Below are 57,671 nucleotides of genomic sequence, written 5' to 3' on the forward strand. Positions count from 1 at the left end.
GCCGACCTATAATGCTGCGGCGATGAGTGCACCAATAGACCGACCTAATAACTATGGACAAGCTGGTCACACATACAGAAGCTTTGAAGATTGGGAGCGCGAAGAATTAATAAAAAACCTATCGGAAGCACTGGCAATCTGTGATGAAAAAATTCAAAATGCAATGATTGAACACTTTACACAAGCAGATGAAGATTATGGCCGCCGTGTAAAAGAGGGCATCGAAACGAAAATGAAAGAGATGAAAGAAATGGCCAAAGAAAATGTTCCAGGGCGTGAAGCAGGTCAATCAAAATATGGGCAAGGAACAATAGATGCCAATGAAGCTACAAAAGATGCCGTGAAGAAAAGCCATGAAGCTGATCCTTATTAATAAGTGGAATGGTAGATAGAAAAAACAGCTACTAAAAGTTCATAATCCTAAAAAGGAGACACATTTAAAGTTGTGTCTCCTTTTTAGGATTATTAGACCTATTAACCATCCATTCACCCTGACTTTAGCGGGGAATTTTTTTGTGCTAACGACCATTCCGTGCATTCCTTTCCTTTATATAACAATAATTGACATCCCTTATGAAATATGATATTTAATTAATAGATTAGCACTCATTACATTTAAGTGCTAATATTATTACATAAGACAATGAAGAAAGGGTGTATGAAAATTGATCGAAACGAAAGAATTTAAAGCCGAATCGAAACGTTTATTAGAAATGATGATCAACTCCATCTATTCGCAGCGGGAAGTATTCTTACGTGAGTTAATTTCAAATGCTAGTGATGCAATTGATAAAATTTATTATAAAGCTTTAACAGATGACTCTATTAATTTTGAAAAGGATAATTATTTTATTAAAATTACTGCTAATAAAGAAAACCGTACGTTAACCATTTCTGATACTGGTATTGGAATGACAAAGGAAGAATTAGAAGCAAATTTAGGTACAATTGCTAAAAGTGGTTCCCTTGCTTTCAAAATGGAAAATGCAGCGAAGGATGGCCATGATATTATTGGGCAATTCGGTGTAGGTTTCTATGCAGCGTTTATGGTGGCAGATGAAGTAACCGTTATTACTAAATCACTGAACAGTGATACAGCTTATAAATGGATGTCAAAAGGTGCTGATGGTTATACCATTGAAGAAACGGAGAAATCAACAATCGGTACTGATATCATCCTTACAATTAAAGAAAATGCAGAAGAAGAGCAGTATGATGAATTTTTAGAAGATTATCGTTTAAAATCGATTATTAAAAAATACTCTGACTTTATCCGTTACCCAATTAAAATGGATGTAACGACAAGTAAGCTAAAAGAAGGCACAGAAAATGAGTATGAAGAAGTTAGCGAAGAACAAGTCATTAACAGTATGGTTCCCATTTGGAAAAAGAATAAAAACGAGTTAACAGAAGAAGACTATCAAAATTTCTATGAAGAAAAACGTTATGGCTATGATAAGCCATTGAAGCATATTCATGTTAGCGTAGATGGAGCAATTCGTTATAATGCAATACTTTACATTCCTGAAAAAACACCGTTTGATTATTATTCTAAAGAGTATGAAAAAGGACTAGAGCTCTATTCAAATGGTGTCTTAATTATGGAAAAATGCGCAGACTTGCTGCCAGACTACTTTAGTTTTGTCAAAGGGATGGTTGATTCTGAAGACTTATCCCTTAACATTTCAAGAGAAATGCTGCAGCATGATCGTCAATTAAAACGGATTGAAAAGAACTTAACAAAGAAAATTAAGAGCCAGCTCCTCAGCCTTTTAAAGGATGAAAGAGAAAAGTATGAATCCTTCTATGAATCCTTTGGAAGACAAATCAAATTCGGTGTCTACAATGATTTCGGGATGAATAAAGAAATGTTACAGGATCTTCTCTTATTCTATTCATCTAAAGAGAAAAAACTAGTATCATTAGACGAATATGTAGAGAGAATGCCAGAGGATCAAAAATTCATTTATTATGCAGCTGGTGACTCGATTGATCGTATCGAAAAACTTCCACAAACAGAATTAGTAGCAGATAAGGGCTATGAAATTCTTTATTTAACAGATGATATTGATGAATTTGCAATAAAAATGATTGCAACATATAAAGAGAAGGAATTTAAATCCGTATCAAGCGGAGATTTAGGCCTTGATCAAGAGGAAGAAAAAGAGGAAAAAGAAGTAACAGAAGAGAACAAAGCGTTGTTTGATTACATGAAGGAGATTCTCTCTGGCAAAGTCAAAAACGTAAAAGTGTCTACCCGCTTAAAATCACATCCTGTATGTTTAACGGCAGAAGGGGAAGTTTCGATTGAAATGGAAAAAGTGTTAAGTATGATGCCAGACAATCAAAATATCAAAGCAGACAAAGTGTTAGAAATTAATAAAAATCATGAAATTTTCCAATCATTAAAAGAGGCTTATGAAAAAGACAAAGACAAAGTGGCTCTTTATACAAACCTTTTATATAATCAAGCCCTATTGATTGAAGGTTTGTCTATTGAAGATCCTGTCGAATTTACGAATAATATTTGTAAATTAATGAAATAAGAAAAGAAATTGGCTGGGACTAAGTTTTCCAACCAATATAAACTCGAACGATTATACGGAGATCCTAAGAGAATTTTCGGATAATTGTTCGAGTTATCTTTATTTTAAGAAGAAAATGGGGGAGAAAACATCTGCCCCTATTTCAAACTATACATCATCCCTATTCTTATAAATTTATGTTTTACTAATTAAAACGAAAACGCTATACTTATAAAAAAAACTATCAGAGATGGGGAACAATATTATGGCAGAATTAAAAGGAATAGAGATCTTGACGATTGAAAAAAATTCCTTTGTCATTCACCCAACCCTTATATGGGATGAAAAACAAACCTTATTAATAGATACAGGAATGCCGGGGTATATGGAAGATATAAATTTAGCGATGGCCAAAGCAAATAAATCCTTGGAGGACTTAACGGGAATTTTGTTAACACACCAAGACATTGATCATATAGGTAGCTTACCAGAAATATTAACCGCATGTACGCAGCATTTAACGATTTACGCACATGAAGGAGATATACCTTTTATAGAAGGGGATATACCTTTATTAAAAGCAAATCCTGATAATTTTAACGAAAAAGAATGGAAATCACTTCCTGATTCATTAAAATTTATTTATCTCCATCCACCTAAAGCAAAAGTTACTGCTTCTCTACAGAATAATCAACTATTAGACATAGATGGAGGTATAGAGATAATTCATACACCTGGTCATACACCAGGGCATATTAGCCTGTTTCATAAAAGATCTGGTACTTTAATTGCTGGAGATGCCTTAATAGCTGCCAATGGTCGCTTGCAGCACCCAAATCCAGTACATACACCAAATATGAAGCTAGCGATTCAATCCCTCAAAAAGTTTTTAGCTTATCCAATTAAACAAGTCGTTTGCTTTCATGGAGGAATGGTTACAGAAAATATCCAAGAGCAATTAGAAGGTTTGGTTCAAACGAAAACTCTTTAAAAATAGTGCACTATTAGAAATAATCCTAAAAATGCTTTACATACTTTTAGGAGATATTTCTAATAGTCACTTTCCCTTTCACTTAGTCTATTATTTAAACCACAAAGGTTTTGCTTCTCCATGTAGACAAGGAAAAGGGATTCTACTGGAGAATAAAAGAAACAGCCGACATTATAAAAAGAACTGAATTCCGCGAATCCCAAAATAACCTCCAAACAAAACAAGAATCAGGCCAGAAATTCTACTAACAAAAGTGATTAGCTGTTCAGATACGACATTTCGGAAAAAACTGGACAGCACCGATACGGTAATATCCCAGATTGCTACGCCAAATAACATGCATCCCGTATATAGAAGTACCGTGCTTGTACTAAAATTATGTATAGTAGAGGCTAAAATAGATCCATATATTCCTAACCAGAAGATAATCGATAACGGATTCATAATACTCATCAGCAATCCTGTAACAAATGACCGAAGCATAGAATTATTGTCTTTACCCCTACTTGATATAGTGCTAGTTTTAGTCATGACTCCTTCTATTCCTGTGTAGATGAGGACAAATGCACCGAACAACCAAAGAAAGGTTTGAACAATTGGGATATTAGCCAATTTTGCCACGCCAAAGTATACGAGAATGATAAAGAATACATCACCTAAGAGAGAACCTAGCGACAGAACCCAAGCATGGTGAAATCCATACCTAAGTCCTCTGTTTATAACCGCCGCATTTACTGGCCCTATCGGGGCTGCTAATGATAAACCCAAGGCAATATAATATAAAATACTGTCCATAAAGATCCTCCTAATATAAACGTCTATAATTAACGTATTCAATAAGGAGAGCATGTACCACATTTTTAGAAAACTTTTTCCATTCATAATTGGATTGTCTATATTTTGCAAAAGCAAAATCGAATAGTAAGTACTTCTATTGAAAGAGAGGACATCTTTTAATAATAGACTGACAATGATATAATATTAAAAAAGAAAATACCTATTTGCCTATAATTATTTTTTAGTAGGAGACATAACTATGAATGAAAATGATACGCCATCTCTTGATTTTTTTCGCATGCTTGTTGAACATGTAAGTGACTGGATATGGCAATTAAACGAACATTGGCAATTTACGTATTCCAATTCAATCGTTGAAGACATATTAGGTTATTCATCTGCTGAAATACTTGGGCAATCTCTGTTTTCTTATATTAAAGCAGATGAAATTCCAACATTAAAAACAATATTTTCAACCGCTAAGGAACATAGCAAAATTCTCCATAATATGGACTTCACCATGATACACCGAAATGGCTATGATGTATTGATCGAAACAAATGCGAAGCCTATAATAAATAGTCAAAACAAAGCAATCGGATATAGAGGAATCAATCGAGATATTACCTTATGGAAGAAAAATCAAGAGCGTCAGCAACAATTACTAGATATAATTGAGGCTTCTCCAGATTTTATAGCGACGGCAGACAGTAAAGGAAATACCACTTATTTAAATCCTTCTGCTCGATTCTTTCTTGGCATTTCTGAAAGTACGGAAGACTTGCAATCTGTGAATGCACAACTTTGGACAAATAAATTTGTTGAATTAAATGAAAACGGCATTTCAAACGAAAAAAGTATATGGCAAGGAGAAAATGTCCTATGCAACGCACTCGGGAAACAAGTTCCTGTATCGCAAACTATTGTCAGTCATAAAGCTACCTATCAAAATGTTCATTTTCTTTCCACCATTGCAAGAGATATATCAGAAAGAAAGGCATATGAAGCAATTATTAAACGCCAAGCACTATACGATACATTAACAGAACTGCCTAATAGACGCTATTTATATAAAACCATGACTGAATTAATAGAAGTCCAGAATGAAAGCCATTCATTTGCTTTACTGTTTATAGACATTGATGACTTTAAACAAATAAATGATTCATTAGGACACAAATACGGTGATCGAGCATTGAAGCTGATTGCAGCTAGGATGAAAGGATCAATCAGAGAAACAGATTTTTTATGTCGTTTGGGTGGAGATGAATTTATTCTTCTCATTAAGGATATGAATACAGAACATGAATTAGAAAATTACGCCAAGAGAATACTTGCTATCTTTAATCATCCTCTTCGAATGGACAATAAACTTTATTCTATATCTTGCAGTATCGGTATCAGTATCTATCCATATCATGGGAAAGATATCGAAACATTAATGCAAAATGCTGATAAAATTATGTATCATATGAAAAAATCAGGGAAAAACGGATATCAAATAACTAAACAATAAAAAATTTGATTCAAAGGCAAATGTCTTTGGGTCTTTTTGTTCATAGGTACAAGGACCCGCTATTAAAATCTATCTTTAAATACTTTCGATGATTCTTGGAAAATTCAATTGGCAGAAGGGCTGTTTGCAACTATTTTCATATAATAAAAGTTGCATAATTATCCCAACTTATCTAACTATTGAAGGATTTTGTAGAATATCATCGAAAAATAATGAAAAAGAATGTATAATAGGTACTTAGGAAAGTAGATTCTGAAAGAGGGAGGATCTTTAAAATGGAATGGACACTAGCCATATTGTTTATTGCAGCAGCCATTTTGCTCATTACTTCCGTAATTAAAGCAAAACAAACGTCAAAATCAGAGCAACGTGAAATAGATGTAATTCACCTTTCTGTGATGGAAGAAATAGCACAGTTGCAAAAACAAATACGCCATCTTGAGTTGGACATAGAAATATTAGAAAAACAAACAGGCGTTCAGCTAGCTTCTAAAGACCGAATGGTTTTACGAGAAGTGCTTGACTTGCATAGACGTAAGTATTCAGTTGAAACAATTGCAGCTCAAAAAAAGCTTACTCAAGCTGAAGTAGAAGAAATGTTAGCTCCTTACTTAACTGGAAAAGAGGAAAGGAGAAGTGTTTTACAATGAAGCCATCAATAATTACCAGCTTCGCAGCGGGGGTTCTTTTAGCGACTTCTGTTAGTGGCATTGTCTATTTTTCTACGAAGGATGATACAGCGAATGCTAAAACAAACAATAATGTCCAAAAAGTAGATAAAGTAGCAAGTGATGCAGCAAATACGCCAACTGTTGAAGAAATGAAAGATATCTTAACAAGCAGTGGCTATGTCGTTCAAACTTCTGATGAAGCAAAGAAAAAAGAAGATGATGTGAAGAAACAAGCATCTAAATCTAATACTTCTGAAGAAAAGAAAGATGACAAAGACAAAAAAGAAGAAGATAAGAAAAAAGAGGAAGTTAAAACAGTTACTGTTAAAGTTTCAAGTGGTATGACTAGTTATGATGTAGGAAGCATTTTACATGATGAAAAAATCATTAAAGAAAGTGCCTTAGAATTCTCGCAAAAAGTAGATAAAAAAGGCGTAGCAGAATACTTAAAACTAGGATCGTTTAAAATTAAAAGCGATATGTCAACCGACGAAATTATTTCCACTATCTTCAAAAAAAGAAGTTAACTTATAAAAGCTTGTCCGAAGTTTTCCTTTGGACAAGCTTTTATTTTTTATGAAACAATTTTTCATATGGAAGTTTTCCTTTTTAGATTGATTCCCCAAGCTATTTCATACAAGCATCATAATCTATACAGAAGGGAGAATCAGAAAATGCCAAAAAAAAGAAGGAAAAGAAATCCGATTAAACTATGCTTGCCTGGCGGATATCGATATTGCGGACCCGGCTGCAGTGGCCCTGGTGCACCGATCAATTATGTTGACTCCTGTTGTCGAAGGCATGATCAATGTGTAGAGACATATGGTTCTTGTCGCTATTGTGACGAAAAATTACTCCATTGTGTCCAATCAAAATCTAGAGAACGAACTCAAGAAGGGAAGACAGCCAGACTGATCTCTGACTTCATGCGATTTCGACTGGAAATCAATGGCGGATGGAGAGGCAGACGCTTATAAGTTCCTATAACGCGGCATCGGTGATTTTCATTTCTAGATTTAAAAAATGGACATCTTACTTTTCGAATTATTCGTTAGTAAGATGTCCATTTTTTATTGTTTCCATAATACATTTGTCAGTTTGCTGTCGAATAGATTAGTATCTATATTACATGTCTGATCATTAATACCATATTGCCAGCCATAGGCAAGCGACTCTTCCGGTGCATCCACTTTAAATTTGGGAGCATCTTCTTCTGTAGTTATCCCAATATTAGGAGAGGCAGACCATAGAAATGTATTATCTTTTATTTCCTCTTTGTTTTTTACAGCTTCATTAAAGGAAACAGTTAACGCTTCATCTTTATCAAAAATACCATAAATAGCAGGCTTATAGATAGATTTACTAACTTCGGCATACCAACCTTCTATAAAGGCGGCATCCACAGGATAATTGGGTTCTATATCCGCAAAAATAGCTACACCATCTGGGGCTCCAAGCTCCTTAGCCAACTCAATTGCCTTCTTCGCTTCACTTACACCATTATCATAGTAAGCCCGAAATAAAAAACAGCGTACCTTCATGGTACGCATGATAAATAGCCGTATTTTTATGATTTTTTATCAAAAATACGGCCTCATCTATCTTCTATTACATGTTGCTTGAATCATTTTAGACCAAGGCATGTATTGATCTAGAATTTCAGGATTTTGATGGATGCCGATATTCGGTAGATCCGTCAAAAGTTTCTTTATATATTCATAGAAATCAATGCCATTACTTTTTGCAGTTTCTGCGATACTCAAACAGATGGCATTCGCTTTTGCACCGGCTTCACTAACACTAAAGAGCCAATTTTTTCGACCAATGACATTGGGGCGGATGGCGTTTTCGGCTGGATTATTATCAATCTCAATGCGGCCATCGTTCAAGAATGCTCTAAGCCCATTTGCTCGATTCAACGTATATTCAGCTGCCTTTGCGAGGGCATTTTTTCCGTAGAATGGTGATGTTTCAATCCAGTTAAGAAATTTGTCAACGATTGGCTTCGAGTATTTTTGGCGTTTTTTTCTGCGCTTGCTCGGAGACAAATGTTTAAATTTCCTTTCTAGTCGATATAATTCATCACAATACTTCACACCAACTTGGCCATTCTTACTGTCGGCTTTCAACCAATAACGACGAACATGTGCCCAACAATTTGCGAAGGTAATTCCGCCAATCTTATCATAGGCAGAGTAACCATCACAAATAATTGTACCGGAATACCCCTCCGTGAAACTTTCAAGGACGGACCGAGCCCGTGATAAAGAGCTTTGAAATAGAATAATCAAGGGACCTTGGCTTGGCACACTTCGATATACCCAGTTATAGGCATTGGATTGACCAGATTTCCCATCAGAACGATGAATAATTTGGGAATACGTTTCGTCGACATGTAGAACAGACTTAAACATCATCAACTCTTTCATTCGTTCATAAATAGGTAGTAGCCAATCATGTGCTGCATGTATGACCCAATTAGAAAGATTTTTATCATTCGTATCTAGACCATAACGTGACCATTCCTTGACCTGGCGGTAAAGGGGTAAGTATTGCGCAAATTTATCATAGATGACTTTCGCAAGCACGCTAGGGCTTGCGATGCTACGTTGAATCGGTGGCTGTGGTGCTTTTCCACGCTTAATTTGTGCGGATTGTGATGCATCACTTTTGCAGTTCCTACATTCGTAGGCATGTTCAATATGCTGTACTTTCATCATTTTTGCGGGAATAAATGTAGCTTCTTCACGGACAACCGTTCCGCCGATTTCAACCATTTGATGTTGACAACAGTCACAGATGGTATTGTCTGGATGATGATGGATCGCTTCTATTTCTACATCATCTCGCAATGAATCATTTCTCTTTTTCTTCTGGATGTTTCGAACAACAGTATAAGAAATCGTCTGTTGGCTTTGTTCTTCTGTGTGCTCAGAATCAGTAAAAGACGGGTCATCCTCAAATAAGGACACTTGCCCGTCGGGCGTATTGTATTTGGATTTTTCTGTTTTAGAGCCATATAAGAGTTTTGTTAAATGTTGAAGTTGTTGCGTCAACGATTCAATCTGTTTCAATGATTGATCCAACTTTTTCGATAACTTTTTATTTTGTTGATTCGAATGAGCTAATTGTTCTTCAAGCAGTCGAATTAATTTCTCATCTTTACTTTTGTTATTAGAAGAAGCGTTCGACACAACATTCACTACTTTCCGTTCAGTTTCGTTCCTCCTATTATAATCAGTTTGAATAGTGAAATAAAGATAAAAGTACCAACTTGAACGATTTTAGAACGCGCCTTTTAGTGATGGTTGAATGGCTTTTGGTTGCTGAATGGATAACCCTTCAAGTAACCATCGGAGCTCCTGTTGTGAAAGATTACGTACTTCATTTTCATCTTTTGGCCATTGAAGTTTTCCACTATCTAAACGCTTATAAAGCATGGCGAAGCCATCGCCATCAAAATACAGACATTTGTAGCGATCTTTACTCCATCCTGAAAATAAGAAAATGGAATCGCCATATGGATCAAGTTCGAAAGAATCTTGAATCAGTGTGGCAAGCCCGTCTATGCCTTTTCGCATATCGGTCTTTCCGCAAATGATGTAGATATTTTTCACACTTGTATAATCGTATTTCACAGATGTTTCAACTCCCTCATAACGGTTTGGATAACGTGCTCACCTACGCCGCCATAGAAGGATATTTCCGCGTTTGCCGTTTTGATCGTGCAAATGCTTATTGAAGGATCTTTTGAAGAAGTGGATGATAAAGAATGTTTAGTATCTGGGTGTAGTGTGACGGGGACAATCGTTAATTTTTGTTGTGGCATAAGACATGCACCTCCTTTGATTCATACATGTATCGTACCAGAAGGTGCTGCGTGTTTATATGCGTTGTTTGAATGGGGGCTTACTTATCATACCCTGTTGCGTCTGTAAACCCATTATATATTAGTAAGATATCCGCTTCATTGGAATGAATTAAATCGACTTGATCTGCCGTCAAGCCATGAGAAACACCTTCATTTGTTCCTAGATAGCGTGCAATCACTCTAGGATTTCCAAAGTTATCTCTTACACAAGCAAGAAAATCCTGTGTTGTTTCACTTGCAGAATCAATTCCCCATAAATAGGATGTTTTTTCCTTGTTTTCCTCATTTCCGTTTGTTTCTTTCCCGTCGTTTTCCTCCTTACCATTATCTTCTTTATTATTTCCGTTGTCGTTTGTATCTCCATTATCATTATTGGAAGATTCTTTCTTCCCATTTGTATTAACTTCATTGGAGACATTAACGTCCACATTTAAATCTAAATCATTCAATATATTATTCGCTAGCTCTGCTTTATTACTAGAGAGAATATTATTCGTAATATTATTATTGGTCGTACCATTTACCTGTCCTTTTAACAAGTTTTCAATAGCATTATTAATAGTAACAGATGCTTCGTTTTCTGTCTTATTTTCAATACTATTATCAATTGTTGCTTCTTTATCTTCTAAATCATTTTTCACCTTATTTTCTATTGTTGCTTTAGATTCGCCACTCACTATATTTTGTATATTGTTTGTTACAGAAATATTAACATTGCCTTGACCGCTTTCCGTTGTGACATTACTTTCGGAATTAACTGAATTGCCTTTTTCTTTGTCCGCTTCCACTTTATTTGCTTGAAAAAGCAAAACAGTAACAATTCCAGAAAAAAGAATCAAGAAAGTAGCAGCTGCTATAAGAAGGTATTTCTTCCAATCCATTCTGTCACACCTTTCCTAATTTACTTACTTTATAAAGTATGTAAATTAGGGAATTTGGGTGTGGGCTATTTTTGGAGAGAATATCTTATCATTGCAGCTACAGCTAACAGAGGAATTAGATTATTAGCTAAAGTGCGGTTTGAGAATATCTTTTAAAACAGCAGCGCTTTGATGAAATTTTTCTTGTTCATCTGAAGCTAATTCCAACTCAACAACTTCTCGTATTCCCTCTCTATTTATAACAGCAGGAACACCTATATAGACATCCTTTTCCCCATATTGACCATCCAAATAGGCAGAAACCGTTAATACACTATTTTCATTACTTAAGATTGCTTTTGTTATCCGTACAAGTCCCATCGCAATTCCGTAATAGGTTGCCCCTTTTCCTTCAATGATTTTGTATGCCGCATCCCGTACATTCACAAAAATATTATCTAAATCTTCCATTTTATAATGAGCAGCTCTTTTCATTAACTTATAAACCGGGATACCAGCAACATCTGCCGAGCTGTAGGCAGGTAGTTCACTATCCCCATGTTCACCAATAATATAGGCATGTACACTAGTTGGGGCAACTTTAAAATAATCTCCTAGTAAATAGCGAAATCTTGCGGTATCTAATATCGTACCAGAGCCAATGACTTGATTTTTCGGTAAACCACTATAGCGCCAAGTAGCATAGGTTAAAATATCTACTGGGTTTGTGGCAACTAAAAATATTCCATTAAATCCACTTGCCATTACTTGTTCGACAATGGATTTAAAGATTTTTAAATTTTTTTCCACTAAATCAAGACGTGTTTCTCCTGGTTTTTGATTGGCTCCTGCACATATGACAACTAAATCCATTTCAGCACAGTCTTTATATTCCCCATATTTAATACTGATTGGATTAGGGGCAAATACCTTGCCATGATTCAAATCCATTACATCGCCAAATGCTTTGTTCTTATTTAGATCAATTAATAATAGTTCATCGACAATTCCTTGATTCATTAAAGCAAATGCATAGCTAGATCCAACAAACCCAGTGCCGATTAATGCTACACGACTAACTTTATTACTTAACATTTTCTACTCTCCTTTTAAACCATTTATTAAATAGCGTTTGTCTATCACTTGTGAATTATGTATTTTATACAAAGTGGACTGAAATCATAAAAAAGAAGACATCATGCATATGATATCTCCTTTACAATATCTAACGCTTTCTTTTTTTATTATCTGTTGCAAGTACGGCTTTTTTTACCACCTTTTCAAATTCCACATTTACTTGATATACTTCTTCTTTTAGTTGATTCACGGAAAGGATCTTGCCTTTTCGTCCCTTTATTTTTACTGGTTCATCAATATTCGGTATGTCTTGCCGTAATTGGGTTAATACATTGGTACTATTTTCAAAATAATGGACAGTAATCATTCATTATCGCTCCTTTAAAGGAAGTTTTTTCGGATATTAAAATTAATATGGATAAAGGAAATAATTTAGAACGATAAACATGCTAGGCATTGGAAAGACAAACTTCCATTCATTTAAAAATATTTTCAAACAAACTTACTTGATCTTCGCTTATAATAAGAAAAGAATAAACAAAGGTGAGGGAACCATATATGAACATTTCCTTTAAAAAAATAGATAATCCAACTGATCAATTAATTTCTTGTTTAAATAAGTGGGAAAATGATCCAAGACTTATCCCATTCATTCATCCTTGCAGAGATAAAGAGGATGCAGAAAACCGCGTACTTGTCACAATAGAGGATATAACAAAACGTTTAACCAATTACCATATGTATGCTATTTATTTAGATGATATACTTATTGGAGAAATGAATTATACGATTGATCCCGTCCATTTATATAAAAAAGAACAGGGGACCGCCTGGATCGCTATTACAATCGGCGAAGAAGTTGCAAGAGGAAAAGGGATCGGCTCAACATCATTAATCTACTTAGAAGAGCAGATCAAAAAACAAGGATTTAACAGGATTGAATTAGGCGTATTTGAATTTAATAAAAACGCATATAAATTATATAAAAAGCTTGGATACCAAGAAATCGGCAAAAATAAATTCTTCACTTATTATCAAGATAGAATGTGGGATGATATTCGCATGGAAAAATATATATGAAAAAAAGGAGAGAAATGCTGCATATATGCAAACATTCTCTCCTTTTTTTAATACTGTCTATATACATAAGGATCATCTGGCTGATTAATGGACTTCCAATCTGTAACTTTAAGAATCGGAATGGTTTTCTTAAATGGTTGATAGTACACTGTTTCAAGCTTACCTGTTACTTGAAGCCATTGGTCATTCTCTCTTTTCAATTCATCCGGAATATCAAGAAGCATTCCAAAAACACCCGCATCTGCAATACAATGGATAATACCAAAACGCAGGAGGAACAGCTGATTATTGGTTAAATCCTCTTCCTTGTAAGTAAAGCCTGTCAATGTAATTTTTCTATCCATAAATTGTCCTGGGTAATTATAAATTGTTTCCAAATCATTTAAAAAATTATCTTCCCCTAGTTTAATTTCAGGGAGATTCTTTATTTTATCTAAGCCTTTATCCATCACTTCTACATAGCCTTCTTTGCCATAATAGCTACTCGTATTCGGCTGCAGGAATTGATGCTGACTATATTCATCTCCTTCATCATATGCAGGGAAGTAGAGTCCTTTTTTCTCCACAATATTCGAATCAAGAGTAGCCACTGGAAGGATTAAACCAGTAAGAATAGGAATAAGCAAGGTTATAATCGTTAATCCACGTTTCCACCAACTATTTTCTTCATGAGCATGATCATGTCCACAATGATTACACGATTCATCATGTGTATGTTTATCTTTTTTTACATAGTTATAGACACATATAATTGTAAAGAGAACAAATATATAGATAGCAGACTCTGAAATATAAGCATATTTCATATTAATATATTTTGAAATATCGCCTGTTGCATGTAAATGTAGAAATAAATAAGTAAAGCCTATTAATACAAATATTCGAAACATGTTTTTTTCACCTCTTTATAGAAAAATTGTTACGAGAAACACGCAAACTGTAATAAGGCCTGTTAATAGAATGACAAACTTGGCTTTAAAAGTGCTTAGCATCATCAATGTATTTTTGATATCCAACATAGGACCAAACACTAGGAAAGCAAGAATAGAACCTTCAGAGAAGCTGTTTCTAAAGCTCGCTGCAACAAAAGCATCTGCTTGGGAACAAAGACTTAGTATGTACGCAAGTCCCATCATCACAAGATGAGAGGAAGCCTGTCCGGTTCCTATTGAGACTAGGGTGGAAGTCTTGACTAAAGTTTGTACTGCTGCAGCAATAAACGAGCCGATAACTAAGTATTTTCCAACAGAGAAAAATTCATCGATCGAATGTTTGAACATTGCTTCGATTCGGTCTTTAAAAGAATGAAAGTGCACATGTTCAATCACATGACTTTTCAACGGAGATTGCTTTACTGATTTATGCAGAGCAAGTCCAACAAGAATGGAACAAACAAGCGCCAATACAGAACGAAGAATTACCATTCTCCAGCTATTCCCGAAAGCAACATATGTCGAGAACATAACTACTGGATTAATAATCGGTCCGGTAAGCATAAAGGCAATACTGGCAGGAACCGGTACTCCTTTTAAAATTAACCGCCTTGTAATAGGAATAATTCCACATTCGCATGCTGGGATAATGCTTCCAACTAAAGAAGCAAATAAAATGGCCAGTATTGGATTTTTCGGCATCATTTTTGCAATAAGTTCCTCTGAGACAAAAATTTCGATTATTCCCGAAATAAGAACCCCAATTAGAATAAAGGGCAATGCCTCAATGATAATACTGATAAAAATCGTATTTAATTGTAATAAGGTTTCCATATTCATTTTTTAAACACCTACTTTTTTGGTAAAAATCAGAAAGTCATCATTATAAAGAAGATTTATTAAAATCAGATGAAAATAAAAGAGAATCACAACAAATGATAATTATGTATTGCAAACGAATACACGAACCTTTACATTAAATAGTAGGAAAGCAGGAAGGAAGTGAAAAAAGCTGAAGAGAAAGCTTTTGCTCTATTTGGTCGCACTATCACAATCTGTTTTCATTGTGGCATGTAGTGCTCCGTTACCAGAAGACCCAGTAAATCTTAAACAGAGTCATATAAATCCAGAACAAAAGAATTGGCAGTTAACTTCTGACTTTATAACTGTTCTAGTAGAAGCTGCAAAAAAAGGCATGACGGATACAAGTTCCTTTAATGTCTTTACCAGTACCATCGAACAAGTAATTAGCCAATGGGGAGAACCGGATCAAACAGATCAAGTAGGAGATGGATACTATGCCATCTATAAGGAAAAGGATACCGTGTTTGGCTATACTGCCAAAGGCGATATTTATGATGTTCGTTCCAATAAAAAGCGATTAAATAGATTATCTCTATCAGATTTAAAAAAGAAAATAGGGGACCCAGCAGAAATTAGAATAGGGGACGGCGAACAAATAATTGTCTATAACCTTAGTGAAGATATTCAGCTTAAGTTTATTATATTAAATAAAACCAATAGGGTAGAACATTTATCTGTCTATCACAAACCTAGAAGTATACAAGAGGAATATACCTTAACTATCCAAGGCGAATCTAATCAACTTACCAATAAACAATGGGAAATGATGCAAAACTGGAGGAGGGAGATCGTGAAATTCCAAGAGAATAAAGCAAATGTATACCTCAATGGGCGGAATGAAAAGAAAATTTCTTTAACCTTTGATGATGGACCTGATGATAGCATTACACCAAGAATCATTGAAATATTACAGCAATATAAAGTGAAAGGGAATTTTTTCTTTATCGGCAGTGAAGCAGAAAAACATCCGCAAGTTGTAAAAAATGCTTATAAAAATGGGAATTTAGTTTTGAGTCATAGCTATCATCATGTTGACTTATCTGTTTTAGATAAGGAACAGCAATTAGAGGAAATAACACGAGCAGGTAGCGCTCTTCAATCGCTTATTGGAAAAGAACCTGCAATGATTCGCCCACCATATGGAGAAACAAATGAAACGCTAATGAAAAATGCTGAACTAAAAGGATATTCTATTATCATTTGGTCCATCGATACACTTGATTGGTCACAAATGGAGGCAGACAATATTATTAGAAATGTCACCAACCATTTGCGAAACGGCGATATTATTTTAATGCATTCAGATTCAGAAAAAACAGAAACAGCAAAGGCATTACCGAAAATAATTGAAGCTATTCAGGAAAGAGACTTTCAAATAGTCGGACTGGATGAATTACTAGGGATAGAGGCATACCAGTAAATAGGAAGGGAGTTCTCCTTAATAAAAGGAAATTCCCTCTAAAACTTGTTTTCTTCACTCTCTTTCTATATAATCAATTATAGACATTAAAGGTCTTTAATATATCCGTAAAGAGGTAGTATGATGAAATATTCAAGAGCAACGAATTATGCATTACACACAATGGTCTATTTAACCCTTGCAACAAAAGGGAAAACGGTAGGAGTAGATCAATTAGCCAAAATCCAAGATTTATCACCAACATATCTATCGAAAATATTAACCAAACTTGTTAAAGCAGGCTTAATTGAGTCAACACCAGGTGTTAATGGCGGTTATCGTATTATAAAACAGGCCGAGGAAATTTCTTTTTTAGATGTTATTACAGCTATTGAGGGAAAGACATCTTTGTTTACCTGTTCATTGGAACATGATGATAGAAAAAACGGCGAATGCTTAATTGAAAATGTCATGTTAGAGGCTGAAACAAAGATGCGTGAACATTTAAGCCAAAAATATATACGCGATATTGCTAATCAAATTGAACATAATGCTAAGTAAAACATAAAGGTGATAACTCATCTTTATTTTTAGTCTAATTACGGATATTAAGAGTCTTTAATATATGTTATTCTTATTGAGGAGGAAAAAGTATTGTTAGATTGTATTGTAATAGGTGGAGGCCCAGCCGGTTTAAATGCATCACTTGTTCTTGGAAGAGCACGAATGAAAACGATCTTATTCGACGACGATAAACCTAGAAATTCCGTTACCCAAGAATCCCATGGTTTCATAACAAGAGACGGTATTAAGCCTTCCCAATTTAAGCAACTTGGGAAAGAAGAATTAAAAAAATATCCCGATGTATTCTTTAAACACCAACAAGTTACAGAGATTAAAAAGGTAAATAAATACTTCATCATTTTCACTGATCAAAATGAATCATATCAGGCAAAGAAAATTATATTATCTACTGGACTGATTGATATTCTGCCCGATATTGCTGGCTTGCATCATTTTTATGGAAAAAGCATATATAGTTGTCCATTTTGTGATGGGTGGGAACTTAAAGATCGAGCTTTAGCAGTATTGGCAGAAAATGATCATGCTTTTCATTTAACTAAATTGCTTTTTAATTGGAGTAAAAACCTTATCGTTTGCACAAACGGCAAGAAGATACTTACAAAAGAGCAACTTGACATGCTAAATAACAAAAATATTAAAGTAATCGAACATGAAATAGACAGGCTGTACGGTGATAAGGGACAATTGCAAAAGATTATCTTTAAAAATGGGGAAGAGGTTGATAGAGAAGGAGGCTTTGTCACAGCCGAACTTCAACAAGCCGTTCCCTTTGCTGAAGCACTTGGATGTACATTAAATAAGATGGGTGGAGTGGAAACCGATGCTCTTGGGCGAACTAATATAGAAGGAGTATACGCAAGTGGAGATAATACTCTACTAACACCACCACAGTTAATAAACGCTGCAAGCCAAGGCAGCAGAGCTGCTTCAGGAGTAATAGCTGACTTAATTAATGAGGAATTTTAAGAAGTAAAAAACAAGAGAATGTAACTCAGCATTAGCTAGATTCTTGTCTTTCTCATTACCAATACCAAGTGGGCAATTTAGAGAATAAAGTTGCCAACTGTTTCAGAGAAAAGTCAGTAGAAAAGGAAGGGGATTTCTAGACTTGAAAAAATAAGCGGACAAACAAGGATAAAATCAACTTGTTTGTCCGCTTATTAGTTTTACGGGGATTTCATAGCGGTCTTCCTGATCATTTACTCCGTCTATTTTTTGAATAAGAAGTTCTACACAAAGCTTAGCCAATTCTCCAAGAGGCTGCTTCACTGTAGTTAGTTTAGGGAAGTAATCCTCTATAAAGGAAGTCCCATCATATCCAACTAGTTTAAAATCTTGCGGGGGTGTTAAACCAAGTTTTTCCGCTTCATTTATTACTAAAAGTGCTTTCATATCATCTGAACAAAAGATTCCCTCTGGCTGCTCTGTTTTAAGTATTTTAGCGATTTCAACTGATTTTCTCAAGGGAGTAAAGCTTCCATTTATAGAAAATACTCTTGGTTGTAAACCAGCATTGTTCATTTCATCTATATAGCCCTTTGTTCGTAAATAGGTTGGTGATTTAACATCATTGCTTCCAGTTAACATGATTATTTTTTGGATACCATGGTTGAGCAAGGAGCGTGTTGCTAAAACACCGCCCTGATAATTGTCACTGCTTACAATTGGAATATTAGGAGCAAGGAAACGGTCAAAGCTTATAATAGGTGCCTTGATATTCGTGTAATCATCATGGTTTAAGTTATGCGCACCTGCAATGATTCCTTCTACTTGATTTGCTTGGAGCATTTGAATGTACTCTCGTTCTTTATCTGAATTATGTTCACTATTACATTGGATTGTTTTATACCCTGCACGGAAAAGTTCTCGTTCTAAATGATCAATCAATTCCGCATAGAAGACATTATTTAAAGCAGGAAAAATTAATCCCACTAGCTTTGTGGACTTCCCCTGCAAACTGCGAGCAAGATTATTTGGTTGGTAATGAAGCTCTCTCATTGCATCATGAACCTTAGCAATTGTTTTTTCTGATAGATAGCCTTTTTTATTAATAACACGGCTGACCGTTGTAGGACTCACCCCAGCTAATTTGGCTACATCGGTTAATTTTGCAACCATTTTAATTTACCTCTTCTGATTATTTAGTCTCCATATTGTACCGCTGACATTACGTTTAGAATGCAGGTAAATTAATGTTTGTGAATCATCTGGAAAAACACGTCCTGTAATAACTCGTTCTCCTTCATTTACAAAGCACTCAAAAACGGAGGTATCAGCAAATATATTTACTTTTATATCTGTATTTTTCGAAACATATGCTTCCCGCTGGAAACCATATTCTTGTGCAAAGCGTTCGCCTGCATATTCTCTGTCTACAGAAACTTTACCATTTACCGAATCGAGTGTAAAGGCTAAATAACGCGTTTTATCCACATTTGAAAAGAGCAATATTTTCACAATTTCATTTTCAGGTATGATTACTTCAAGTTCAAATCGATTGGTCTTCGTGTCAAATGACTCATGAAAAGACGTCTCCATTTCCCGCAATTTTTTTGTTTCTATTACTGGATATTGTTTCAGTTTCCCATCTTGTAATGTAAGTTCCTTCACTAAACTTAATACACCTTGATAACCTTCTTGATCTGTCGGATAATTAACTTCCGGTAATCCAATCCAGCTAATCGCAAGGGCCCTGCCATCAGGAGCATTAAATGCTTGTGTTGCATAGACATCGAAGCCTTCATCAAGATTTTGCAAATTTGTAGTTTTAGTGATCGCCGCCTTAACAGGGTCAAACGTATCTCCAATGGTATACATATTTGGATAAATATTTTCATAGGATTGAATTTTCTTAGATAAGCCTTGTGGGCAGAATAAGAGAACAGGCACATCCTCAATAAAGATAAGATTCGGACATTCAATCATAAAGCCAAGTTCTTGATCAGAAAATGCTAATTCACTAACCAATGTCCAATTTTTAATATCATTTTCTAATGCTTTGTAGAGAAAGATAGCCCCTTTTTTATCTGACTGTTTTTGGGCACCAATAATCATATACAGTTGATCTTGATAACAAAAAATTTGCGGATCTCTAAAATGATCTGTTGTTTCATTTGGCTGGTTAATCAATGGTTTAGGAAATTTATGAATGGTTCCGTCTTTATACATAAAGGCCCCATTTTGGAAGCTATAACGATTCCAATCTTTATCCCTAACATTACCAGTGTAAAAGAGGAAGAGCTTGTCTTCATCAATGGGATATGCTGAACCTGAATAAACCCCATGTGAATCAAAATTATTGTCCGATTGTAGGGCAATCCCATTTTCTTGCCAATGTACTAAATCCTTGCTTTCTAAATGGTACCAGCTTTTTAAACCATGGACAGCGCCGAATGGATAGTACTGAAAAAAGAGCTGCCATTTTCCATTGAAGAATGAGAAGCCATTTGGATCATTTAACAAACCTGTTTTGGGCTCAATATGATATCCGGTACGCCACTTGGAGTTTTCCACTGATTTATTTAAAGCATTCTTATAGTCAATGTCCCATTCTGAATAGGGTTTATATCTAAGATCTCGTGTCCAATTGCTAACAATATCTGTCATGTAATTAAAACTCCTTCATTGTAGTTCATAAGTGTACTTAAGGGAATTTTAAAACGTTCTCAAAAATATGTCAAACGTTTTCTCACTTACTATCAGTTCAATTATTACATTTATCAAAATAAAATAAAATTTTATGATAAACGTTTGACATAAAATGAAAACGATGTTAAATTAATCGTGCAAAAGGATTTGAAAGCGATTTAATAGAAAGGGGAATTTACATGAAACACAGAGAAGTAGCTGAACGTGTAGCCAAAGCGTTGGGTGAAGATAACTTAATTGCTGCTACACACTGTGCAACTAGATTAAGACTTGTTTTAAAAGAAACAAAAAAAATTGACCAAGCAGCTTTAGATGATGATCCAGATTTAAAGGGAACATTTGAAGCGAATGGTCAATTTCAAATTATCGTTGGTCCTGGTGACGTAAATGAAGTGTATAAAGAATTAATTAGCATCACAGGTGTTGGGGAAGCAACAAAAGATGATTTAAAAGAAGTAACGGCACAAAAAGAAACGAATCCTGTCATGAAATTAGTAAAGCTCTTATCCGATATCTTCGTTCCGCTAATTCCAGCTTTAGTTGCCGGCGGGCTACTAATGGCTTTAAATAATGTCTTAACAGGAGAGGGTTTATTTGGGCCAAAATCTATTGTTGAAATGGTCCCAGGTATTAAAGGCTTCGCAGAAATTGTCAACTTAATGGCCTCTGCACCATTTGCCTTCTTACCAATTTTAATTGGTTTTTCTGCAACAAAACGTTTTGGCGGAAATCCTTATCTTGGAGCAGCGGCAGGGATGATGCTTGTTATGCCCGAACTGGTAAATGGCTATGGAGTAGCAGAAGCTGTTGCTTCAGGGCAGATGCCGCATTGGGATGTATTCGGCTTACATATCGCTCAAGCCGGCTATCAAGGACAAGTTTTACCTGTAATTGGAGTAGCTTGGATTTTGGCAACACTTGAAAAGTTCTTTCATAAGCATTTAAACAATGCAGTTGATTTTACTTTTACACCATTGTTTTCCGTAATTATTACTGGTTTTGTCACATTTGCATTTGTTGGTCCATTATTACGTGGTGTTTCCAATCAATTAACAGATGGATTACTGTGGTTAATTGATACACTTGGTGGAGTTGGTTATGGTTTATTTGGATTGGGCTACTCTGCAGTTGTATTAACAGGTTTGCATCAATCCTTCCCAGCGATAGAAACACAATTGTTAGCGGATATTGCAAAAACTGGAGGAAGCTTTCTATTTCCAATTGCATCAGCAGCTAACGTAGCACAAGGAGCGGCATGTTTAGCGATCTTCTTCTTATCAAAAAACCAAAAGCAAAAGGGATTAGCATCCTCAGCTTCTTTCTCAGCTATGTTAGGAATAACAGAGCCAGCATTATTTGGGGTTAATTTAAAACTTAAATTCCCATTTTTTATCGGCCTTGTTGCAGCAGGTGTAGGAGCAGCATTTATGGGATTCACTGGAGTGCGCAATGTATCTTTAGGTCCTGCCGGAATAATTGGCTTTATCGCTATAAGCCCTAAAGCAATTCCCATGTTTTTGATTGGAGTTGTTATTAGTTTTGTGCTCGCCTTTGCAGCTACAATGCTTTATGGACGAAAAAAATTGAATGTTCCATCTACTAATTCTCAAGGTACTGAAACAACAGAAAAAGATTCTACGATTAATAGACAAATAGCATTAAGTGAAGAGATTGCGGCACCAGTCGAGGGGAACGCTGTTGATTTAACGAGTGTAAATGATCCGGTTTTCGCTTCTGGTACAATGGGAAAAGGAATTGCCATTATTCCGCGTTTAGGGAAGATTTATGCTCCTATTGATGGAGTTGTGACAGTTACTAGTGATTCTAACCACGCATATGGAATTCAATCGGAAAAAGGTGCAGAAATTCTTCTGCATATCGGTATAGATACAGTAAAAATGGCAGGAGATGGGTTTAAAACCTATATTAAGCAAGGTCAAAAGTTGAAAAAAGGTGATTTGCTAGGAGAATTTGATATGGCGAAAATCAAAGAAGCAGGGTTTGATTCTACTGTGATGATGATTATCACCAATTCTAGTGAATACTTAGAGATTAGTAGCATTAAGGATACAGATATTAAGGTAGGAGAGAAAGCTTTAACCTTAATACAATCAGAAAGGAACTAATGTTCGTCCCTTAATTCTTAATTAGTGAAATAGACTGGTATAGAAAGAAAAACGTATGCAAGGAGGTACTTCATTGCCTATATTTCTTGAAAAAGATGGCAAGACACTTCATTTACAAAACAAGAAAATAAGTTATGTTCTCTCCATAGAAAAAGATAAATATGTCTGTCATCGATATTGGGGAAGAAGACTAGAAAGTTTTAATGGAAGCACTCAGATTCAAATGATAGATCGCGGCTTTGCCACTAATCCGTTTCCTGAGGAGAGAGTGTTTAGCTTAAATGCACTCCCTCTGGAAACAAGTACGCAACAAAGCGGTGATCATCGAATCTCGAATTATACAATACGTTCGCATACCAATCAAACACGCACTGATTTTATTTTTAAGAAATTTGATATCATAACTGGGAAACAGCCACTGGAAGGTTTACCTACATTAGAAGGAGAAGATACCAATGTTACGACATTAATTATAACCCTATATGATGATATTCAGCAGCTGGAAATGAAGCTTTACTATCATCTTTATGAACAACTACCGGTTATAACAAGACATGTTGCTTTTCTCAATCATGGGGAACAAGAGGTATTCCTTGATAATGCCGGAAGTCTTCAAGTAGATATCGCGGCAGCTACTTTTGATTTATTAACTCTTTACGGGTCTCACACAAATGAGGCTAATATAAGTAGAAGGAAATTGCATAACGGAATTCAAAAAATAGAAAGTACTCGTGGTGCAAGCAGTCCGCAGCATCAACCATTTTTAGCCCTTTTAAATCCGAATACAGATGAATTCAGCGGAGAAGTACGTGCATTCCATCTTATTTATAGTGGGAATTTCCAAGCACAAGTTGAAGTAGAACAATATGGTTCATCACGTGTACAACTTGGCATAAATGCGGAAGGATTTTCATGGAAGCTTTCACCTGGAGGCAGCTTTGATACCCCAGAAGCTGTGATGGTTTATTCTAATCTTGGGTTAAATGAGATGAGTCATACTTTCCATACACTTTATCAACAATATCTATGCCCTAAGTCATTTCGAAATCAAGAACGGCCAATCGTATTGAATACATGGGAAGCCAATTATTTTGATATATCAGAAGAAAAAAGTTGGAAATTAGCGGAGACAGCAGCACAAATAGGCATAGAAATGTTTGTATTAGATGATGGCTGGTTCGGAAACCGAAATGACGATACTTCCTCACTTGGTGATTGGATCGAGAACAAAGATAAACTGCCAAACGGAATAGCTGGTTTAGCTGAGATGGTGAAAAATAAAGGAATGAAGTTTGGTTTATGGTTCGAACCAGAAATGACTTCCCCCAATAGTGAGCTATTTAAAGCACACCCAGACTGGATTATCCATACCCATGGATATAAGCCCATAGAAGGAAGAAGACAGTTAGTCCTAGATTTATCTAATGCAGAAGTACAAGACTTTTTAATAAGCGTATTATCGGAATATTTAGTAACAGGCAAAATTGATTATATTAAATGGGATATGAACCGACATATAACCGATATTGGCAGTACCTCTTTTCCTATAGATCAGCAAGGAGAGATTTCCCATCGATATATACTAGGCTTATATCGAATCCTAGATACATTAGTGAATCAATTTCCAAATGTACTATTTGAAAATTGTTCAAGCGGAGGGGGGAGATTTGACCCTGGAATGATGCGTTATATGGCCCAGACTTGGACAAGCGATAATACAGATGCATTATGCAGGACAAAGATTCAATATGGCTACAGTTTGCTTTATCCTCCGATTATGATGGGAGCACATGTTTCTAGCGTACCTAACCATCAGGTGGGAAGAATCACTTCACTTGAAACAAGGGGAAGGGTTGCAATGAGTGGCAATCTTGGATACGAGTTAGATTTAACAGAAGCAGAGGAAGAGGAACTACTAGAAATAGAAAACCAAATATCTTTTTATAAACAACAGAGAAAGCTTTTTCAGTTCGGAAAATTTTACCGATTGAAAGCGCCAGGAGAATATTTCGAAAGTGCATGGATGTTTAAAAATGAAAAAGAAGCGATCGTTGTTTATTTTAACGGGATAGCACGGCCTGCTGTGCCAGTTAACTATCTCCCTGTTTATTATCTGGAAGATCTTGCAATCTATAAGGATGTAGCAACCGGAAGACTATATTCCGGCAGTGAACTTAACTATGCAGGAGTAACCATCCCACGGGTAAAAGAAGATTACAAAACATTGATTTATCACTTTGAGAAAGTAGAAACACAAATTAATTAGAGACCTGAATAGAGAGAGGGATATAAAAGATCAGGAGTAATATATCGAATAACCCCTAATTTTCTATTAATGATTTTGTCTTTTAGACTTCCTAAGGATTAGCGGGACTGGTGAGATTAAATAGACGAATTTCACCAGTCGTTCCTTTGAAAACAATAAGAATTAAAAAACGACAGCTAAAATCCTTAACTTCATTGAAAATCTAAAAACCCCCATTTTATTTCATATAATCCATATTTCTTATTGTATCCAGTAATTGATTAACGAGAGGAGAAAGCTCTACGTTTTCATTGCGTCTACAAAGGAATATCGGCCGTTTAATTTCAACTCCTTTCACTTTAACCACACCTACTTCCTTACGAAGCACATGTTCCTTAACTGCAAGTGAAGGAGCTAACATGACTCCATAACCAGCAATAACTGAATGAATAGATTCGTTTAAGCCATGAAATTGCAATCCAATAGGAGGGTGGTTCACACCATGAATTTTACACAAAGAAAATAACATGTCTCTTGTTGAGCTTCCATTTTCTCTTACTAAAAAAGGCTCTTGAACCAACTGTGAAAACGAAACTTCTTCACCAGCAAATTTATGCTTTCGCGGCACGATGAACCAAAAATCAACATCCATTATGTGTGTGACATGCAATTCCGGTTGCTCCCACCGTTCTTTTACAACAAGTGCTAAATCTACTTTATAGCGGAGTAATTTCTCAATCGCTTCGTTTGAATTACCACTATATAACTCTATATGGAGTAAAGGATTATCTATTTTCAATTTTGCTAATAGAGATGGTAATAAAAAATTAGCCGGTAAATGCGTGGATGCTATTTTGATATTATCTAGTATTCCAGCTTTCAGTTTGTTTATTTTCCCCTCAATATCTCTTTCTAAATCAAATAAACGTTCCCCTTGCTTATATAAAAAATCTCCTTCCTTTGTTAATTTAATTCCTCTTCCCGCTGACTCAATTAATGTCAATCCTGTTTCTTTTTCTAAATTTCGGATTTGCATAGTTACCGCAGGCTGACTAATAGAAAGAACTCTTGCTGCATCTGTAACACTTTTTGCAGAGGCAACGGTGATAAATATACGCAGAGCATGAAGGTTCACTAATCTTCACTCCTATAAATATTATTTATATATACACAAGAAATATATATTAGACTTATCTATTATAATTATATAACCTTTTTATTAGAAATGGTAAAAAGGAGCCTATAATCATGAACTTACCAATGATAAAAGAAGAAAGCGAACAACAAATACAAATAAAACGTCAAAAAATCTTTTTCTGTATTATTCTAATCATACTAGTATCAATCGGACTAACAACAGCATTTTTAGGAAGAAGGGAGGGGAATTATCAACTTTTTACATTAATGCTAATTGGCTTAGGAGCTTCTTTTATTGGAACATTAGCAGGAGGGGGTGGCTTAATTACCGTTCCTGGTATGATGTTAACAGGTATTCCTATTCAAACAAGTATCGCTACAAATAAGTTTTCCTCAGGAATTGCGGCACTTTCTAGTGTTTTCTATTTAATAAGAAATAAACAGCTAAGTGTCCACTTTCTATTAATTACTATCCTAATCGCTGTTTTAGGTGGAATAGGGGGAGCACTAGTAACTACTAATATACAGGAAGAAACGATGAATATCATTGCATTTGCATTACTTTGTTTTGCCTTAATAGTGACAATGAAAAATAAACAATGGACTGCTACTATACAACAAGATAAAAAGCAAAAACAACAAAAAACAATAAAGAAAAGATTATACATTCCTTTCTTTATTGCAGCATATGATGGGGGATTTGGACCAGGATCCGCCACATTTAGTATTTTATTTTATTTAAAAAGTAATTTCACCTATATGAAAGCTGTGCAAATGACAAGAGTTATTATTCTTGGCAGCTGTATGGGAGGATTTATTATTTATTACCAGAACGGTTTTATTAATTGGTATTATGCCATTTGCATGGCAGTTGGTTCCATTATTGGATCACAAATTGGATTGCTCGTATTGCCAAAAGTTTCTCAAAAAGCAGCAAAAACTCTTTTGTTAATTATCATAAGTGCATTGATGGTACAAATGATTGTTAAAATTATTTAATATTTAATAAAGATGATTCTTTATTAGGATCATCTTTATCGTAAAAAAAGGGGAATGATTACTAATTGGATTATAAGGACTTTAATTATTTTTTATTCTAGTTTACATAATATATATTATACACAGTAATTAAAATTTTAATAAATCACATCTCATTCCAAAGTATACTCTAGATAGTGAGACAAAATTAAAAAATTGTTATCTCTTACAATCTATTATTAACTAACTGCATCGTATCTATATGGACATTTGAATTTGATCTATAAAAAATCATAAATCCGCCACTCACGTATATTGATAAATATTCTATACTTTTAAAAGGATGAAATGTCTTTATACTGCAAGTTGAAATATATTATAGCTAAAATCATTCAAAAAACCAAAGACGTCTATACAAAGAACATCTTTGGTTTTTTGGTCAGTTAATTCTCCCCTAGTTATCTATCAATTTAGGAAAAATATATTATCTATCTCATTATTTTTTCGAATTCTTGCATCATTAATAGATCATTTGTAATTTCATCAGAATGATGTAAAGAGACTTTCGCACCAAGGCTGTTAAAAGCTGCAACTGCCTCATCATATCCTCGTTCAATATGTTCAATTCCAGTAATTGTTGTCGTCCCTTCTGCTATTACTCCAGCTAACATTAGACAAATACCTGCACGGACATCTGAAGCATGCACTAAGGCTCCGTGTAAAGCTGACTTTCCTTTTATATGGGCAATCCCATTTGATACTTCAATAGATGCACCCATTTTGTTTAATTGGTATACATGATTAAATCGGTTCGGATAAACAGTTTCGCGAAGTATACTTTTCCCTTGTGCTTGTGTTAACAAAACGGTTAATGGCTGTTGCAAATCCGTTGGAAATCCAGGGAACATAGCAGTTCTTACCCTCGATGCTTTTAAACTACCATCTAGAAAAGACGTAATATTATTCTCTTTTATTTCCAAACCGACACCGATCTCTTCCAGTTTCGTGAGACAAGATGTTAGGTGTTCTGGGATAATATCATTCACTGTAATCGTTCCACCTGTAATCCCTGATGAAATCAGGAAAGCTCCAGCAATTAGCCTGTCAGGAATTACGGTATAACTACAACCATTCAAGCTTTTTATACCTTTAATTTTGATTGTATCCGTACCAGCACCTTTAATTCTCGCACCCATTTTATTCAAAAATAATGCCGTATCTGTTACTTCTGGATCTCTTGCAGCATTTAATAAAATTGTTTCTCCCTCAGCTAATACAGCTGCTAGCATGCTATTAATAGTGGCACCTGATGTAATCGTATCAAAATAGATTGTTGCCCCTTTTAATTTTTTGGCCTCCACCACATAATAATCTTCATGAAAAGTAAAAGTTGCGCCCATTTTCTCAAACGCCTTTATATGCTGATCAATTGGTCTGCTTACAAAATCATCCCCGCCAGGATAGCCAAGTGATACTTTTCCGAATTTAGCAAGTAATGCTCCAATGAAATAATAAGCTGTTCTAAACTTCCTTGACTTTTCAGGTTCAATTATCGGATTATATATTTTAGTCGGGTCAATATAAACATCCCCGCGGCTATCTCGCTCCATGATACATCCTATTTCTTCTCCAATTTGACGAAGTACTTTGAAATCAGCAATGTTTGGGATGTTCTTTAATGTTACAGGCTCACTAGCTAAGCATGCAGCAGCTAGAATTGCCAAAGAACTATTTTTCGAACCTGGTACTGATAAGGATCCTTCTAGTTTAGAAGGTCCCTCTATATTCATCCATCTCATTTTAAATCTCCTATTCCAATCTATCTAATCAACGTAAATCAGCAAATTTTATTTTTAGTTGTTTCTTTTTCATTTCATCAATCGTTTTTTGCGGTGCACCAAGATCTGTTAGAAGGATATCAATTTCTTCGATTGGTACGGATTGCATAAACATTTCACGACCGATTTTTTCATGGGGTGCTAAACAGACCACTTTTTGAGCAACACTGGCAACTGTCTGAGCAAATGCAGCTGCTTCAGGAGTAGAGGTACTTATACCTTTGGCATTAATTCCTCCACCAGTTAAAAAACAAATGTCTAAGGAAAATTTGCGCATCATTTCCATTGCAATACAATCAATTATACTGCTTGATGAAGCTCCTCTTAATTTCCCTCCGATTAAATAAGAACTTATGTTTTCTTTCATTCTAATAAGGTCGGCAATTTTCAATGAATTTGTAACGATTGTATAAGGGAAATCAGTTGGCAAATATTTTACCATTCCATAATGGATACCTGCTCCTCCAATAAAAACCGTATCATTTTCTTTAATAAATGATACTGCTAATTTTGAAATAGCATTTTCGTGTTGGGCAGCCGTTCCATATCGAATAGATGACGGCGGCGGCATTGTTCTTACTTTAGGTATTGGTTCAGAGAGAATGGCACCACCATATGTTTTTTGCAGCAACCCTTGTTCTTCCATGATTGTTAAGTCTCTTCTAATGGAATCAAGAGACATCTCAAATTTACTTGCTAGATCTTTAGCAATAACTTTCCCATCTCTAGAAATTATTTCTAAAATTAATTTTCTTCTTTCCTCCGCTAGCATACTATTCCCTTTCCCATTAAAATCTAAATTCATCTTATTCCGTTTCATTAAGTTTTGTCAAATATTTTTTCGTTTTCCTTCTGTTTCATTCCGTATTATGCCTTTTTTACCACCACAGAACATCTGTTCTACAATTGTTTTTTCTTGTTAGTTTATTTCTCATCTTTCGTTTCATAAAAAAATTGCTATATAAGCAGTTTTTTAAGAAAGTTCCACATCATATTCCATTCTTTTTGCTGTTTCTTTCGCTATTTTCACACCCGCTAAACGTTTGACAAGATGAAAGGACATATTAATACCTGCCGAGATGCCACCTGAAGTAATAATGCGCCCTTCATCGACAAACTTCACCTTCTTTACCACATTCACTTGTGGGTATTCCTCCTTAAGCCTTGTGAGGCTCGCCCAATGTGTTGTCGCGTTCAATCCATCAAGCAGCCCTGCTTCAGCAAGCAATAACGCTCCCGTACATACAGAAGCCATCCATTGAACCTCTCCCATTTGTTCCTTAATCCAATTAATCACCGTTTTATTATGTACTTCTCGTTCTCTTGCACCTAGTCCCCCTGGGATGATTAAAAGATCGAACTTAGGCATTGTTTGGAAACTATAATCCGGATATACCTTTAATCCATTTCTCGTTCGAATCATTTGTCCCGTTTCCGAAATAGTCTGCACGATAAACGGTTTAGACCCATCCTCTCTTGCTGTAACAGAAAACACTTCAAACGGGCCAGCAAAATCTAATACCTCCACATCATTGAATAGAAATATCCCTATTTTCCATTGGTCGGTTTGCATTTTATCTCTCTCCTTCGTTAAAGCCATATTCTAGCTAGTTACTTATTATTATTATACTTAAGAATTTCATCATAGAGAGATAAATTATCTTAAACTTGATTAACTGACTGATTTTTGAAAAAATAAAAATAATAAAAAGGAGAGGCGGTTTTTTTAAGTGAATGGACAAAAGAGGCTTCGAGATTATGGAATAACAATTGGAAAATTAGAAACAGGTAAAAGAAACGCCATTACAGATGTAGAAGGTGTCACAGTTGGCCATGCTACTTTAAATAATAGGGACACTCAGACAGGTGTTACCGCAATAATGCCCCATCCAGGCAATATATTTAAAGAAAAGGTAATCGCTGCAAGCCATGTAATTAATGGGTTTGGTAAAACAATGGGTTTAATGCAAATAACAGAATTAGGAACAATTGAAACACCTATTCTTTTAACCAATACATTAAGTATCGGTGTGACAGCTGATGCATTAATTGAATATATGCTAGAGCATAACGAGGATATTGGTCGAACAACAGGTACTGTTAATCCCATTGTGTGTGAGTGTAACGATATGTTTCTTAATGATGTGAGAGCAAGAAAGATTAAGAAAGACCATGTTTTCGGGGCAATCGCTAATGCTTCTGCGGAATTTGATGAAGGATCAGTTGGTGCTGGCCGCGGCATGCTGTGCTATTCTTTAAAAGGTGGAATTGGAACCTCTTCCCGAATAATACATATGGAACATGGTAGCTATACAATAGGAGTACTGGCTCTGACCAACTTTGGTACGCTGAGTGATCTAGTAATAGCAGGGAATTCAATCGGACAACAGCTCAAAAAAAAGCTTACACAAGCAAATGAAGATAAAGATAAGGGCTCTGTCATCATCATCGTAGCTACTGATCTTCCCGTTTCGGAAAGACAATTAAATCGAATTATTAAGCGCGCAGTAACAGGATTATCACGAACAGGTTCGATTATTACAACTGGAAGCGGTGAAGTAGTCATTGGTTTTTCTACGGCAACAAAAATTCCACATGAAAATCCTTATTCCAGTGTCCCTATTTCAACCATTCATGAAGAGGATATCGATGTTGCATTTAGAGCCGTTGGAGAAGCTACAGAAGAAGCTGTGCTAAATTCCTTGATAACTGCAACCCATGTAATTGGACGAGACGGGAATGAACGACCTGCTCTTATAGATTTATTAAGCGAACATAATATTTGTTTACATTAGAAAAAACAGACGCCTGTATGATACAAAGCGTCTGTTTTCCTTATTTATTTTTTATATTTACCTTGCAAAATCGATTCCTCTAACGGACGGCGGCTAGACGGAATTTCTCTTGCTTGAAAATCTTCCGGCAACGCTTCTTTATCCCCTTGATAACCAATGGCAATAGTTACTTGAATATCAAATTCTTCTGGAATGTTTAATACTTCACGAGCTTTTGCTTTATCAAATCCACCAATAGCATGTGTTTTTAAACCTTCTTTTATAGCCTTCAAGGATAAGAATCCCCATGCAGTTCCGCTGTCAAAGGCATGCATCCCATTTTGTTTATCCGAAATAAGCACTGCTAATACCGGTGCATTTTTACACCACTCTAAATTTCTTTCAAAAATAAAAGAATGAAATAATGATCGTTCCTCTACCGTTCGAGCAATAATAAAACGCCATGGCTGCAAATTATTTGCAGAAGGCGCCCAGCGAGCAGCCTCAAACAGGCGCATTGAGACTTCTTCAGAAACTTCTTTATCTAAAAAAGAACGGGGTGACCAACGATTTAAAAAAATAGGATCAATCTCGTGGTCTGCTTGACGAAATGTATGTATTTCATTTTCCTTCATAAATATTCCACCCTCAAAATTTATTTCACTTCTATTCCATTTTAATTATAAAAAAATGGCAATTCAACTAATTGATTCTAAAGAATAGAAAGAATCAATCAAAATAAACAGGCTCCAACGGATTAGCCATATGTTTAAAAGCTAGTAATATTTGTGATTCTGTATTTCTTGGAATGGATAAAGGCGGGAGATCCTCTTTTGCAAAAAAACCGACAGAGCTAGTTTCTACTCCTTCCTGCGCCTCTCCTCCTACAATCTCACACTGGATGAACATTTTATATACATGGTAAGGAGATGGAGGATGCGGGTGGCATTTCTTATCCATAACCGCAATTAATTTTACTGCTTTCACCTTAAATCCTGATTCTTCTTGTACTTCTTTTACTGCGACTTCAGCTGGAGTTAAGCCAATATCGCCCCAACCTCCTGGCAAGGCCCAGGAATTATCTGTCTTCTCTTTCACCATTAGTATTTTATTATCTTGAAAAACTACTGCCCTAATATCTACTTTCGGCGTAGCATACCCTGTTTCATTTGCAAAAAGATCACGAATTCTTGTTTCATTCACCTTGGTATATTCCGACATAATTTCTAAGCTGATCTTCCTGATATCTTCAAACCTTTCCAAATCAAAAGTATCCTTTGAATAGGTTAATCCGGCTTGGGCGATTGCTTGCAGCTGTTTCGCCCATTGTAACCATTTCGGTTCCATCTAATGACCTCCTTTATTTAATAAACTGAAACACCTTTACAAATTGCTTTGACTTACCTTCCAATGATAAAACCAAAAACACAAGTTAAAAAAAGTACCAGCACTAACGCAAAGCTTAGCATACCTCTTACAGCTTTTTTCCTTGCTGAAAAATAAGCATCACTTTCCATATATTTTTTCATCAACGGATGGTAGTGGCACACTTTATTCCATAGGGTCGTAAGCCACCCATTCATGATAATAGAAAACCCTACAAAAATAAGAATCTTTAACCATAGGGGCGGTACTATAATCATGGCACCGGTTGTGCTATTAATTAACATCAAATACCCATATAAATAACTAGAATTACGTATAACTATCTTAATAAATAATTCGATAAAGCCGTTAACTGGTGTGCGATTTTGAAAGATCCGTTTAGAGTTTTTGAAAATACGCGGTTTCTTTCTTCTCATAATGACCGGCTTTTCTATTTCAGGAGCTGCTAAATAGATGGCCTGAACGATACTAGTTTTACGCACTTGCTCTAATTCAATATGGAGATCAATAGATGCGATCTTTTGTAAAGCTGTCAAACTAAAGAAGATCGACAACAAGAGGATAATTAGTGACAGAGCATATACTGGAATAGTCATTCCCATATCCACTATATGATAAATCCATTGACTAAACCAATTAAATACAAGAAACAAGAAAACCACCAGCAAGCTTTTTGCCCACATAGAACCTATTTTTCGGATATGGTACTTCCATAACATGAAGCAAGATTGTAAAGCAGTGAAATAGACAAATAAGCCAAGGATTACTGACCAATTTAACAAATAATAATGGAGTAAAAATGGTAGTAAGCATAAGAAGCCTGCTGAAAGCACCATTGTTTGAAAGAACAGAGAATAGAAATAGCTCAGTGCTTTTAACCTTCCAATCAAATGAAGCTGTTTGACTAAAAATACTTTATCAGCTTCCACAATAAGGGTTCTGATATTGCCAATCCATGCCAGAAAGTAAAGGCAGAAAAAAGGAACAATAAAAGGGATCTTATGTATCCAGACAGGTATCTCCAGCCACCAAGAACGATAGATAGCTACACAGAAAACACCTAGAGGGACTAAGATATATACAATTACCGTCCAATCAGCAATCGATCGAAGCACTTTCCATTGATAGTGCCAATTCCTAATTAAACGTGAAAAAAACAACTTTCTACTATTCATTACCATGATCCTCTGCTAACAAATGAAAACAATCATACAAAGATCCAGCGGGCAACTGACATTGCTCCCTTATCTCCTCTAATGTTCCTTTTGCCACTAGCTGGCCATTATGGATCATAAGAAATCGATCACAAATCTTTTCTGCTGTATCTAATACATGGGTAGACATTAATATGCCAGCACCATGTTTTTGCTCTATTTCCATCGATCCGAGAAAAAGCTTCATGGCATTTGGGTCAAGTCCCATAAACGGTTCATCAATAATATATAAGGATGGATTTGTAATCATCGCAAGTATAAGCATCGCTTTCTGCTGCATTCCCTTTGAATATTTAGTTGGGTTTTCATGCGCGTGTTCCGCTAACTTGTACACATTTAGCAATTCATTAGCCTTTTGCTTATATTCCTTTTCTTCTAACCCCTCTACTGCTGCAACAAAGTCTAGGTGTTCCCATAATGTTAATTCATCATAGAAAATAGGTCGTTCTGGTAAATAGGAATAAGTCATGCCATCTATGTAGGAAACCGTTCCTTCTAAATGTTCGATTAAACCTAATAAACTTTTGATTGTCGTACTTTTGCCAGCACCATTTGGCCCAATTAAACCAACCAATTCTCCTTTTTCAATAGTAAAATTAATATCTCTAATAATTTCTTTCTTTTGTTCGTATCCAGCTGATTGAATCTTTACTTCTAAAAGAGACATTTACACACCCTCCCTATCACGTTCTTCTTTCATACGGACAAATCTGTAAGAAAGTTTCTAAATTAGAAAAAATTTTTGGAGATAAAAAAAATCGGACCACTGGTGCAGGCCTAAAACAGTTGCTTTATTTCTGATTTAATTCGTTTTATAAATATAGGAGCATCATGAAGAAAGCAACAAAAAAATAGATGCAGTCAGATAATCTTACCTTCCTGCATCTATTCCATCGTTTAATCGATTAACTATCTTTTACACAGCTTGACTATCCATTTTCACACGCAACTTGCTTCCAACAAGCTTTACCAATTCAACCACTCGATTAGAATAGCCCCATTCATTATCATACCAAGCTAGTATTTTCACTTTATTTTGCCCGATGACCATTGTAGATAAAGCATCAATAGTTGCAGACTCGGTTGTTGTATTAAAATCAACAGATACTAAAGGTTCCTCTGTAATGCTTAGAATCCCTTTCAGTTTTCCGTCTGAGGCCTCTTCAAAAGCTTGATTAACAACTTCACTTGTCACATTTTTTTCTAAATCGACGACTAAATCGACTAAAGAAACATTTTGTGTTGGCACTCTTAACGCCATTCCATGAAGTTTTCCTTCCAAATGTGGAAGGATCTGTTTTAAGGCCTTAGCTGCTCCAGTCGAAGTGGGAATAATATTTTGCCCACATGACCTTGCCCGCCGTAAATCATGATGGGGATTATCTATATTGTTTTGATCATTGGTATAGGAGTGAATTGTTGTCATTAATCCATTCTTTATCGTAAAATGTTCGTCTATAACCTTAGCAACCGGTCCTAAGCAATTGGTCGTACATGATGCATTCGAAATAACATGATGTTTATCAATATTTAATATACTATCATTCACACCCATGACGATGGTTGCATCAGCATTTACACCAGGAGCGGTAAGCACTACTTTATGCGCACCAGCTTTTAAATGCATTGCTGCTTTGTCTCTCGCGTTAAATTTCCCTGTAGCTTCTACTACGATATCTATTCCCAATTCACGCCACGGAAGTTTTTCTGGATTACGGTTATTCACTAATAGAATCTCTTGGTCATTTATAAGAATCGAATGTTCTTTAGCCACAACCTTACCTGGAAACTTCCCGTGAATTGTGTCATACTTTATTAAATGTGCTATCGTTTCAGAAGGATAACTGGCATTAATAGCAGTAATATGTATACTTTGATCATTAATAGCATTTCTAAGCACCATTCTTCCAATTCTCCCAAAGCCATTTATTGCAACTGATATTGTCATAGACTTCGCTCCTTTTTAAATATGTTATACTATTAAATTAATACTCTATAATAAGTATAACATATTTAAAATAAAATACATCTTATTTGATTAAAAATAAGATGTATTCTTATAGCGCCTTGAACTTTATCTCACTCCTTTTAAAAAATCACTTGGCATCGTAGCTTCTTTGTTATTATGAACAATCCAAGATATTATCGTTGTGCTGTCACGGACATTTTTCTTTTTTATTTCTTTTAATAAATAATAGACGCTCTCTTGATTAGAAAACGTATCAAATCCTTGAAAAATGGCTTCCATCCTATGATAATCCGTATTGGGACACTCAATCAGTCCATCTGTAGTGAGAAAGATATGTGTTTTACCCTTTCTTAATTCTTTCACTCCTTGATTATAGGAGGGTACTTCTTGATGGAAAGTACTATTTACCCCAATCCATTCATAGAAGCTTCGGTGATTTTGCTGGTATTCTCCTAATCTTGAAAGTTCTGGATGATGGAGTGCAAGTATACAGTCGCCAATTGATAACCACCATAAATAGTGTGCTTTTCTTACAACGATTAAGCATGCAGTTTCTCCTTGAATCATCTTGCATTGCTCCAGAAATTCCTTGCTTGCGAAATGGTTTAAGAAAAAGGAAGTAATTTCTTGGAACACTCTCTTTAACGGTAATTGTAGAATTGTTTTGATCTCCTCTTTCTTTGTCGCTATACTTTTTATTACTAATTCTGCACTTTGTGCTGAATCATGTGCATCCAAGAGGATGACAAGCTCCCATTCGCGTTCTATCCAAATGAAACAGCCGTCTTCATTTTTATATTGACCTGCAGAGGAGTTTCCTCCAAAGCGTCCAAGTACTAAATTATTTCTTAGATGGAGGATATTAATTTCATCTACATAATTCTTATCAGAACCTACCCATTTATATTCCATTACGCTTCCTCAAAAACTTCATTTGCTAAGTAATTTTTTATTCTTTTACATAAAGAGCTCATTTCCTCTGCGTTTGCAATCGGAGCCTCTGGCCAATCATATAACTCCGTTGGTCCCCAATATCTTTCAGGAGTATTCGGATATCTTGCAATTAGATGAAGGTGAAGATGAGGAACCGAATTTCCTGAGACGAGAGCATAAATATGTTCCGCGTTTTCTGTTTCCTTTAATGCCTTGCTGACTCTTGAAATAATAAGTCCAAACGCCTTTGCTTCATCATTTGTCATCTCAGCAAGTGTAGGAATATGTCTTTTTAAATCGATCATAAGATGTCCTAGGTAACTGCCCTTGCCTTTTCTGTCAATATGACCAACATAAACATATTCATTTTCATAGATTGGTATTCCTGCTGTTTTAATAATCCCTTTATGTTTATCGCATATGAAACAATTGGTTTCCATTTCCCTTTCCCCCTAAAATAGTATAAAAAAATCCTATTGTCTCTTAAAAGAGACGATAGGATTTATCGTGGTACCACTCTTCTTCATTCGTTAGAAAACGAACCTTCTTAAGCTCAATGACGAGAGCCAACCGTCTAGATATACATTTCTACCTAACCACTCCTAGGCGAGTTGGGAAGTGATATGCGCTATCTTTCACCAAACGACAGCTCTCTCTAGCATACTTACTTCTTAATACTCCTAATCATCGTGTTTATCTTATGGAACTAATTGAAACTTTCTGTCATTTTAGGAAAAACTTCAAAAAATGTCAATCGTTATTTTTAAATAGGTCCGATAATTCATTTTCATTTTTTATCACAAAAATTTTGTTCTGATACTGTTTGTATGTATGAAAGAAAGAAGGTTTACCTACTTGCTCGAAATGCTTATTCCATTTAAACATTTTAAAGAAAATCGTTAAGTTTGGCTGGTAATGGGCCTTTTCTTGACCAAGCTTCTGTTTAACGTATCGTTTTATTATACGATAGGTACGTTTAGGATAATTGGTGTCCAAAAAAACAATGACATCTGCTTGTTGGAAGCTGCCACGTACCCATTCCTCACTATGCACACCTTCTACAATCCATCTATCTGTTTGGGTTATGGATTGTAAATTTGCTTTTCTCTCTTCTTCCGATCTTCTAATATCTCCACGATCTGATCGCTTCCAAACAACATTATCTAATTCATAATAGGGAATTTGTAATTTCATTGATAAATCTTTTGCTAATGTCGTTTTTCCACTACCTACAGAACCAATGATATGAATCTTATTAGGAGTAGCTTTCACTATTCCCCCCTCCTTTATATAAGTTTTCACATAAGTGTTGGGGGAAATATCTAATCTATACTTAAAGATAAAGATAGCTTTCCATTATCACGAAACGAAGGATCTGCTACTTTTTCGACCATTAATACACCATCTTTTACATTAATTACAGAAACACAGCAATTATCATGGTGTGGGTAATCAGCCATATTTAGCAGAGATTTAATGAAAAGTCCAATCGTAACACCATGAGAGAAAACCAAAATATTGCCGCCTGTATCTTTATGCTTAGCAATAATATCGTCAACAGCCGTTCTTGTCCGCGCTAATAATTCAGTAAAGGATTCTCCATCTTGAACTTTGCTTTCCATATCTGTAAAGGAGAAGAGTCTTTCCACTATATCTCCATGCTGTGCGATAATGTCTGTCTGCAGCATTGCTTCTAACATTCCGAAATTCATTTCTTTTAATCTTGCATCTTTTGTTAATTGAATATTTCTATTACCAATAGCAAATTTTGCCGTATCTAACACTCTCTGACTATCACTGGCATAAGCAGCCTCAAAAGGTATATCTGTTAAACCAGCACCAACTGACCTTGCTTGTAATATCCCATTTTCTGTTAAAGGAGAATCACAAAACCCTTGCATTCTCTTTTCGATATTATATTGAGTCTCTCCATGTCTGATAAAATACAGTCTCAATTCCTTCTTCATTTGAAACTCCCTTCCTTTGCTTTATTTTTCGCAAGATACTATCAAGAAAAGCGGAATCCTCATTCGTCTTTCATATTCTTCTTTACGCAAAAAATTTTCTCGTTTCGGCATTCCTTCTCGTAAATCGGTTATTTTAAAGCCTGCTTCTTTTAACAGCCGAAAATACTCCTCAATCGTGCGATGATATTTTACTACTTCCTCATCTATCCATCGCTCTATTCTTTCTCCTATAGAAAAATAATCATCGACAATCCAATTCGTTCTTTTTTTCGAGGAAACGGAACTGTCAAATGTAGAAAGGCATAGAGGATGTTGCACACTAAAGATAAACTTACCATTATCATTTAACTGATCATATACACCCTGAAAAATTGGCTGTAAGTCTTTAATATAGTGAAATACTAGCCTTGAGACAACGATATCCATTTTGCTATTGCTAAATTTCCAATCCTCTAGTGTAGAATGATACACAGAAGCAGTTGTGCCATTTAAAATATGGGAAGCTTCGTCAAACATTCTCTTCGAACCTTCTATTCCTGTATAACTTGCTGCACCTTTTTCTAAAAGTTCTATACCAAAACTTGCATCTCCACAACCTAAATCAAGGATAGACTTACCGTCTATTTTCCCTAATAATTCAGATAAAATAGGGCTTTCTATACTATTATTGGGACTTGTTTTTCGATTTCTTCTAGCCCGATAATTTTCAAAGAACTGTTCCTGATCGTATACAGAAGAACCTGTATATTCCATATCTCCACCTACCAAATTTTATCTATTTTTTTCACAAGCAAATCTACTAAAATAGCATAACCTGCTTCCCCAAAATGAAGACCATCATTATGTATACCTTTTAGTTTCTTCTGATAATCTTTTAAAGAGAGCATTTCAGTATAAAAATCAATAAAGTATGCTCCTGTTTCATTAGCAACTTCCTTAACTGCATTTGCATACCTAGCTAAAACCTCATTTGTCCTTGCAAACTGCAACGTTTCATCGACTGGAGCTGGCGTAATCAGAATAGCCTTGTCTGGACCAATTAATTGGACGATTCTCTTCATATTTTTTCGATAGGTAGGTAAGTCAATCATCTTATGAAAGGCTGCATCATTTGCACCAAATAAAATCGTTACTAAATCAGGCTGCTTCTGGATAACATCTGCTTGTATTCTTTTTAATGCATCAACTGTGTTATTCCCATTTATTCCTGCATTGATTATTTCATAATGATCGATTTTATCTGCCAGCATGGCTGTCAAAACAGGTTCATTTCTAGTTTCTCTCCCTGCAATAATACTATCTCCAAAGCAAATTAAAAGCGGTATTTTTTCTCCCTCCTTCCTATAAGAATATTCAAACCACTTGCTTCTATCCTATTTTATACTAATTGGAATGATTCGTCTTTTTCTTTTCGGAAATAAAACTTACAAGTAGCAATTAGATTGTTGCACAAATTAATCCTATTGAAATTAACCTTTTCGCTCTGCTAATCTTTTTTCTACACGCTGAAAACCCCATTTCATAATAATTGGGACACAAAATAAGATAAACAACAATCGAAATAACTGGTACGTTGTGATAATCGGCAAGTTAGCATGAACGGATTGCCCCAGTACGGCCATTTCCGCCATTCCTCCTGGAGCTAATCCAATAAAAGCAGTCAATAATGAAATATCCTGATCTACTCTTACTAAAATATAGCCAAGTACTAAAGAAAAAAGGACTAGTAAGGCAGAAGTTACTGTTACAACACTTAAAAACCTTGCTTTGTTTTCGATATTACCAAATTTAATTTGTAAACCAAGATCAATTCCAATCAATGTTTGTGCCACACATGCAAGAGAAGTCGGAATTGCGGGTACATCCATCCCAGCAATCGATATGGTTGCAACAAAAATCATTGGACCAATCATAAACGGCGCTGGAAACTTCCACTTTTTCACTTTGCTTGCAATTAGAGAGCAAAAGAATAAGATTAGGAAAATCATCCAATGATAGCTCGGGCTTCCGCTAGTGGTTGTTACTGCTGCAACTACTTGATTGCCATACAAAATAGGACTATATACGAGGAGTGGAACAAGAATCATGACAGATAAAATTCTACTTATTTGAATAACTGTAACGACAGTGAGATCAATTCCTTTTATTTCTGAACTAATCGCCACCATTTGAGATAGTCCTCCTGGGATACTACCGGCAACAGTTGATTTTAAATTACTATGCGTTAATTTTGAAGTTGTAAAGGCAAGAAGTAAACTAAAGGCAAGCATAACAACCGTCATCAAAAGCATGGAGGGGAGGTGGGTTCCCATTTCAATAAGTGTCTGACTGGTAAATTGTCTTCCAATGAGGTAGCCAATAACAAGGAGTCCGATATCTCGAAAGGAAAAAGGTAAATACGGAGAATTTTTGGCAAGTCGAACATAAAGGATGGTACTGAACATGGGGCCAAGCAGCCAAGACAGAGGAAGCTGGCATACTTGAAACAACCATCCCCCAAGTACAGCACTTAAACATAAGAAAAGTAATGACATAAATTCGATCCTTTCATAAAAGAAATAAGTACTTTCATTATACTACTTATTTCTCCTTAAAATGAAGAATCTCTTTTTTTAATGGTGCTGCGATCCTTTATAACTAATTTCCTTCACTTTTACTTTTTCTAATATCCATTCTTCCTTTTTCCATATCCACCAAGTTTCCAAGTAACCAATCGTATCAACTGTCGCCAGTCCACTAATTCTTTGTTTCCCTTTCATCGCCGTTTGATTGTTGAATCTTGTTACTTTTAATTCGGAAAAGGGGGATAAAATTAATTCAGTTGGTTCATTTAATCTTGCTTTATGATAAAGACCAAGTTTCTCATAATGATTTCTCCGATCATATAAATCGAATATATATGTTTTTTCATTATTTATTTTTATTTCCGCTTTATAGGCATCTTTAAACTGACTTTCAACCGATGCCAGCTCTGGTTTTTGCAATTCTATTAAATGATTGCCTTGTAGTTGAAAGAAATAAAAGTTTTTTTCTGACCCTCTTTCATTCGCAGAAACAGTAAGTAATATTTCTTTTTGATGATCATCATTTATATCGATTATATGTAATACAGGATCAAATCCACCTTCCACTGTTAGAGTGACGCTCTTATCTTTTCCTTTCGTTACCTTTAAAACAAATTCCTTAAAGAAATTGCTATTTTCAGGCTGATCGGATGCATCTCCTTTTAATTGCACGGTTTCTTCCTGTTCATCATTTGTTATATCGATTTTTTCTTCCAAAATTAATTTGTTTGTTTTATCTTCTTTCTCCATTGCATATACACCAGTAATAGCAGTTAAAGTCATCAAAAAGAAAGCACATAAAGCCACAAGCATTTCCCTTCTCATGCTAAAACCTCCCTATGTCTTATTACTTTTAGGATGTCCTTTTTTGGTAAAATCATGTAAGAAAGGAAAAGAAATTTTAATTGGAGGTTTTGCATAAAGTAAACTGGCATTATTAGAAGGTAAATGAACTCCATTGTTTATGATTTTCGTATTTAAAAAAGCGGGGTTTGCTCGGATAAAGACTGCCTTTTTCAGTGGTATTATAAAAAGTAGTATTCATTTGTTTGATGAACGCTATTTTCTTCTGCGTTCTCCTGCAAAGTGGTTTTCATTTTCTTCATGAACACTATTTTTTCCTGCATTCTCTTCCAAAGTTGCTTTCATTCACTCGATGAACGCTATTTTCTCCTGCGTTCTCCTTCAAAGTGGTTTTCGTTTATTCGATGAACGCTATTTTCTCTTACGTTCTCCTTCAAAGTGGTTTTCATTTATTCGATGAACGCTATTTTCTCTTACGTTCTACTCCAATGTGGCTTTCATTTTCTTCATGAACGCTATTTTCTCCTGCGTTCTAGTCCAATGTGGCTTTCATTTTCTTCATGAACGCTATTTTCTCCTGCGTTCTCCTTCAAAGTGGTTTTCATTCATTCGATGAAAGCTATTTTCTCTTACGTTCTACTCCAATGTGGCTTTCATTTTCTTCATGAACGCTATTTTTTCCTGCGTTCTCCTTCAAAGTGGTTTTCATTTATTCGATGAACGCTATTTTCTCCTGCGTTCTCCTTCAAAGTGGTTTTCATTCACTCGATGAACACCTTTTTCTTCGACATTCTCTTCCAAAGTGGTTTTCATCGCTTTACCTTCCCTATATCCAAAACAATTTCATTCTAATTAAAAGAGGTTCCCAATTCGCAATTGACCTTACGAATCGGGAACCTCTTAAACTAATATTATTTATACTTGCTCATCGGTAATTTTTTCTTCCCATAATTCAACAATTTTACCTGCCTCTGTTTCATCGATAACAAAGGATCCATTGGAATAGCGATCATTAAAGCGAAGATCTGCCGTTTTCAGCGATTCAATATCGCCTTTCTCGGTTTGAAGATAAATGATATCTTGTGCCCCTGCTATTGTCATCCCAACAATACGGTGAGGATTTGCTTTTAATTCTCGAAGCATAATCAAGCCTCGTTTTGCTCTTCCAGAAAACTCAAATTCAGTGAGTTTCATTTTTTTTATGGAACCACGTTGCGTAACAATTACGACGCTTTCCTGCAGAGGATTTGTTATAACTTTACCAGCAACAACATAATCATTGTCTTTAAGATTAATACCTTTGACACCAGCTGCTCTTGCACCAACAATATTGATTTCTTCCTCATGGAATCGTAAGGCATAACCTATATGAGTTGCTATTAAAACTTCTTGTTTACCGTTTGTTAGGAAAACATCTACTACTTCGTCGTCTCCTTTTAGGTTAATAGCAACTAATGGTTTAGAGTAACGCTGTGCTTTATAGTTAATCAACTCTGTTTTCTTCGCCATACCATTTTTTGTAAAGAAAAGCAGATATTGATTTTGTTCAAAGTCCTTTATAGGCATTGCCTTAATAATCGATTCATCTCGGTCAATTGGTATGATATTGGAAATATGCTGACCTAGATCCTTCCAGCGTATATCTGGCAACTCGTGTACCGGTAAATAGAGATAATTGCCTTTGTCTGTAAACAATAACAAGACTTCGGTTGTGTTTACATCTATTTTGGCAAGTATTCGATCTGTATCTTTCATACCAAAATCTTGGCCATTGCTTGCTGCATATGAACGCTGGCTTGTGCGCTTAATATATCCATCTTTCGTTACAGTGACAATTACATCTTCACTCGCGATTAAGACTTCAAGATTGATTTTAATTTCTTCAATTTCATCTTGTATTAATGTACGTCTTTCACTAACAAAGCGTTTTTTTACATCTTTAAGTTCTTTTTTGATAACCGATAGCAATTTCTTTTCACTTGCTAGGATTGCCGTCCACTCTTCAATTTTTTGGGCCAACTCTGCCGCCTCTGCTTCTAATGCCGTTATATCTGTATTGGTTAAGCGGTATAACTGTAAAGACACAATTGCTTCTGCTTGAGGCTCAGTAAATTGAAAAGCAGCCATCAAGTTATTTTTCGCATCTCGTTTATCCTTTGATGCGCGGATCGTTGCTATAACCTCATCAAGAATAGATAATGCTTTTATTAATCCATCCACAATATGCTCGCGATCTTTAGCTTTTTGCAAGTCGAATTCAGTACGTCGTTTAATCGTTTCTTTTTGATGCTCGATATAAGCATCAAGTAAAGCGATAATTCCCATTAATTTTGGACGTTTATTATGAATGGCTACCATATTAAAGCTGTAAGTAATCTGTAGATCGGTATTTTTAAATAAGAAATTTAGAATTCCGTTTGCATCGACTTCTTTTTTCAACTCGATTACAATTCGCAATCCTGTACGATCCGTTTCATCTCTTACTTCTGCGATTCCCTCTACTTTACGATCCAAACGCAATTCATCAATCTTTTTCACCAGATTGCTTTTATTTAGCTCATAAGGAACCTCTGTAATGACAATTTGCTGCTTGCCGCCTCGTAATGTTTCAATTTCTGTTTTTCCACGAACAATGATTTTCCCTTTACCAGTCTCATATGCCTTTTTAATGCCTTCTACTCCTTGGATAATACCACCAGTCGGGAAATCTGGACCTTTAATATGTTTCATAATGTCTTCCACCGTACAATTTGGTGAATCCATACGCTCAATCACACCATCGATAACTTCTCCCAAGTGATGTGGTGGTATATCTGTTGCATATCCAGCCGAGATACCTGTAGAACCATTGACTAACAAATTCGGGAATTTCGCTGGTAACACCGTTGGTTCATTGGATGTATCATCAAAGTTTGGAATGAAATCCACAGTTCTTTTTTCAATATCACGAAGTAACTCTGCAGAAATAGCCGATAATCTAGCCTCTGTGTAACGCATAGCCGCCGGTGGATCCCCGTCAATACTCCCGTTATTTCCGTGCATTTCAATTAGGACATTACGAACCTTCCATTCTTGACTCATTCTTACCATCGCGTCATATACAGAAGAATCGCCGTGGGGATGGTAATTACCAATAACATTCCCGACTGTTTTTGCTGATTTGCGGAAATGTTTATCATGTGTATTTCCTTCTTCATGCATCGCATAAAGAATACGACGCTGAACAGGCTTTAATCCATCTCTCGCATCCGGTAATGCCCGTTCTTGAATAATGTATTTACTATACCGTCCAAAACGATCACCGAGAACATCCTCTAAAGGTAAATCACGGTATTGCTCTAATGAACTCATGATGGACTCTCCTCCTCAGTGACCATAATATTTTCATTTTCGAGAATATTGCCTTCTTCTTCTAATCCGAATGCAACATTTGATTCAATCCATTTTCTACGTGGTTCCACCTTATCACCCATTAATGTTGTGACACGACGTTCAGCACGAGCAAGATCATCTATCTTAACTCGTATTAACGTTCTTGTTTCAGGATTCATTGTTGTTTCCCAAAGTTGATCGGCATTCATCTCGCCAAGACCTTTATATCTCTGCAAAATATAGCCTTTCCCCACTTTTTTAATGGTATCTTGCAAGTCATCATCGCTCCAAGAGTATTCAATGACTTCTTTTTTTCCAGAACCTTTACTAACCTTATACAATGGCGGTAAAGCGATATATACCTTACCTGCTTCCACAAGAGGTTTCATATAACGATAAAAAAACGTTAATAGAAGTACTTGAATATGTGCTCCATCTGTATCAGCATCTGTCATGATAATGACTTTATCATAGTTAGAATCCTCTACTTTAAAGTCGGCTCCCACTCCAGCCCCAATTGCATGGATAATTGTGTTTATCTCTTCATTTTTAAAGATATCTGCAAGCTTTGCTTTTTCCGTATTGATTACTTTTCCGCGCAATGGAAGAACAGCTTGAAAGCGACGATCTCTCCCCTGTTTTGCGGAACCGCCAGCAGAATCTCCTTCCACTAAATATAATTCATTTCTTTGTGGGTTTTTCGATTGAGCAGGAGTTAGCTTACCAGAAAGAACTGCCTCTCCACGCTTACGTTTTTTCCCACTTCTTGCTTCTTCTCTTGCCTTTCGAGCAGCTTCTCTAGCTTGTGCCGCTTTAATCGATTTCTTAATTAAAAGAGAGCTGACTTCAGGATTTTCCTCAAAGAAATAGGCTAAGTGTTCAGAGACAACAGCATCCACCGCTGATCTTGCCTCACTGGTCCCTAATTTTCCTTTTGTTTGCCCTTCAAATTGTAATAAATCTTCTGGTACACGTACAGAAACGATAGCAGATAAGCCTTCACGGATATCCGAACCATCCAAGTTTTTATCCTTTTCTTTCAGAAGGTTAACTTTTCGCGCATATTCGTTAAACATACGTGTCATGGCTGTTTTGGCCCCAGCTTCATGTGTCCCGCCATCCTTTGTGCGGACATTATTAACAAAGGACAAAACATTCTCTGAATAGCCATCATTGAATTGAAAAGCATATTCCACTTCAATCCCGTTACTTTCGCCTTCAAGGCTTACGACTGGATGCAGGGTATCTTTCTCTTCATTTAAATATTCAACAAAAGCTTCTATTCCATTTTCATAATGGAAAACACCGTGCTCATTATTTCTTTCATCGATAATTTCAATTCTTAGCCCTTTTAATAAAAAGGCAGATTCTCTTAAACGTTCACAAAGCGTTTCATAATTATAAGTTGTTGTTGAAAATATCGCTGGATCTGGCTTAAAGTGAATCGTTGTTCCAGTTTGATTTGTTTTCCCGACTTTTTCTAGTGTGGTGACAGGTTTTCCGCCGTTTTCAAAACGTTGTTCATAAATAAAACCATCGCGTTTGATCTTTACAACAACCCATTCTGATAATGCGTTAACAACAGAAGCACCTACACCATGTAAGCCGCCACTAGTTTTGTAACCGCCTTGTCCAAATTTTCCTCCAGCATGAAGAATGGTAAAGATAACTTCAGGAGTTGGCTTTCCAATCTTATGCATTCCAGTCGGCATTCCACGTCCTCTATCTTTGACACTAATGGAATTGTCACGATGAATTTTTACAATAATCGCATCTCCATATCCAGCCAGTGCTTCATCGACTGCGTTATCTACAATTTCATATACAAGATGATGCAATCCTCTAGAATCTGTACTCCCGATATACATTCCCGGACGTTTTCTGACAGCTTCTAAACCTTCTAACACCTGAATGGCATCATCATTATATTCGAATGCTTGCTGATCTTTTGCCACTGACATACCCCTTTCACTTCTACAAATCCGACATAGTATCTTTCTATGTATCATGTCGAACAATTGTTTATGTATTCGTCTAAAAAACGAATTATCCTCTAAGTTCCAAAATATTTATCGGGTAATTGTTTTTTAGGCAGTTAAGAATTTTTGTCACTTTCTTATATAAAGCTGTAATTTCTATCGTTAACAAAAATTCTAAAACAGCCCTACTTTTATTAGACGAGTTTAAAAGAAGGCTTTTCTACTAACCTTCTTTTTTTCAAATTATCGAATTTTAATAAACAGTTGTTGATACCTGTCCAACAAAGAACATTTGTTCTTATATCGTATTGTAGCACATAATCTCATTTTTCACGTTCATTTTCCATTTTATCTTTCGATTTTTTCCTGACAAAACCAATATTATACCAATAATCGCAAAAGCAAAAGATTTTTTTAAGAGGATTTCCTCTTTTTATCTATATTATGTTAACACAGATTCTTTGGAAAAACGAATAAGTTTATAAATACCGCGTTCATTTTTTTTAAAATGATATCGTTTTATCCACTCAAACAAACAGTTTTTTTAGGATAAATGCTATTCTATTACAAAAGAAAAAACAGAATGATTAGTGACAACCATTCTGCTTTTTCTTTTTCTATTTTGTCATCGCGTGCTCTACTTTAATACAGCGATCCATGATTACCGTATAGCCTTTTTCTGTTAGATCATGAAATGTTTCTTCATGTACAAGTCCCAATTGAGCCCAAAATATATCTGCATCTATTTTTTCAAACTCAGCTGCAACCTCTGGTAAGAATTCCGATCTTCTAAACACATTAACAATATCAACATGTCCCTTGATATCTGTTAATTGCTTAACTGCTTTCACACCTAATACTTCATCTACCGTTGGATTTACGGGGATAATTTCATATCCTGCCTTTTGCATCGCCTCTGAAACCATATAGGATGTTCTAGAAGGATTATCGCTTAAACCAACTACCGCAATTTTTTTCGCTTTTTTTAAAATTTTGCCAATCTCTTCTCGACTTGGATTTTCAATTGTCATTAAAATCGCTCCTATTCCAATTCATTTCTAGTATATTTCCCCAAAGAGGGAAGAAAAAACGATGGAAAGCATAATAGAACACACTCTAACAATAGCAAATTTTGCCACACTTCAAAAGAAAATTGCATTATTTGCATAGATTTATGCCTACATAAAGTTTTTGGCAATAAAATTCTCTAACTAAACAATTTATAAATGTAAGGGGTTATTTTTCATAGAGACCCTTAAATTCCCCACTTTTTGCTCTAAGAATTGCTCGCCGTAAGCATAACTCTCCCAGAGAGACCCTTTCAATTGTTTTATATAAACACTTCAACAATATTATTAATGCTCCTTCCACTTATCCTTTTAAAAATAGTTGCTCTAAAAACAGCATGCTTCGATAAAACGAAATTTGATATATAGTACTATCCATTTTCTTTTGATTCTTTTAAAAAAAGGAAAAAATTCAGCTGCAAAAATATTTTTTAAAAATTACTTATGTACTGCCATATCCTTGCCGATATAGTAGTGTAAATATTATTTTAATTTAAAGGAGAAATCTGCTTGAAACTACTGAAAAATCTAAATATTACTCGGAAGCTTTTTATCATTATTTTAGTAAGTGCCCTTTCTCTGGGAACTATTGGCTACACGGGATTGCACTACATTAAGGATATGGCAAAAGATTCACAAGAAATGTATGAGAAAAGTTTAATACCAATATCCAATCTTATGCAGATGAGAATTAACACAAGAGCTAGTAACGGCTACACTTTAGAACTCTTGCTTACTACTGAATCAGCCAAAAACAAAGAATTAAATGATCAGTTAACAGCTACATCTCAAGAAACAGATCATCTATTGTCTGAATTTTTAAAAGACAACATAACAACCGAGGAAAAAGAGCTAGTTACCGTATATAACGAAGAAATGCAAAAATTAAATGATGCGCGAAAAGATGTAATTTCCCTTGCTTTACAGAATAAAAATGAAGATGCTTACCGTATTTTCACAACAGATGTCGAGGAATATAGAGTCAAAGTAAATGACACTCTGACATCGCTTCAAAACTTAAAGGCTTCCTCCGCAGAAGCTACTTATAAAAAAAACATAGAGAGTGTACAAACAGTTACTATTATTGTCTTTATCATTAGCGTTGCTGCTCTCATCCTTTTATTATTTATTAGTCTTATTATCAGTCGTATGATTGTAAGACCAGTAAAACAAATAAAAGATTTATTATTTAAAGCAGAACAAGGGGACTTTACGGTAAAGGGAACCTATCAATCAAAAGATGAAATCGGCGAACTTACTACCTCTTTCAACCGAATGACGGAGAAACTTCGCAATGTATTTAGTACTGTACAGGAATCCTCGCAGCATGTAGCGTCCGCATCGGAAGAACTTAGTGCAAGTGCAGAACAAAATAGCAGTGCAAGTGAGCATATAAGTCTAACCATTCAAGAATTAGCAACTGGATCTGAAACACAAGTAATGAAAGTAAAAGAAAGCAACCAAGTCATCACAACAATCTCGGAACATACAAATTCAATTGCTGCTCATACGGAAAAAATGTCTGAAAACGTAAAGCATGCATCTGATATGTCGACAGAAGGTAACAAAGCTATTCAACAAGTAAATAAGCAAATGAATTCGATTTATTCTAATGTTAATAGTCTTTCAGATGCAATAAGTATTTTAAATGAACGTTCAGCGGAAATTGGCCAGATAACGGATGTTATTACTGGAATTTCAGCCCAAACAAACCTTTTAGCTTTAAATGCCGCTATAGAAGCTGCTAGAGCTGGTGAGCACGGAAAAGGATTTGCCGTTGTTGCTGACGAAGTAAGAAAACTTGCAGAAGAATCAACGGCCTCTACCGAAAATATTGCGAAGTTAATCCATATGATCCAAAAGGATACTGAGCAAACCATTGAAACAATGAAAAAAGCTTCTAACGAAGTACAATCTGGACTAGATATTGTCCAGATTGCCGGAAGCTCTTTTCAAAAAATAGAGATAGCTGTAAAGAACGTTGTAGGTCAAATCGAAGAAATATCGAATGCCTTAGTTAAATTTACAGAAGGTACAGACATTATTAGTCATACGATTTATGAAGTAAGCGATGTTGCGATTGAATCTGCAAATAGAACCCAGAATATATCAGCAGCAACACAGCAACAACTAGCTTCCATGGAGGAAATTTCTTCTTCTTCCTTATCTCTTGCGAAATTAGCTGAAGAGTTACAAACGATAGTTAAATTATTTAAAATATAAAATGATAGCAAAAACCACTTTCCTTTGTATGGGAAAGTGGTTTTAAAGCATTACTTATTGTTCTTTTTTCTCTAAAGATAAAGCAGACCATGCTGCTTCATTAGCAAAAGTACGCGACCAACTTGCAAGTCCAGCTAAGTTATACTTTTCGACTAATTCTGCTCTCTTTGTTAAAGATAATTCATCTTCCAGCCAAATTTTAAAGGTTGATTTCGTTTTTTCATCATAATATTCCCCATAATTTTGACCGCTCGCTTCATCATAGGTAGGGGTAACTTTATGTTCTTTTAACCATTCCTCCACACTTTCCATCGAAAGTGATTTAGAGGATAATTCTCCATTTTCTTTTTCTTCCCATAGTCGAGCATATAATGGTACTCCGAGGACAAGCTTATCACTTGGAACAATATCAAGTAATGTTTCTAAATTCGCTTCAACCCATGGAAAACTTGCCACACTTCCAGGATTCGGGCTTGTTGCCCAATGCTCATCATATGCCATCACAACAAGATAATCGACAATCTCGGCTAAATGGTCTCGCTGTAAGAATGCAGAATAATTCCCGCCAGCTATAAACGTTATATCCATTGATACAGTCAGACCCGCATCATGTAAATAAGGTGTAGCTTCTCTCACAAATTGGGTGATATATTTGCCATCTTCTTCCCGAACATTTTCAATATCAATGTTGATTCCATCTAAATCGTACATTTCGCTATAAACTAAAAGTTGTCTAATCACTGTTTGCCTTTTTTGATAATCCTTGAATACTTCGTGTGTTTTATCCGGATCAAAAGCATTAGAAAATAATCCCCATACTTGATAGTCTTGTTTATGCGCCCACTCAACATAAGCTTTTGAGCCTAAATTACTGACATTACCGTCAGTTCCCTTCAGTTTAAACCAAGTTGGGGAAACAACATTTACACCGTGCATTTTTGATATCTTTGAAGTATCTGGATTTCTAGAATAAACAGCTTCCCATGTTAATTGGATTGGCCCATTGATCTTCTTCAATTTAGGTTCTTTCTGTTCTAATTCAACTTCAACAACCTCTGATTTCCCTTTATCTACATATTTCTTTTTTACAAACCCGGCAATTCCATTCGCTTTTCTTACAAAATAAAAACCATCTACTTCTTTTTCAATTGTTACATGCTCACCAGGTACTAATTCCCCTGTATAAGGAGATCGCAATGCAGCCTCCGAACGCAATCTGGTGAAATCGTTTTTAACTTTTTTCGTAGTAAATATTCCGCTTGCTCTTTCTTGTCCATTTTCCTCTAAAAGCACCACATGGTTATCCTCTACTATAGAGTATTGGATTGGATAAAAGCTCGCTAATGGATCTAAAGCCAAGTAAACTGTTCCATTCTCATCTCTTAATGGATGAAAGGAAAGTTTAGTGTTTTTATTATTTACATAATAGGAAACAGAATCAGACGGAAATTGGATCACCTTATCTTTAGTCGTGACAATAACGGAATTACTATTCTCATCATAAGTGATACTTTCATCTATTTTTTCCTGCCAAATATTTAGAGGCAAATAAACCGTGCCCTTGTCTATAATAGCATTGCCGACTTGTTCTCCATTTAATAATACAGGATTTTTTCCTTTGAAATACTCCACCTTATCCTTATTGGCAAATGGGTAGAACATTAGCATAATGAAAGATATAACGACTAATAATGCCGCTATGATAATGCCGCCAATTAATTTTCTCTTTGTTGGCTTTTTTTGAAATGAATACTTTATTTCTGTCATTTGTACCTCCTTGAAGTAGTCCTTGCAAAACAGATTCTCTCAAAATCTAGACGATTTTCGAATGATAATAGTTTCATATTATCACAGAATTCGACAAAAAAAAGAACCATCCAAACGAAAAGATGGCTCCCTTTCTTAAGGAATGGCTATACCTCTATTCTTTTTTCGATTTCTCAACTCGTATGTCTTTTCTATTATAAATCTTTTAAATTTATCTTTTTAAAAGTAAAAGAAAAGAAAACACTGCTAATCACATAGTAAATACCTAAAATAGCAAAGCAGTCTGTTGCAACTACCATTAACTCTTTCTGTTGCAAGATATATCTCCAACCGAAAGAACTAATCAAAAATATTAATGGGAAAAATAAAAATAAAAGGATGAATATAAAATTACTCTTATTGTTCATTACTAACTCTCCTCTCACTTCTGGAAGTGCGTCTTAATTCGCTCATAAATACCTTACTAATTATACTCAAGGAACGTTTTCCTAAATCCATAAAATGACCGGAAGCCTTTGCTTTCATAGTAAGTATTAGAAGTACTGCTAGCCAGCATTTCTACTCTTGTTGAGGGGTATTTACTATGTACATAGTATAAGAGTTTTTCCCCAAGACCAATCCCTCTATAGTCCGGAGCAATGAGTAACTCACAAATAAACAAAGTAATCGATCGATCGGTAATGCCTCTAATATAGCCTATTAATTGATCATTAAGAGTGGCAACATAGGCTGCATTCGAATGATTCCAGGCAGACTTAGTATCTTCTTTCTTCTCTACTAAGTTAGTCCATTGTTCTCGTTTATTTAATTCATGAATTGATTGGAAATCGTCCTCTTTATATGGACGAATTTGAATACCTAACCCATTTTTTAAATTAATCATTTTCGCACACCTACTTTTCTAATTTTTGAATATCTTAGTAGTTATTGGTGTATTGCAATCATTTCTTATAAAAAATATGATTTTCCCCTTTGGAATATTGTACCATATGATAAGAAAAGACGCTCCTCAAGGAACGCCTTCTTTTGTACTCTTTAATTTTTAGAAGCTCCATTTACCGGTCGATCAAGGACAATGCGCGGAGCAGAAACTAATAAAAGAACTAGAATAATCGAACATAAAATAGTTGCTCCTACGTAGGAACCGCCGTTTACAATCAAGGAGTTGATAAATGGTGACATTCCTTTTGGTGCATAGCTCGCCCAAATAGTTACACCTGCAATGAAATGCCAAATATAGCGAGTAAACCCACCAACTACCACTGCTAATATTATTAAGCCAGTCGCTATTCCTTTTTGTTCCGTTTTTAACGCTTTTTGAATAGAGGAAGCAAATAATCCAGCAAAGCCAATACAAGCAAATGCAACTAAATATTCTAAAATTACTTGCCAGAATGTTAAAGCTTGTAAATCAAAAACTATTTGCAGTAGTCCCCATAAAAATCCTGCACTTGCACTAGCTTTAAAGCCCCAGCGAAATGCGACGATAAAAATAGGTACCATGGCAAAAGAAATCGAAGTATTAAATATTGGAATAGAAGGTAATAAATCAAGGATAAGTGCAACGGCCGCCATGATTGCCACTTCTATCATGACAACTAATTTCATATTTCTCATAAAAAAATCTCCTTTTTTTGCAGACCAAAAGGAGAACTAACGCGCGAAATGAATAATATAGCTATACTATATAAACTCTTCCCACATTCCTACGTTAGAATTAACTAACAGGTTCGAAGGGTCAGATCGATTGATCACTCTCAGCATTACGCTCCCCTTGTGGTTTGCTTTTTATCAAATTACATTCATTATAACATAGATTCTTATTATAAATAGGCGTTTTCTTTAAATAAATAAAATTCAGACGTTAATGTTTATAGCATCAATAATGAGATTTTTAAACTGTTTGGGTTATGTTCATTTGTTTTTTAGAATTTGTTTCCTTTTTAACAACATAACCCATTAATAACAAACCTAATATCCCAAATGAGAATAATCCTAAAGACATGGTTAAGGCAGAAATTTGAGTGCTTATCGTAATTGCTAAGCCAGCTACTATCATCTGTCCTTGACCAATCAATCCATTCAGAGCTAAATAAGAGCTGCGGTAATTTTCATTCACTAAATCTGCAAGGATGCTTTGATTAATCGGAACATACATCAATTCGCCTATTGAAATAAACAGCATCATCATAATAAGCCATAATGGTGACGAGATATAGGTTAGGATACAATAACTAACCACAAATAAACACATTCCTATAAAATATTGCTTATTGTCCGATATTTTTTTCATCATCCATGTAACAATACCTACACAAAAAACTACCAGTATAGTATTTTCCGCATGAAGAATCCCCACCATATTGATACCATTTACAGGAAGGATTCCAAAAAGGTTAGTATCTTGCATTGTATCTCTTAAGTGAATGGCAATATAATTTGTTAAGTGGCTCTCAAGAGAGAAGATAAGGAAGCAGGAAAGTAAGTAAATCATAAAAGTCCGGTCTTTCCAGACATGAAGATAATTAGACCAAATAGTAAATTTAGATTTATTGTCGCTCCTTAAAAATTTATTTTTCATAAGAGATTCTTTAATAAATAAATAGGTAACTAAGCTTGATCCAAGTGACACAATACCAACTGATAGGAAGAAATAGAAATGATAGTCAATAAAGAAAAATGCTCCTGTGATAGTACCAAGTGCGGTTGCTAAATTTGCTAGCCAATACATCGCTGTAAAAACAAATTTCCGTTGCTCTGCCAATACTAAATCATGAATCATTGCTGTAGATGCAGGGAAAAACATGCCATTAAAAAATAAATTAATCATAAATAAACCTGCGCTTATATATGGTAGATTAATCCGTGGTGAATTAAAGACTGCAATAAAAAGATAGGTTATTCCTATGCCCGCTTCTGCTATTATCATCATTTTTCTTCTCCCGATTCTATCTGCCAAGTAGCCGCCGATTAATGCGCCAACTATACCAGAGAGAATGACTATGATGACAATTACTCCTGTTACCGTTGTTCCGATTAGTGAGCTAAAATAAACAGATATATAAGGGATGATTGCACTTGATGTTAAAGAAGTAACAAACTGTAAATACATGCGGATACGAAGGGAAATATGTAATTGGCTAAATGTTTTCATCTGCATATTCCCCTTCCATACCAAATAAACGGTAAGCTTGATTTGTAAATGTGCTTGTAAACATAGCATGCGCATGATCTGAATAGGTTAACCGAGCTCCCATTAGGAAAGCCAGATATCCATACCCCACCTCTTTGGAGTTACTTTTTGGCAAGAAGCCTTTTTCCATTCCTATATGAACAATTTCTTGAATATAAACTAAAAATAGTTCAACAAATTCATCTAATGCATGAATTTCAGCGAATCTATCTGGCTGCCCAATCACATATTGCACAATACGAAGTTCTTTTTCGGACTCCATGAATAAATTCAGATGTTTTCGAATGATATATTTAAGTTTTTCTTCAGTTAAATCAGTAAGTTCATTTTTGGTTTCATTTATTATCTCCTTAAATAATTGGAGAGGTCTATTTACACATTCTGTAAACAAAGTTTCTTTATTTTCATAATAAGTAAATACCGTTCCAAAACTAACACCTGCTTCTGCAGCAATATCCTTAATGGTTGTTTTACTAAAACCGTTATGTGAAAACAACTTTAAAGCAGCTTGGTAAATATCTTCTTTTTTTTGTTCAGATCTTGGTTTAGCCATTTGAATTCCTCATTTCTTAAATGATTGATTAATCAATCATATTATATAAAAGAAAATATTGGTAGTCAAACTCTTTTTGTGAAATTTTCAAACTATTTATCCCCTTACTAAAAACTCCCTTATTAAGGGAGTGAAGTAAATGTATGTCGTTCGTTGCTGTCACTTATATCGTAAACAAATCCTTCATCTGTAATTTATCTCTTCTTATTGAATGATATTCACAAGAGAACGGCTTTGTTACATAGTCCTTTTTCCATTCATCTTGATAATTTAGAATCTTTTTAATAGCATCCACTATATAATATACTTCTGCGTTACTCATAGTAGGATGTAAGGATATTCGCACCCACCCTGGTTTATGCGAGAAATTTCCTTCTTGTATTTCTTTGCTTATTTCTTTTGAATATGCCTTTGTAATTGGTAGTAAATAATGTCCGTATGGACCAGCACACGAACAGCCACCCCTTACTTGTATACCAAAGCGATCATTCAATAATAGTACAACTAAATCATAATGAATATCTTCACAAATAATCGAGATAATCCCTAACCTATCTTCATTTTCGCTTTCTAGTATTCGAACTCTATTGATTTTCTTCAGTTCTGTCATAGCTAATTGAATTAATTCCTTCTCTCTAGCTGCTATTCTTTCTATTCCCATTTCTTCTTTTAGTTGTATACATAATGCTATTTTAATCGCTTGTAAAAATCCTGGTGTTCCCCCATCTTCTCGTTCTTCCTCCTCTTTTTTGTAAAGGATATCTCCCCACTCATTCGTAAAATCAA

General features: G+C 35.3%; 55 protein-coding genes, 1 riboswitch and 1 other annotated feature (2 of these 57 only partly in view). Of the genes, 16 read left to right on the plus strand and 39 right to left on the minus strand.

Annotation, left to right across the window (positions count from 1 at the left end; all coding sequences use genetic code 11):
• From NST77_RS08700 to NST77_RS08710, 3 genes are all read left to right on the plus strand, one after another.
• Nucleotides 1-373 carry the end of a catalase gene (locus tag NST77_RS08700; RefSeq protein WP_123260876.1) on the plus strand. It extends 1,256 nt beyond the left edge of the window, so only the last 373 of its 1,629 coding nucleotides appear in the window; its start codon lies beyond the left edge, outside the window; it ends in the stop codon at nt 371-373.
• Nucleotides 374-668: 295 nt separating this feature from the next.
• Entirely contained in the window at nt 669-2,546 is a 1,878-nt protein-coding gene (gene htpG, locus NST77_RS08705) for a molecular chaperone HtpG (RefSeq protein ID WP_095328887.1), read from the plus strand.
• Between the two features lie 244 nt (nt 2,547-2,790).
• On the plus strand, nt 2,791-3,516 hold the full coding sequence (locus NST77_RS08710; RefSeq protein WP_123257704.1) for an MBL fold metallo-hydrolase: 726 nt from the start codon (nt 2,791-2,793) through the stop codon (nt 3,514-3,516).
• A 171-nt stretch (nt 3,517-3,687) separates the two neighbouring features.
• Here the strand turns inward: NST77_RS08710 and NST77_RS08715 are convergent, their stop codons facing one another.
• Nucleotides 3,688-4,311: a LysE family translocator gene (locus tag NST77_RS08715; RefSeq protein WP_095328837.1), complete on the minus strand. Its 624-nt coding sequence runs from the start codon at nt 4,309-4,311 to the stop codon at nt 3,688-3,690.
• Nucleotides 4,312-4,552: 241 nt separating this feature from the next.
• Between NST77_RS08715 and NST77_RS08720 the strand changes: the two genes are divergently transcribed.
• From NST77_RS08720 to NST77_RS08735, 4 genes are all read left to right on the plus strand, one after another.
• The gene (locus NST77_RS08720) at nt 4,553-5,809 is read left to right on the plus strand and encodes a sensor domain-containing protein (RefSeq protein WP_095328838.1); all 1,257 of its coding nucleotides are present in this window, start codon (nt 4,553-4,555) and stop codon (nt 5,807-5,809) included.
• Between the two features lie 275 nt (nt 5,810-6,084).
• Entirely contained in the window at nt 6,085-6,459 is a 375-nt protein-coding gene (locus NST77_RS08725) for a hypothetical protein (RefSeq protein WP_047940673.1), read from the plus strand.
• Complete coding sequence (locus NST77_RS08730; RefSeq protein WP_123257706.1) at nt 6,456-7,007, plus strand: hypothetical protein; 552 nt, start codon at nt 6,456-6,458, stop codon at nt 7,005-7,007. Before NST77_RS08725 ends, NST77_RS08730 begins: the two co-directional genes overlap by 4 nt.
• Before the next feature lie 147 nt (nt 7,008-7,154).
• Nucleotides 7,155-7,457 carry a Parvovirus coat protein VP1-like protein gene (locus NST77_RS08735; protein WP_095328840.1) on the plus strand — a complete coding sequence of 101 codons (303 nt, stop codon included), beginning with the start codon at nt 7,155-7,157 and terminating at the stop codon, nt 7,455-7,457.
• A 93-nt stretch (nt 7,458-7,550) separates the two neighbouring features.
• On the opposite strand, the gene NST77_RS08740 is transcribed toward NST77_RS08735, so the two are convergent.
• From NST77_RS08740 to NST77_RS08770, 7 genes are all read right to left on the minus strand, one after another.
• The gene (locus NST77_RS08740) at nt 7,551-8,021 is read right to left on the minus strand and encodes a glycoside hydrolase domain-containing protein (RefSeq protein ID WP_341122904.1); all 471 of its coding nucleotides are present in this window, start codon (nt 8,019-8,021) and stop codon (nt 7,551-7,553) included.
• Nucleotides 8,022-8,078: 57 nt separating this feature from the next.
• Nucleotides 8,079-9,674 carry an IS66 family transposase gene (gene tnpC, locus NST77_RS08745; RefSeq protein WP_169189603.1) on the minus strand — a complete coding sequence of 532 codons (1,596 nt, stop codon included), beginning with the start codon at nt 9,672-9,674 and terminating at the stop codon, nt 8,079-8,081.
• 90 nt (nt 9,675-9,764) lie between these two features.
• Nucleotides 9,765-10,118: an IS66 family insertion sequence element accessory protein TnpB gene (gene tnpB / locus NST77_RS08750; RefSeq protein ID WP_139367959.1), complete on the minus strand. Its 354-nt coding sequence runs from the start codon at nt 10,116-10,118 to the stop codon at nt 9,765-9,767.
• On the minus strand, nt 10,115-10,309 hold the full coding sequence (locus NST77_RS08755) for a hypothetical protein (protein WP_025908917.1): 195 nt from the start codon (nt 10,307-10,309) through the stop codon (nt 10,115-10,117). The genes tnpB and NST77_RS08755 overlap by 4 nt, the downstream gene beginning before the upstream one ends.
• 80 nt (nt 10,310-10,389) lie before the next feature.
• Nucleotides 10,390-11,232, minus strand: coding sequence for a hypothetical protein (locus tag NST77_RS08760; protein ID WP_341122905.1), 843 nt, complete (start codon nt 11,230-11,232; stop codon nt 10,390-10,392).
• Nucleotides 11,233-11,355: 123 nt separating this feature from the next.
• Complete coding sequence (locus tag NST77_RS08765; protein ID WP_095328842.1) at nt 11,356-12,306, minus strand: L-lactate dehydrogenase; 951 nt, start codon at nt 12,304-12,306, stop codon at nt 11,356-11,358.
• A gap of 130 nt (nt 12,307-12,436) precedes the next feature.
• A complete protein-coding gene (locus NST77_RS08770) occupies nt 12,437-12,655 on the minus strand; it encodes a hypothetical protein (RefSeq protein ID WP_095328843.1) in 219 nt (72 codons plus the stop codon).
• A gap of 191 nt (nt 12,656-12,846) precedes the next feature.
• Here NST77_RS08770 and NST77_RS08775 point away from each other — a divergent pair, with 191 nt between their 5' ends.
• Nucleotides 12,847-13,368, plus strand: coding sequence for a GNAT family N-acetyltransferase (locus tag NST77_RS08775; protein WP_163186850.1), 522 nt, complete (start codon nt 12,847-12,849; stop codon nt 13,366-13,368).
• Nucleotides 13,369-13,415: 47 nt separating this feature from the next.
• Here NST77_RS08775 and NST77_RS08780 read toward each other — a convergent pair whose 3' ends face one another.
• Both NST77_RS08780 and NST77_RS08785 read right to left on the minus strand, forming a co-directional pair.
• A complete protein-coding gene (locus tag NST77_RS08780; protein WP_341122906.1) occupies nt 13,416-14,258 on the minus strand; it encodes a TIGR03943 family putative permease subunit in 843 nt (280 codons plus the stop codon).
• 15 nt (nt 14,259-14,273) lie between these two features.
• Nucleotides 14,274-15,140 (minus strand): permease, encoded by an 867-nt coding sequence (locus tag NST77_RS08785; RefSeq protein ID WP_095328846.1) that lies wholly within the window; start codon nt 15,138-15,140, stop codon nt 14,274-14,276.
• A 187-nt stretch (nt 15,141-15,327) separates the two neighbouring features.
• On the opposite strand from NST77_RS08785, the gene NST77_RS08790 reads away from it, so the two are divergent.
• The 3 genes from NST77_RS08790 to NST77_RS08800 all read left to right on the plus strand — a co-directional run bounded on the left by NST77_RS08790 (nt 15,328) and on the right by NST77_RS08800 (nt 18,114).
• Complete coding sequence (locus NST77_RS08790; protein WP_341122907.1) at nt 15,328-16,584, plus strand: polysaccharide deacetylase family protein; 1,257 nt, start codon at nt 15,328-15,330, stop codon at nt 16,582-16,584.
• Between the two features lie 123 nt (nt 16,585-16,707).
• On the plus strand, nt 16,708-17,124 hold the full coding sequence (locus tag NST77_RS08795; protein WP_123257710.1) for an RrF2 family transcriptional regulator: 417 nt from the start codon (nt 16,708-16,710) through the stop codon (nt 17,122-17,124).
• Between the two features lie 93 nt (nt 17,125-17,217).
• The gene (locus tag NST77_RS08800; RefSeq protein ID WP_123257711.1) at nt 17,218-18,114 is read left to right on the plus strand and encodes an NAD(P)/FAD-dependent oxidoreductase; all 897 of its coding nucleotides are present in this window, start codon (nt 17,218-17,220) and stop codon (nt 18,112-18,114) included.
• Between the two features lie 174 nt (nt 18,115-18,288).
• Here NST77_RS08800 and NST77_RS08805 read toward each other — a convergent pair whose 3' ends face one another.
• Both NST77_RS08805 and NST77_RS08810 read right to left on the minus strand, forming a co-directional pair.
• Nucleotides 18,289-19,266, minus strand: coding sequence for a LacI family DNA-binding transcriptional regulator (locus tag NST77_RS08805; protein WP_123257712.1), 978 nt, complete (start codon nt 19,264-19,266; stop codon nt 18,289-18,291).
• Between the two features lie 6 nt (nt 19,267-19,272).
• Nucleotides 19,273-20,754 (minus strand): sucrose-6-phosphate hydrolase, encoded by a 1,482-nt coding sequence (locus tag NST77_RS08810; RefSeq protein WP_095328851.1) that lies wholly within the window; start codon nt 20,752-20,754, stop codon nt 19,273-19,275.
• 221 nt (nt 20,755-20,975) lie between these two features.
• Here NST77_RS08810 and NST77_RS08815 point away from each other — a divergent pair, with 221 nt between their 5' ends.
• Nucleotides 20,976-22,922: a sucrose-specific PTS transporter subunit IIBC gene (locus NST77_RS08815; RefSeq protein ID WP_123257713.1), complete on the plus strand. Its 1,947-nt coding sequence runs from the start codon at nt 20,976-20,978 to the stop codon at nt 22,920-22,922.
• Between the two features lie 73 nt (nt 22,923-22,995).
• Complete coding sequence (locus NST77_RS08820) at nt 22,996-25,188, plus strand: alpha-galactosidase (protein WP_341122908.1); 2,193 nt, start codon at nt 22,996-22,998, stop codon at nt 25,186-25,188.
• A 217-nt stretch (nt 25,189-25,405) separates the two neighbouring features.
• Here NST77_RS08820 and NST77_RS08825 read toward each other — a convergent pair whose 3' ends face one another.
• Complete coding sequence (locus NST77_RS08825; protein ID WP_095328854.1) at nt 25,406-26,302, minus strand: LysR family transcriptional regulator; 897 nt, start codon at nt 26,300-26,302, stop codon at nt 25,406-25,408.
• Between the two features lie 113 nt (nt 26,303-26,415).
• Here NST77_RS08825 and NST77_RS08830 point away from each other — a divergent pair, with 113 nt between their 5' ends.
• Nucleotides 26,416-27,303, plus strand: a complete 888-nt coding sequence (locus NST77_RS08830; protein ID WP_095328855.1) for a sulfite exporter TauE/SafE family protein — start codon at nt 26,416-26,418, stop codon at nt 27,301-27,303.
• A 467-nt stretch (nt 27,304-27,770) separates the two neighbouring features.
• Here the strand turns inward: NST77_RS08830 and murA are convergent, their stop codons facing one another.
• The 3 genes from murA to NST77_RS08845 all read right to left on the minus strand — a co-directional run bounded on the left by murA (nt 27,771) and on the right by NST77_RS08845 (nt 30,693).
• Nucleotides 27,771-29,081 carry a UDP-N-acetylglucosamine 1-carboxyvinyltransferase gene (gene murA / locus NST77_RS08835; RefSeq protein ID WP_095328856.1) on the minus strand — a complete coding sequence of 437 codons (1,311 nt, stop codon included), beginning with the start codon at nt 29,079-29,081 and terminating at the stop codon, nt 27,771-27,773.
• 28 nt (nt 29,082-29,109) lie between these two features.
• Nucleotides 29,110-29,940 carry a DeoR/GlpR family DNA-binding transcription regulator gene (locus tag NST77_RS08840; RefSeq protein ID WP_341122909.1) on the minus strand — a complete coding sequence of 277 codons (831 nt, stop codon included), beginning with the start codon at nt 29,938-29,940 and terminating at the stop codon, nt 29,110-29,112.
• A gap of 153 nt (nt 29,941-30,093) precedes the next feature.
• Entirely contained in the window at nt 30,094-30,693 is a 600-nt protein-coding gene (locus tag NST77_RS08845) for a DJ-1/PfpI family protein (protein ID WP_341122910.1), read from the minus strand.
• A 157-nt stretch (nt 30,694-30,850) separates the two neighbouring features.
• Between NST77_RS08845 and NST77_RS08850 the strand changes: the two genes are divergently transcribed.
• Nucleotides 30,851-31,915 carry a DmpA family aminopeptidase gene (locus tag NST77_RS08850; protein WP_341122911.1) on the plus strand — a complete coding sequence of 355 codons (1,065 nt, stop codon included), beginning with the start codon at nt 30,851-30,853 and terminating at the stop codon, nt 31,913-31,915.
• A 44-nt stretch (nt 31,916-31,959) separates the two neighbouring features.
• Here the strand turns inward: NST77_RS08850 and NST77_RS08855 are convergent, their stop codons facing one another.
• The 16 genes from NST77_RS08855 to NST77_RS08930 form a co-directional block, all read right to left on the minus strand.
• Complete coding sequence (locus NST77_RS08855; RefSeq protein ID WP_341122912.1) at nt 31,960-32,529, minus strand: nitroreductase family protein; 570 nt, start codon at nt 32,527-32,529, stop codon at nt 31,960-31,962.
• Nucleotides 32,530-32,623: 94 nt separating this feature from the next.
• Nucleotides 32,624-33,241, minus strand: coding sequence for an NUDIX hydrolase (locus NST77_RS08860; protein WP_123259401.1), 618 nt, complete (start codon nt 33,239-33,241; stop codon nt 32,624-32,626).
• Nucleotides 33,242-33,294: 53 nt separating this feature from the next.
• Complete coding sequence (locus tag NST77_RS08865; RefSeq protein WP_341122914.1) at nt 33,295-34,455, minus strand: ABC transporter permease; 1,161 nt, start codon at nt 34,453-34,455, stop codon at nt 33,295-33,297.
• On the minus strand, nt 34,448-35,161 hold the full coding sequence (locus tag NST77_RS08870; RefSeq protein WP_095328862.1) for an ABC transporter ATP-binding protein: 714 nt from the start codon (nt 35,159-35,161) through the stop codon (nt 34,448-34,450). The genes NST77_RS08865 and NST77_RS08870 overlap by 8 nt, the downstream gene beginning before the upstream one ends.
• Nucleotides 35,162-35,410: 249 nt before the next feature.
• Nucleotides 35,411-36,442: a glyceraldehyde-3-phosphate dehydrogenase gene (locus NST77_RS08875; protein ID WP_249878472.1), complete on the minus strand. Its 1,032-nt coding sequence runs from the start codon at nt 36,440-36,442 to the stop codon at nt 35,411-35,413.
• A gap of 126 nt (nt 36,443-36,568) precedes the next feature.
• Nucleotides 36,569-37,375 carry a protein phosphatase 2C domain-containing protein gene (locus tag NST77_RS08880; RefSeq protein ID WP_341122915.1) on the minus strand — a complete coding sequence of 269 codons (807 nt, stop codon included), beginning with the start codon at nt 37,373-37,375 and terminating at the stop codon, nt 36,569-36,571.
• Nucleotides 37,375-37,836, minus strand: a complete 462-nt coding sequence (locus NST77_RS08885; RefSeq protein WP_163186832.1) for an HIT family protein — start codon at nt 37,834-37,836, stop codon at nt 37,375-37,377. The genes NST77_RS08880 and NST77_RS08885 overlap by 1 nt, the downstream gene beginning before the upstream one ends.
• Before the next feature lie 45 nt (nt 37,837-37,881).
• Nucleotides 37,882-38,093, minus strand: a binding site (T-box leader).
• Nucleotides 38,094-38,146: 53 nt separating this feature from the next.
• On the minus strand, nt 38,147-38,671 hold the full coding sequence (locus NST77_RS08890; protein ID WP_341123738.1) for a DNA topology modulation protein FlaR: 525 nt from the start codon (nt 38,669-38,671) through the stop codon (nt 38,147-38,149).
• 47 nt (nt 38,672-38,718) lie between these two features.
• The gene (locus tag NST77_RS08895) at nt 38,719-39,363 is read right to left on the minus strand and encodes a histidine phosphatase family protein (protein WP_341122916.1); all 645 of its coding nucleotides are present in this window, start codon (nt 39,361-39,363) and stop codon (nt 38,719-38,721) included.
• 21 nt (nt 39,364-39,384) lie between these two features.
• Nucleotides 39,385-40,116: a class I SAM-dependent DNA methyltransferase gene (locus NST77_RS08900; protein WP_341122917.1), complete on the minus strand. Its 732-nt coding sequence runs from the start codon at nt 40,114-40,116 to the stop codon at nt 39,385-39,387.
• Between the two features lie 8 nt (nt 40,117-40,124).
• Nucleotides 40,125-40,688 carry an SGNH/GDSL hydrolase family protein gene (locus tag NST77_RS08905; protein WP_341123739.1) on the minus strand — a complete coding sequence of 188 codons (564 nt, stop codon included), beginning with the start codon at nt 40,686-40,688 and terminating at the stop codon, nt 40,125-40,127.
• A gap of 144 nt (nt 40,689-40,832) precedes the next feature.
• Nucleotides 40,833-41,897, minus strand: coding sequence for an AbrB family transcriptional regulator (locus NST77_RS08910; protein WP_275068790.1), 1,065 nt, complete (start codon nt 41,895-41,897; stop codon nt 40,833-40,835).
• 78 nt (nt 41,898-41,975) lie between these two features.
• Complete coding sequence (locus NST77_RS08915) at nt 41,976-42,752, minus strand: hypothetical protein (protein ID WP_249878465.1); 777 nt, start codon at nt 42,750-42,752, stop codon at nt 41,976-41,978.
• 894 nt (nt 42,753-43,646) lie between these two features.
• Nucleotides 43,647-46,082, minus strand: coding sequence for a DNA topoisomerase IV subunit A (gene parC / locus NST77_RS08920; protein ID WP_095328871.1), 2,436 nt, complete (start codon nt 46,080-46,082; stop codon nt 43,647-43,649).
• Entirely contained in the window at nt 46,079-48,058 is a 1,980-nt protein-coding gene (gene parE, locus NST77_RS08925; RefSeq protein WP_095328872.1) for a DNA topoisomerase IV subunit B, read from the minus strand. Before parE ends, parC begins: the two co-directional genes overlap by 4 nt.
• Nucleotides 48,059-48,699: 641 nt before the next feature.
• Nucleotides 48,700-49,113, minus strand: coding sequence for a CoA-binding protein (locus NST77_RS08930; RefSeq protein WP_095328873.1), 414 nt, complete (start codon nt 49,111-49,113; stop codon nt 48,700-48,702).
• Nucleotides 49,114-49,659: 546 nt separating this feature from the next.
• Between NST77_RS08930 and NST77_RS08935 the strand changes: the two genes are divergently transcribed.
• A complete protein-coding gene (locus NST77_RS08935) occupies nt 49,660-51,372 on the plus strand; it encodes a methyl-accepting chemotaxis protein (RefSeq protein ID WP_172859341.1) in 1,713 nt (570 codons plus the stop codon).
• A 54-nt stretch (nt 51,373-51,426) separates the two neighbouring features.
• Here the strand turns inward: NST77_RS08935 and NST77_RS08940 are convergent, their stop codons facing one another.
• The 7 genes from NST77_RS08940 to NST77_RS08970 form a co-directional block, all read right to left on the minus strand.
• Complete coding sequence (locus NST77_RS08940; protein ID WP_095328875.1) at nt 51,427-53,139, minus strand: glycosyl hydrolase family 18 protein; 1,713 nt, start codon at nt 53,137-53,139, stop codon at nt 51,427-51,429.
• Nucleotides 53,140-53,333: 194 nt separating this feature from the next.
• A complete protein-coding gene (locus NST77_RS08945) occupies nt 53,334-53,456 on the minus strand; it encodes a hypothetical protein (protein WP_268926805.1) in 123 nt (40 codons plus the stop codon).
• A 146-nt stretch (nt 53,457-53,602) separates the two neighbouring features.
• Nucleotides 53,603-54,022 (minus strand): GNAT family N-acetyltransferase, encoded by a 420-nt coding sequence (locus NST77_RS08950; RefSeq protein ID WP_095328877.1) that lies wholly within the window; start codon nt 54,020-54,022, stop codon nt 53,603-53,605.
• Between the two features lie 152 nt (nt 54,023-54,174).
• On the minus strand, nt 54,175-54,756 hold the full coding sequence (thiT, locus tag NST77_RS08955) for an energy-coupled thiamine transporter ThiT (RefSeq protein ID WP_095328878.1): 582 nt from the start codon (nt 54,754-54,756) through the stop codon (nt 54,175-54,177).
• A 69-nt stretch (nt 54,757-54,825) separates the two neighbouring features.
• Nucleotides 54,826-54,924, minus strand: a riboswitch (TPP riboswitch).
• A gap of 109 nt (nt 54,925-55,033) precedes the next feature.
• Nucleotides 55,034-56,293 (minus strand): MFS transporter, encoded by a 1,260-nt coding sequence (locus NST77_RS08960; RefSeq protein ID WP_095328879.1) that lies wholly within the window; start codon nt 56,291-56,293, stop codon nt 55,034-55,036.
• Nucleotides 56,280-56,885 (minus strand): TetR/AcrR family transcriptional regulator, encoded by a 606-nt coding sequence (locus tag NST77_RS08965; protein WP_095328880.1) that lies wholly within the window; start codon nt 56,883-56,885, stop codon nt 56,280-56,282. The genes NST77_RS08960 and NST77_RS08965 overlap by 14 nt, the downstream gene beginning before the upstream one ends.
• 163 nt (nt 56,886-57,048) lie before the next feature.
• Nucleotides 57,049-57,671, minus strand: the 3' end of a protein-coding gene (locus NST77_RS08970) for an aminotransferase class V-fold PLP-dependent enzyme (RefSeq protein ID WP_163186826.1). It continues 862 nt past the right edge of the window; 623 of the gene's 1,485 nt are visible here — the last part of the coding sequence; the start codon falls outside the window, past its right edge; it ends in the stop codon at nt 57,049-57,051.

Origin of the sequence: Niallia sp. FSL W8-0177 (assembly GCF_038006285.1) — a bacterium.
Taxonomy (GTDB): Bacteria; Bacillota; Bacilli; order Bacillales; family Cytobacillaceae; genus Niallia; species Niallia circulans_A.

Excerpts from the sequence above, each read along its gene's own strand:
- NST77_RS08710 (WP_123257704.1), top strand. The coding sequence starts at position 2,791 with ATGGCAGAATTAAAAGGAATAGAGATCTTGACGATTGAAAAAAATTCC.
- NST77_RS08715 (WP_095328837.1), bottom strand. The coding sequence starts at position 4,311 with ATGGACAGTATTTTATATTATATTGCCTTGGGTTTATCATTAGCAGCC.
- NST77_RS08720 (WP_095328838.1), top strand. The coding sequence starts at position 4,553 with ATGAATGAAAATGATACGCCATCTCTTGATTTTTTTCGCATGCTTGTT.
- NST77_RS08725 (WP_047940673.1), top strand. The coding sequence starts at position 6,085 with ATGGAATGGACACTAGCCATATTGTTTATTGCAGCAGCCATTTTGCTC.
- NST77_RS08730 (WP_123257706.1), top strand. The coding sequence starts at position 6,456 with ATGAAGCCATCAATAATTACCAGCTTCGCAGCGGGGGTTCTTTTAGCG.
- NST77_RS08735 (WP_095328840.1), top strand. The coding sequence starts at position 7,155 with ATGCCAAAAAAAAGAAGGAAAAGAAATCCGATTAAACTATGCTTGCCT.
- NST77_RS08740 (WP_341122904.1), bottom strand. The coding sequence starts at position 8,021 with ATGAAGGTACGCTGTTTTTTATTTCGGGCTTACTATGATAATGGTGTA.
- NST77_RS08755 (WP_025908917.1), bottom strand. The coding sequence starts at position 10,309 with ATGCCACAACAAAAATTAACGATTGTCCCCGTCACACTACACCCAGAT.
- NST77_RS08760 (WP_341122905.1), bottom strand. The coding sequence starts at position 11,232 with ATGGATTGGAAGAAATACCTTCTTATAGCAGCTGCTACTTTCTTGATT.
- NST77_RS08765 (WP_095328842.1), bottom strand. The coding sequence starts at position 12,306 with ATGTTAAGTAATAAAGTTAGTCGTGTAGCATTAATCGGCACTGGGTTT.
- NST77_RS08770 (WP_095328843.1), bottom strand. The coding sequence starts at position 12,655 with ATGATTACTGTCCATTATTTTGAAAATAGTACCAATGTATTAACCCAA.
- NST77_RS08775 (WP_163186850.1), top strand. The coding sequence starts at position 12,847 with ATGAACATTTCCTTTAAAAAAATAGATAATCCAACTGATCAATTAATT.
- NST77_RS08780 (WP_341122906.1), bottom strand. The coding sequence starts at position 14,258 with ATGTTTCGAATATTTGTATTAATAGGCTTTACTTATTTATTTCTACAT.
- NST77_RS08785 (WP_095328846.1), bottom strand. The coding sequence starts at position 15,140 with ATGAATATGGAAACCTTATTACAATTAAATACGATTTTTATCAGTATT.
- NST77_RS08795 (WP_123257710.1), top strand. The coding sequence starts at position 16,708 with ATGAAATATTCAAGAGCAACGAATTATGCATTACACACAATGGTCTAT.
- NST77_RS08805 (WP_123257712.1), bottom strand. The coding sequence starts at position 19,266 with ATGGTTGCAAAATTAACCGATGTAGCCAAATTAGCTGGGGTGAGTCCT.
- NST77_RS08810 (WP_095328851.1), bottom strand. The coding sequence starts at position 20,754 with ATGACAGATATTGTTAGCAATTGGACACGAGATCTTAGATATAAACCC.
- NST77_RS08815 (WP_123257713.1), top strand. The coding sequence starts at position 20,976 with ATGAAACACAGAGAAGTAGCTGAACGTGTAGCCAAAGCGTTGGGTGAA.
- NST77_RS08830 (WP_095328855.1), top strand. The coding sequence starts at position 26,416 with ATGAACTTACCAATGATAAAAGAAGAAAGCGAACAACAAATACAAATA.
- murA (WP_095328856.1), bottom strand. The coding sequence starts at position 29,081 with ATGAGATGGATGAATATAGAGGGACCTTCTAAACTAGAAGGATCCTTA.
- NST77_RS08840 (WP_341122909.1), bottom strand. The coding sequence starts at position 29,940 with ATGAAACGGAATAAGATGAATTTAGATTTTAATGGGAAAGGGAATAGT.
- NST77_RS08845 (WP_341122910.1), bottom strand. The coding sequence starts at position 30,693 with ATGCAAACCGACCAATGGAAAATAGGGATATTTCTATTCAATGATGTG.
- NST77_RS08855 (WP_341122912.1), bottom strand. The coding sequence starts at position 32,529 with ATGAAGGAAAATGAAATACATACATTTCGTCAAGCAGACCACGAGATT.
- NST77_RS08860 (WP_123259401.1), bottom strand. The coding sequence starts at position 33,241 with ATGGAACCGAAATGGTTACAATGGGCGAAACAGCTGCAAGCAATCGCC.
- NST77_RS08865 (WP_341122914.1), bottom strand. The coding sequence starts at position 34,455 with ATGAATAGTAGAAAGTTGTTTTTTTCACGTTTAATTAGGAATTGGCAC.
- NST77_RS08870 (WP_095328862.1), bottom strand. The coding sequence starts at position 35,161 with ATGTCTCTTTTAGAAGTAAAGATTCAATCAGCTGGATACGAACAAAAG.
- NST77_RS08875 (WP_249878472.1), bottom strand. The coding sequence starts at position 36,442 with ATGACAATATCAGTTGCAATAAATGGCTTTGGGAGAATTGGAAGAATG.
- NST77_RS08880 (WP_341122915.1), bottom strand. The coding sequence starts at position 37,375 with ATGGAATATAAATGGGTAGGTTCTGATAAGAATTATGTAGATGAAATT.
- NST77_RS08885 (WP_163186832.1), bottom strand. The coding sequence starts at position 37,836 with ATGGAAACCAATTGTTTCATATGCGATAAACATAAAGGGATTATTAAA.
- NST77_RS08895 (WP_341122916.1), bottom strand. The coding sequence starts at position 39,363 with ATGAAGAAGGAATTGAGACTGTATTTTATCAGACATGGAGAGACTCAA.
- NST77_RS08900 (WP_341122917.1), bottom strand. The coding sequence starts at position 40,116 with ATGGAATATACAGGTTCTTCTGTATACGATCAGGAACAGTTCTTTGAA.
- NST77_RS08910 (WP_275068790.1), bottom strand. The coding sequence starts at position 41,897 with ATGTCATTACTTTTCTTATGTTTAAGTGCTGTACTTGGGGGATGGTTG.
- NST77_RS08915 (WP_249878465.1), bottom strand. The coding sequence starts at position 42,752 with ATGAGAAGGGAAATGCTTGTGGCTTTATGTGCTTTCTTTTTGATGACT.
- parC (WP_095328871.1), bottom strand. The coding sequence starts at position 46,082 with ATGAGTTCATTAGAGCAATACCGTGATTTACCTTTAGAGGATGTTCTC.
- NST77_RS08930 (WP_095328873.1), bottom strand. The coding sequence starts at position 49,113 with ATGACAATTGAAAATCCAAGTCGAGAAGAGATTGGCAAAATTTTAAAA.
- NST77_RS08940 (WP_095328875.1), bottom strand. The coding sequence starts at position 53,139 with ATGACAGAAATAAAGTATTCATTTCAAAAAAAGCCAACAAAGAGAAAA.
- NST77_RS08950 (WP_095328877.1), bottom strand. The coding sequence starts at position 54,022 with ATGATTAATTTAAAAAATGGGTTAGGTATTCAAATTCGTCCATATAAA.
- thiT (WP_095328878.1), bottom strand. The coding sequence starts at position 54,756 with ATGAGAAATATGAAATTAGTTGTCATGATAGAAGTGGCAATCATGGCG.
- NST77_RS08960 (WP_095328879.1), bottom strand. The coding sequence starts at position 56,293 with ATGAAAACATTTAGCCAATTACATATTTCCCTTCGTATCCGCATGTAT.
- NST77_RS08965 (WP_095328880.1), bottom strand. The coding sequence starts at position 56,885 with ATGGCTAAACCAAGATCTGAACAAAAAAAAGAAGATATTTACCAAGCT.